The 55,179-nt window shown below is 70.8% G+C and carries 59 protein-coding genes, 1 tRNA gene and 1 riboswitch (2 of these 61 cut by a window edge); of the genes, 29 read left to right on the plus strand and 31 right to left on the minus strand.

Annotated features, from left to right (window positions below; genetic code table 11):
• A protein-coding gene (gene msrB / locus QI633_RS05880; protein ID WP_141799991.1) for a peptide-methionine (R)-S-oxide reductase MsrB crosses the window boundary here: on the plus strand, positions 1-284 show its 3' portion. 121 nt of this gene lie to the left of the window's left edge; 284 of the gene's 405 nt are visible here — the last part of the coding sequence; its start codon lies off the left edge, out of view; it ends in the stop codon at positions 282-284.
• Here the strand turns inward: msrB and QI633_RS05885 are convergent.
• Entirely contained in the window at positions 256-1,005 is a 750-nt protein-coding gene (locus QI633_RS05885; protein ID WP_282428398.1) for a TetR/AcrR family transcriptional regulator C-terminal domain-containing protein, read from the minus strand. The genes msrB and QI633_RS05885 overlap by 29 nt on opposite strands.
• 269 nt (positions 1,006-1,274) lie before the next feature.
• Here QI633_RS05885 and QI633_RS05890 point away from each other — a divergent pair, with 269 nt between their 5' ends.
• From QI633_RS05890 to QI633_RS05900, 3 genes are read left to right on the plus strand one after another with little or no spacing between them, the layout of a single operon-like run.
• Complete coding sequence (locus tag QI633_RS05890) at positions 1,275-2,741, plus strand: MFS transporter (RefSeq protein ID WP_282428399.1); 1,467 nt, start codon at positions 1,275-1,277, stop codon at positions 2,739-2,741.
• A 41-nt stretch (positions 2,742-2,782) separates the two neighbouring features.
• Complete coding sequence (gene aztD, locus QI633_RS05895) at positions 2,783-3,997, plus strand: zinc metallochaperone AztD (RefSeq protein WP_282428400.1); 1,215 nt, start codon at positions 2,783-2,785, stop codon at positions 3,995-3,997.
• Between the two features lie 17 nt (positions 3,998-4,014).
• On the plus strand, positions 4,015-5,106 hold the full coding sequence (locus QI633_RS05900) for a DNA polymerase domain-containing protein (protein WP_141799987.1): 1,092 nt from the start codon (positions 4,015-4,017) through the stop codon (positions 5,104-5,106).
• Here the strand turns inward: QI633_RS05900 and QI633_RS05905 are convergent.
• From QI633_RS05905 to pdxY, 6 genes are all read right to left on the minus strand, one after another.
• Positions 5,103-5,363: a hypothetical protein gene (locus QI633_RS05905; RefSeq protein ID WP_141799986.1), complete on the minus strand. Its 261-nt coding sequence runs from the start codon at positions 5,361-5,363 to the stop codon at positions 5,103-5,105. The genes QI633_RS05900 and QI633_RS05905 overlap by 4 nt on opposite strands.
• A 30-nt stretch (positions 5,364-5,393) precedes the next feature.
• The gene (locus tag QI633_RS05910) at positions 5,394-5,921 is read right to left on the minus strand and encodes a hypothetical protein (RefSeq protein WP_141799985.1); all 528 of its coding nucleotides are present in this window, start codon (positions 5,919-5,921) and stop codon (positions 5,394-5,396) included.
• A 42-nt stretch (positions 5,922-5,963) separates the two neighbouring features.
• Positions 5,964-7,076, minus strand: coding sequence for an ATP-dependent DNA ligase (locus QI633_RS05915; protein WP_282428401.1), 1,113 nt, complete (start codon positions 7,074-7,076; stop codon positions 5,964-5,966).
• Positions 7,077-7,118: 42 nt separating this feature from the next.
• Positions 7,119-7,523 carry an HNH endonuclease signature motif containing protein gene (locus QI633_RS05920; RefSeq protein ID WP_282428402.1) on the minus strand — a complete coding sequence of 135 codons (405 nt, stop codon included), beginning with the start codon at positions 7,521-7,523 and terminating at the stop codon, positions 7,119-7,121.
• Positions 7,524-7,556: 33 nt separating this feature from the next.
• Positions 7,557-7,633 (minus strand) — tRNA-Thr (locus QI633_RS05925).
• A 34-nt stretch (positions 7,634-7,667) separates the two neighbouring features.
• Positions 7,668-8,531, minus strand: a complete 864-nt coding sequence (gene pdxY / locus QI633_RS05930; protein ID WP_141799984.1) for a pyridoxal kinase PdxY — start codon at positions 8,529-8,531, stop codon at positions 7,668-7,670.
• 108 nt (positions 8,532-8,639) lie between these two features.
• Between pdxY and QI633_RS05935 the strand changes: the two genes are divergently transcribed.
• Both QI633_RS05935 and QI633_RS05940 read left to right on the plus strand, forming a co-directional pair.
• Complete coding sequence (locus QI633_RS05935; protein WP_282428403.1) at positions 8,640-10,295, plus strand: GMC family oxidoreductase N-terminal domain-containing protein; 1,656 nt, start codon at positions 8,640-8,642, stop codon at positions 10,293-10,295.
• Positions 10,292-11,854, plus strand: coding sequence for a succinic semialdehyde dehydrogenase (locus QI633_RS05940; RefSeq protein WP_260806130.1), 1,563 nt, complete (start codon positions 10,292-10,294; stop codon positions 11,852-11,854). Before QI633_RS05935 ends, QI633_RS05940 begins: the two co-directional genes overlap by 4 nt.
• A gap of 185 nt (positions 11,855-12,039) precedes the next feature.
• On the opposite strand, the gene QI633_RS05945 is transcribed toward QI633_RS05940, so the two are convergent.
• Positions 12,040-12,483 carry an Hsp20/alpha crystallin family protein gene (locus QI633_RS05945; RefSeq protein ID WP_141799982.1) on the minus strand — a complete coding sequence of 148 codons (444 nt, stop codon included), beginning with the start codon at positions 12,481-12,483 and terminating at the stop codon, positions 12,040-12,042.
• Between the two features lie 76 nt (positions 12,484-12,559).
• On the opposite strand from QI633_RS05945, the gene QI633_RS05950 reads away from it, so the two are divergent.
• Complete coding sequence (locus QI633_RS05950) at positions 12,560-12,847, plus strand: MerR family transcriptional regulator (RefSeq protein WP_260806129.1); 288 nt, start codon at positions 12,560-12,562, stop codon at positions 12,845-12,847.
• Here the strand turns inward: QI633_RS05950 and QI633_RS05955 are convergent.
• From QI633_RS05955 to QI633_RS06005, 11 genes are all read right to left on the minus strand, one after another.
• Complete coding sequence (locus QI633_RS05955; protein WP_282428404.1) at positions 12,835-13,620, minus strand: class III extradiol ring-cleavage dioxygenase; 786 nt, start codon at positions 13,618-13,620, stop codon at positions 12,835-12,837. The genes QI633_RS05950 and QI633_RS05955 overlap by 13 nt on opposite strands.
• 70 nt (positions 13,621-13,690) lie before the next feature.
• Positions 13,691-14,503, minus strand: coding sequence for a hypothetical protein (locus QI633_RS05960; RefSeq protein ID WP_282428405.1), 813 nt, complete (start codon positions 14,501-14,503; stop codon positions 13,691-13,693).
• A 65-nt stretch (positions 14,504-14,568) separates the two neighbouring features.
• Positions 14,569-15,267 (minus strand): uracil-DNA glycosylase, encoded by a 699-nt coding sequence (locus QI633_RS05965; protein ID WP_260806122.1) that lies wholly within the window; start codon positions 15,265-15,267, stop codon positions 14,569-14,571.
• Positions 15,268-15,592: 325 nt separating this feature from the next.
• Positions 15,593-17,032, minus strand: a complete 1,440-nt coding sequence (locus tag QI633_RS05970; protein WP_260806121.1) for an aminotransferase class V-fold PLP-dependent enzyme — start codon at positions 17,030-17,032, stop codon at positions 15,593-15,595.
• Complete coding sequence (locus tag QI633_RS05975; RefSeq protein ID WP_282428406.1) at positions 17,022-18,329, minus strand: MFS transporter; 1,308 nt, start codon at positions 18,327-18,329, stop codon at positions 17,022-17,024. The genes QI633_RS05970 and QI633_RS05975 overlap by 11 nt, the downstream gene beginning before the upstream one ends.
• A complete protein-coding gene (locus QI633_RS05980) occupies positions 18,326-19,510 on the minus strand; it encodes an alpha/beta fold hydrolase (protein WP_282428407.1) in 1,185 nt (394 codons plus the stop codon). Before QI633_RS05980 ends, QI633_RS05975 begins: the two co-directional genes overlap by 4 nt.
• Positions 19,511-19,574: 64 nt before the next feature.
• Positions 19,575-20,576: a hypothetical protein gene (locus QI633_RS05985; protein ID WP_282428408.1), complete on the minus strand. Its 1,002-nt coding sequence runs from the start codon at positions 20,574-20,576 to the stop codon at positions 19,575-19,577.
• The gene (locus QI633_RS05990) at positions 20,573-21,106 is read right to left on the minus strand and encodes a DUF4919 domain-containing protein (RefSeq protein WP_282428409.1); all 534 of its coding nucleotides are present in this window, start codon (positions 21,104-21,106) and stop codon (positions 20,573-20,575) included. Before QI633_RS05990 ends, QI633_RS05985 begins: the two co-directional genes overlap by 4 nt.
• On the minus strand, positions 21,103-22,137 hold the full coding sequence (locus QI633_RS05995) for a hypothetical protein (RefSeq protein ID WP_282428410.1): 1,035 nt from the start codon (positions 22,135-22,137) through the stop codon (positions 21,103-21,105). The genes QI633_RS05990 and QI633_RS05995 overlap by 4 nt, the downstream gene beginning before the upstream one ends.
• A gap of 7 nt (positions 22,138-22,144) precedes the next feature.
• Complete coding sequence (locus QI633_RS06000) at positions 22,145-22,447, minus strand: hypothetical protein (protein ID WP_282428411.1); 303 nt, start codon at positions 22,445-22,447, stop codon at positions 22,145-22,147.
• Between the two features lie 41 nt (positions 22,448-22,488).
• Entirely contained in the window at positions 22,489-23,958 is a 1,470-nt protein-coding gene (locus QI633_RS06005; RefSeq protein WP_282428412.1) for a trehalose-6-phosphate synthase, read from the minus strand.
• Positions 23,959-24,013: 55 nt separating this feature from the next.
• Between QI633_RS06005 and QI633_RS06010 the strand changes: the two genes are divergently transcribed.
• Positions 24,014-25,294, plus strand: a complete 1,281-nt coding sequence (locus QI633_RS06010) for a sensor histidine kinase (protein WP_282428413.1) — start codon at positions 24,014-24,016, stop codon at positions 25,292-25,294.
• A gap of 10 nt (positions 25,295-25,304) precedes the next feature.
• Positions 25,305-25,964, plus strand: coding sequence for a response regulator transcription factor (locus tag QI633_RS06015; RefSeq protein WP_141799972.1), 660 nt, complete (start codon positions 25,305-25,307; stop codon positions 25,962-25,964).
• Here the strand turns inward: QI633_RS06015 and QI633_RS06020 are convergent.
• Positions 25,949-26,959, minus strand: coding sequence for a Gfo/Idh/MocA family oxidoreductase (locus QI633_RS06020; RefSeq protein WP_282428414.1), 1,011 nt, complete (start codon positions 26,957-26,959; stop codon positions 25,949-25,951). The two genes, QI633_RS06015 and QI633_RS06020, sit on opposite strands and share 16 nt — an antisense overlap.
• Before the next feature lie 115 nt (positions 26,960-27,074).
• Between QI633_RS06020 and QI633_RS06025 the strand changes: the two genes are divergently transcribed.
• The 5 genes from QI633_RS06025 to QI633_RS06045 all read left to right on the plus strand — a co-directional run bounded on the left by QI633_RS06025 (position 27,075) and on the right by QI633_RS06045 (position 30,711).
• A complete protein-coding gene (locus tag QI633_RS06025; protein WP_141799970.1) occupies positions 27,075-27,371 on the plus strand; it encodes a DUF3263 domain-containing protein in 297 nt (98 codons plus the stop codon).
• Positions 27,372-27,402: 31 nt separating this feature from the next.
• Complete coding sequence (locus QI633_RS06030) at positions 27,403-27,942, plus strand: LytR C-terminal domain-containing protein (protein WP_141799969.1); 540 nt, start codon at positions 27,403-27,405, stop codon at positions 27,940-27,942.
• Between the two features lie 68 nt (positions 27,943-28,010).
• A complete protein-coding gene (gene otsB / locus QI633_RS06035) occupies positions 28,011-28,871 on the plus strand; it encodes a trehalose-phosphatase (protein WP_174245236.1) in 861 nt (286 codons plus the stop codon).
• A 78-nt stretch (positions 28,872-28,949) separates the two neighbouring features.
• Positions 28,950-29,095: riboswitch (SAM riboswitch) on the plus strand.
• A gap of 10 nt (positions 29,096-29,105) precedes the next feature.
• Positions 29,106-30,386: a threonine synthase gene (gene thrC / locus QI633_RS06040; RefSeq protein ID WP_141799967.1), complete on the plus strand. Its 1,281-nt coding sequence runs from the start codon at positions 29,106-29,108 to the stop codon at positions 30,384-30,386.
• Between the two features lie 46 nt (positions 30,387-30,432).
• Positions 30,433-30,711, plus strand: a complete 279-nt coding sequence (locus tag QI633_RS06045) for a MoaD/ThiS family protein (protein ID WP_141799966.1) — start codon at positions 30,433-30,435, stop codon at positions 30,709-30,711.
• Positions 30,712-30,786: 75 nt separating this feature from the next.
• On the opposite strand, the gene QI633_RS06050 is transcribed toward QI633_RS06045, so the two are convergent.
• Entirely contained in the window at positions 30,787-32,376 is a 1,590-nt protein-coding gene (locus tag QI633_RS06050; RefSeq protein WP_282428415.1) for an acyl-CoA synthetase, read from the minus strand.
• A 48-nt stretch (positions 32,377-32,424) separates the two neighbouring features.
• Between QI633_RS06050 and QI633_RS06055 the strand changes: the two genes are divergently transcribed.
• Positions 32,425-32,892: an OsmC family protein gene (locus tag QI633_RS06055; protein ID WP_282428416.1), complete on the plus strand. Its 468-nt coding sequence runs from the start codon at positions 32,425-32,427 to the stop codon at positions 32,890-32,892.
• Between the two features lie 2 nt (positions 32,893-32,894).
• Here QI633_RS06055 and QI633_RS06060 read toward each other — a convergent pair whose 3' ends face one another.
• Entirely contained in the window at positions 32,895-33,569 is a 675-nt protein-coding gene (locus QI633_RS06060) for a hypothetical protein (protein WP_282428417.1), read from the minus strand.
• Positions 33,570-33,655: 86 nt separating this feature from the next.
• Between QI633_RS06060 and QI633_RS06065 the strand changes: the two genes are divergently transcribed.
• Positions 33,656-34,498 (plus strand): SGNH/GDSL hydrolase family protein, encoded by an 843-nt coding sequence (locus tag QI633_RS06065; protein ID WP_141799962.1) that lies wholly within the window; start codon positions 33,656-33,658, stop codon positions 34,496-34,498.
• Positions 34,499-34,515: 17 nt separating this feature from the next.
• Here the strand turns inward: QI633_RS06065 and QI633_RS06070 are convergent, their stop codons facing one another.
• Entirely contained in the window at positions 34,516-35,775 is a 1,260-nt protein-coding gene (locus QI633_RS06070; RefSeq protein WP_282428418.1) for a PQQ-binding-like beta-propeller repeat protein, read from the minus strand.
• A 104-nt stretch (positions 35,776-35,879) separates the two neighbouring features.
• Here QI633_RS06070 and QI633_RS06075 point away from each other — a divergent pair, with 104 nt between their 5' ends.
• The 3 genes from QI633_RS06075 (at position 35,880) to groL (ending at position 40,091) form a co-directional block, all read left to right on the plus strand.
• Positions 35,880-37,466 carry a hypothetical protein gene (locus QI633_RS06075; RefSeq protein WP_141799960.1) on the plus strand — a complete coding sequence of 529 codons (1,587 nt, stop codon included), beginning with the start codon at positions 35,880-35,882 and terminating at the stop codon, positions 37,464-37,466.
• Between the two features lie 39 nt (positions 37,467-37,505).
• The gene (locus QI633_RS06080; protein WP_282428419.1) at positions 37,506-38,360 is read left to right on the plus strand and encodes a hypothetical protein; all 855 of its coding nucleotides are present in this window, start codon (positions 37,506-37,508) and stop codon (positions 38,358-38,360) included.
• A gap of 102 nt (positions 38,361-38,462) precedes the next feature.
• On the plus strand, positions 38,463-40,091 hold the full coding sequence (gene groL / locus QI633_RS06085; RefSeq protein WP_141799958.1) for a chaperonin GroEL: 1,629 nt from the start codon (positions 38,463-38,465) through the stop codon (positions 40,089-40,091).
• A gap of 88 nt (positions 40,092-40,179) precedes the next feature.
• On the opposite strand, the gene QI633_RS06090 is transcribed toward groL, so the two are convergent.
• Positions 40,180-40,608 carry a DUF6326 family protein gene (locus QI633_RS06090; RefSeq protein WP_141799957.1) on the minus strand — a complete coding sequence of 143 codons (429 nt, stop codon included), beginning with the start codon at positions 40,606-40,608 and terminating at the stop codon, positions 40,180-40,182.
• A gap of 163 nt (positions 40,609-40,771) precedes the next feature.
• Between QI633_RS06090 and QI633_RS06095 the strand changes: the two genes are divergently transcribed.
• The 4 genes from QI633_RS06095 (at position 40,772) to QI633_RS06110 (ending at position 44,407) form a co-directional block, all read left to right on the plus strand.
• Positions 40,772-41,911 (plus strand): sensor histidine kinase, encoded by a 1,140-nt coding sequence (locus tag QI633_RS06095; protein WP_282428420.1) that lies wholly within the window; start codon positions 40,772-40,774, stop codon positions 41,909-41,911.
• The gene (locus tag QI633_RS06100; RefSeq protein WP_141799955.1) at positions 41,908-42,564 is read left to right on the plus strand and encodes a response regulator transcription factor; all 657 of its coding nucleotides are present in this window, start codon (positions 41,908-41,910) and stop codon (positions 42,562-42,564) included. Before QI633_RS06095 ends, QI633_RS06100 begins: the two co-directional genes overlap by 4 nt.
• Before the next feature lie 338 nt (positions 42,565-42,902).
• Positions 42,903-44,072 (plus strand): protein kinase family protein, encoded by a 1,170-nt coding sequence (locus QI633_RS06105; RefSeq protein ID WP_282428421.1) that lies wholly within the window; start codon positions 42,903-42,905, stop codon positions 44,070-44,072.
• Positions 44,073-44,164: 92 nt separating this feature from the next.
• Entirely contained in the window at positions 44,165-44,407 is a 243-nt protein-coding gene (locus tag QI633_RS06110) for a hypothetical protein (protein ID WP_282428422.1), read from the plus strand.
• A 451-nt stretch (positions 44,408-44,858) separates the two neighbouring features.
• Here the strand turns inward: QI633_RS06110 and QI633_RS06115 are convergent, their stop codons facing one another.
• The 7 genes from QI633_RS06115 to QI633_RS06145 all read right to left on the minus strand — a co-directional run bounded on the left by QI633_RS06115 (position 44,859) and on the right by QI633_RS06145 (position 51,439).
• Positions 44,859-45,794 carry a nucleotide-binding protein gene (locus QI633_RS06115; protein WP_282428423.1) on the minus strand — a complete coding sequence of 312 codons (936 nt, stop codon included), beginning with the start codon at positions 45,792-45,794 and terminating at the stop codon, positions 44,859-44,861.
• Positions 45,795-46,021: 227 nt separating this feature from the next.
• The gene (locus QI633_RS06120) at positions 46,022-46,300 is read right to left on the minus strand and encodes a tyrosine-type recombinase/integrase (protein ID WP_349016730.1); all 279 of its coding nucleotides are present in this window, start codon (positions 46,298-46,300) and stop codon (positions 46,022-46,024) included.
• Between the two features lie 34 nt (positions 46,301-46,334).
• Entirely contained in the window at positions 46,335-46,769 is a 435-nt protein-coding gene (locus QI633_RS06125) for a hypothetical protein (protein WP_282428424.1), read from the minus strand.
• Between the two features lie 1,069 nt (positions 46,770-47,838).
• Complete coding sequence (locus tag QI633_RS06130; protein ID WP_282428425.1) at positions 47,839-48,300, minus strand: PIN domain-containing protein; 462 nt, start codon at positions 48,298-48,300, stop codon at positions 47,839-47,841.
• 317 nt (positions 48,301-48,617) lie between these two features.
• Entirely contained in the window at positions 48,618-49,022 is a 405-nt protein-coding gene (locus QI633_RS06135) for a hypothetical protein (protein WP_282428426.1), read from the minus strand.
• Positions 49,023-49,088: 66 nt separating this feature from the next.
• Entirely contained in the window at positions 49,089-49,721 is a 633-nt protein-coding gene (locus tag QI633_RS06140) for an HU family DNA-binding protein (protein WP_282428427.1), read from the minus strand.
• 476 nt (positions 49,722-50,197) lie between these two features.
• Positions 50,198-51,439, minus strand: a complete 1,242-nt coding sequence (locus tag QI633_RS06145; protein WP_282428428.1) for a hypothetical protein — start codon at positions 51,437-51,439, stop codon at positions 50,198-50,200.
• 233 nt (positions 51,440-51,672) lie between these two features.
• Between QI633_RS06145 and QI633_RS06150 the strand changes: the two genes are divergently transcribed.
• The 6 genes in view from QI633_RS06150 to QI633_RS06175 are tightly spaced (at most 53 nt apart) and all read left to right on the plus strand, a layout consistent with a single transcriptional unit that may run on beyond the window.
• Positions 51,673-51,870, plus strand: a complete 198-nt coding sequence (locus tag QI633_RS06150; protein WP_282428429.1) for a hypothetical protein — start codon at positions 51,673-51,675, stop codon at positions 51,868-51,870.
• 27 nt (positions 51,871-51,897) lie between these two features.
• Positions 51,898-52,224 (plus strand): cupin domain-containing protein, encoded by a 327-nt coding sequence (locus QI633_RS06155; protein WP_141799952.1) that lies wholly within the window; start codon positions 51,898-51,900, stop codon positions 52,222-52,224.
• Positions 52,225-52,233: 9 nt separating this feature from the next.
• On the plus strand, positions 52,234-52,794 hold the full coding sequence (locus QI633_RS06160) for a nucleotidyltransferase family protein (protein ID WP_174245235.1): 561 nt from the start codon (positions 52,234-52,236) through the stop codon (positions 52,792-52,794).
• A gap of 53 nt (positions 52,795-52,847) precedes the next feature.
• Positions 52,848-53,726, plus strand: coding sequence for a MoxR family ATPase (locus QI633_RS06165; protein WP_282428430.1), 879 nt, complete (start codon positions 52,848-52,850; stop codon positions 53,724-53,726).
• A complete protein-coding gene (locus tag QI633_RS06170; RefSeq protein WP_282428431.1) occupies positions 53,723-54,844 on the plus strand; it encodes a VWA domain-containing protein in 1,122 nt (373 codons plus the stop codon). Before QI633_RS06165 ends, QI633_RS06170 begins: the two co-directional genes overlap by 4 nt.
• Positions 54,837-55,179, plus strand: partial view of an XdhC/CoxI family protein gene (locus QI633_RS06175; protein ID WP_282428432.1) — the 5' portion only. The gene runs 776 nt beyond the window's last position; 343 of the gene's 1,119 nt are visible here — the first part of the coding sequence; its start codon is at positions 54,837-54,839; the stop codon falls past the right edge of the window. The genes QI633_RS06170 and QI633_RS06175 overlap by 8 nt, the downstream gene beginning before the upstream one ends.

Consider the following 55,179-nt stretch of genomic DNA (forward strand, 5'->3'; position numbering starts at 1 on the left):
AGACCACCGGCGTCTACCGCTGCAAGGCCTGCCAGGCCAAGCTGTTCGAGTCCGACACGAAGTTCCACTCCGGTTGCGGCTGGCCGAGCTTCTACCAGCCGATCAGCGACACGATCGAGTACCTCGAGGACAACACCCACGGCATGAAGCGGGTCGAGGTGCGCTGCGCCAACTGCGGCTCACACCTCGGCCACGTCTTCCCCGACGGGTACGGCACCCCCACCGGCGACCGCTACTGCATCAACTCGATCAGCCTCAGCCTGGAGCCGGCCGACCAGGGCTGACCGCCTGGCGGACCAGGCCCAGGACCAGCAGGTCCAGGCCGGCGGCGAACTGGTCGAGGTCGTCGTGCCGGCGGAACTGGTCGGCCATCGAGCGGATCCACGGGAACTCGTCGAACTCCTCGCCCTGCCAGCGCTCGACGACGCGGTCGAGCTGCTCGTCCTTCGACAGGGTCGGGTCGACCGCGTTGTCCTGCGACGACATCTCGGCGGCGACGCCGACGACGTAGCCCGTGATCGCGGTGCTGCCGTGGAACTGCTGGCGGGGGGAGAGGCCCATCGTCGCCAGGGCCCGCCCGACCAGCTCCCAGACCCGCAGCCCGTTGGGACGCTCCGCGCCGCCGAGCTGTGACTGGGCGGCGAGCCACGGGTGCTCGTCCATCTGCGCGAACAGCGCCAGCGAGATCCGCCGCACCGTCGCGGCCGCCTCGACGATCGCGGGGTCGTCGGTGGCGAGCTCGACCTCCATCGGGGGAGTGGGTACGTCGGAGGTCTCGGCCGCGGCGAGAGCGCGCCCGATCAGCGTGTCGCAGGCCAGGTCGAGCAGCTCGGCCTTGCCGGCGACGTACCAGTAGATGCTGCCGAGTCCGCCCCCGAGCTCGGCGGCCAGCCCGCGCAGGGTGAGTCCGCCGGCGCCCTCGCGGTCGAGCATCGCGATCGCGGTGTCGACGATCTGGTCGAGCGAGTGGGTCGCGCGACGGGTCGTCCTGGGGCGTCCTGGCATGCCGCCAACCCTAGTGTCGTGTCAGGCTGATTCGTCGCCACATCCGGCGGCCCTGGCACGCACCTCGCGGCGTTGCCGGCGCTGGCGAGACAACGCGGTATGGCTGCGCGCCGGCGCCTTGCGATGCACGCACCAGGACCACCGGCTGTGTCAGCGCTTCAACCTGACACGACCCTAGGGCGTCTTGACATTCTCGAACAACGTTCTATTCTCGAACAGTGTTCGACTCGAACAACGTTCGACCACTCTGACCCCGAAGGGAGGCCGTCATGACCACCGCCGCCGCGTCCTCGACGCCCACCACCGCGCGGACCGCGAAGCCCGCCACTCTCCGTGCCGCCGCGCCCGCGATCCTCGCTCTCTGCCTGACCATGCTCGTGGAGATGGTCGACAACTCCGTGCTGTCCGTCGCTCTGCCGACCATCGGGCGCGACCTCGCCGTCGGCCCCACCGGGCTGCAGTGGATCGTCGGCGCCTACTCGCTCACCTTCGGCGGCCTGCTGATGGTCGGCGGCACGCTCGGCGACAAGCTGGGCCGGCGCCGGATGCTGCTGGCCGGCATCGCCGGCTTCGGGCTGGCCTCCACCCTCGTCCTGCTCGCCACCGAGCCGTGGCAGCTGATCGCCGTCCGCGCGCTGTGCGGCGTGTTCGCCGCCCTCATCGCGCCCGGCACCATGTCGCTGGTCTTCCGGCTCTTCGACGACGAGGAGCTGCGCCGGCGCGCGATCGGGCTGATCGTCAGTGTCGCCATGGTCGGCGTCATGGTCGGCCCGGTCCTCGGCGGCATCGCCGTGACCCACCTGCCGTGGCAGGCGCTGCTCGTCGTCAACGCACCCGTCGCCGCTGTCGCCTTCTGGGGTGTCGCCCGGGGGATCCCCGTCGACGACCCGGCCGAGCGCCGTACCGGCGGCGCGGACGTGCCCGGCGCGGTGCTGTCGGTCGCGATGCTCGGCCTGGGCCTGTTCGCCTTCACCCTCGGCGTCGACGAGGGCTGGACCTCGCCCGTCACGCTCGCCACCGCGGTCGCCGCGGTGGCGGCGGGAGTCGGCTTCGTAATGCGCGAGCGCGCGGCTGCGGACCCGATGCTGGACCTGCGGCTGCTCGGGCGTCGTACCGTCCGCGGCAGCGCCATCCTGCAGACCGGCGTGATGGTCGCGATGGTCGGCGTCATGTTCGCCGCGACCCAGCTCTTCCAGTTCGCCTGGGGCTGGAGCCCGCTGCAGGCCGGGCTCGGCACGCTGCCGATGGTCGCCGGCATGTTCGTCTCCGGGCCGCTCACCGATGCGCTGGTCGCGCGCCTCGGGCACCGGGCCACCGCCCTGGTCGGCAGTACGTCGCTGCTGGTCTCCCTGGCCGTGGAGTACGTCGCCCTCGGTGCCGGGTACCCGGTCTTCGCCGCCGGCATGCTGCTGCTCGCGGTCGCCATGCGCATGGTGATGACGACCTCGGCGGTCGCCCTGATCGAGGCCCTGCCCGAGGACCACACCGGCATCGGCTCCGCCCTCAACGACACCGCCCAGGAGATCGGCAACGTCTTCGGTGTCGCCGTGGTCGGCACCGTCACCGCCGCCGTCATGGGCACCTCGCTGCCGACCGGGCGCTGGAGCGCGGCCGTGGTCGAGGAGTTCCTGCACAGCCAGCGGATCGGCTTCGCGATCCTCGCCGGCCTGGTCGCGCTCATCACGGTAGTCGGGGGCCGCACCCTCACGGGCTCCCGGTCGACCGACGAGCACTGACGGCTTGACGTCCACATAGTTTGGGCATGAGAATCATTCTCATGTTGATCCGATCCGCTGTCCCTGTCGTCCTCGGCGCCCTCGTCATCGCCGCGTGCGGCTCCGAGCAGTCCGCCCGTCCGACCTCACCCGCCCCGTCGCCTGCGTCCGCCACCGAGGTCGACGGCCCGCGGCCCCGCCTCGCGATGACCTACGACGGCGGCGTGCTCGTCCTCGACGCCGAGACCGGGAAGGTCCTCCTCGACGAGGAGCGGGAAGGCTTCCTGCGGCTCAACCCCGCGGGGGACGAGCGGCACGTGCTCGTCTCCGGCGCCGGCGGGCTCACGGCGCTCGACACGGGGGCCTGGACCGAGGAGCACGGCGACCACGGCCACTCGTGGACCGCCGAGCCCCGGCTGACGGACTTCACCATCGCGGCCGAGGAGCCGGGGCACGTCGTACCTCACCACGGACGGACCACCGTGTTCGACGACGGCACCGGGCAGATCACGGCCTTCGACCCCGCCGACCTGGCGGACGGCACCCCGGAGGTCGAGACCTTCCGGGCCGAGCAGGCGCACCACGGCGTTGCGGTCCAGGACGGCCACGGCAACCTGCTGATGACCGTCGGTGACGACGAGTCGCGCTCCGGCATCCGCCTGGTGACGGCGGCCGGCAGCGAGCTGGCGGCGTCCGACCAGTGCCCGGGCGTGCACGGCGAGGCCTTCGCCGGCGAGGTCGCCCTGTTCGGGTGCGAGGACGGGGTGCTGCTCGTCGAGGGCCGCGAGATCACCAAGATCGACGCGCCCGACGCGTACGGCCGCATCGGCAACCAGGCCGGTCACGAGAGCTCGCCGTACGTGCTGGGCGACTACAAGGTCGACCCCGACGCCGAGCTGGAGCGGCCGACCCGGGTGGCGGTCATCGACACCCGCGACGCGTCTCTCCGGCTGGTCGACCTGCCGGCCAGCTACAGCTTCCGCTCCCTGGGCCGCACCCCCGACGGCGACGCCCTCGTGCTCGGGACCGACGGTGCGCTGCACGTCATCGACGTCGACGCTGCCCGGGTGAGTGCCTCGGTCCCGGTCACCGCGGCCTGGCAGGAGCCGACGGACTGGCAGCAGCCGCGACCGCTGCTCGAGGTGGTCGGCGCCACGGCGTATGTCACCGAGCCGGCCACCAAGCAGGTCCACGTCGTCGACCTGGCCACCCGCACGGTCGTCGACACGCTCGACGTGCCGCAGGTGCCCGTCGAGCTCCGCGGGGTCGCCGGCTGAGCCCGTAGGCTCGCCGCATGGCGAAGACCGCGGCGGCGATGGTCCAGGCAGGCGACCGCGAGGTCCGGGTGTCGAGCCCGGACCGCGTGATCTACGAGGCGACCGAGCGCACGCCCGAGGTCACCAAGCTGATGGTCGCCGAGTTCTTCGTGGCCGTCGAGGACGGCCTGATGCGAGCGCTGCGCGACCGGCCGACGGCGCTCGAGCGCTGGCCGGACGGCTACCGCGAGGGCTTCCGGCTCTCGACCGGGTACGGCGACGACGGCGAGGGCTTCTACCAGAAGCGCGTCCCCAAGGGGGCTCCCGACTACCTCGAGCCGGTGCGGATCACGTTCCCGTCGGGCCGCACCGCCGAGGAGATCTGCCCGGCCGAGATCGCCGTACCCGTCTGGTGTGCCCAGATGGGCACGCTCACCTTCCACCCGTGGCCGGTACGACGGGCCGACGTCGACCACCCCGACGAGCTGCGCATCGACCTCGACCCCCAGCCCGGCACGACCTTCGGCGACGCGGTCCGGGTCGCGGGTGTCGCACGCGAGCTGCTCGCCGACCTGGGCCTCGAGGGCTACCCCAAGACCTCCGGCAACCGCGGCGTCCACGTCTACGTGCGGATCGAGCCACGCTGGGAGTTCACCGACGTGCGGCATGCCGCGATCGCGTTCGGCCGCGAGCTCGCCGAGCGCGACGGGCAGGTCACGACGGCGTGGTGGAAGGAGGAGCGGGGGGAGAGGATCTTCATCGACTTCAACCAGAACAACCGCGACCGGACCATCGCCTCGGCGTACTCGTTGCGGCCGAAGCCCGGCGCGCCCGTGTCGACCCCGATGACCTGGTCGGAGCTGGCGTCGGCGACCGATCCCGGGGCGTACAACCTGTTCACGGTGCCCGAGCGGATGGCCGACGGGGACCCGTGGGCCGGGATCGACGACACGGCGTACTCGCTCCAGCCGCTGCTCGACCTCTGGGACCAGCAGGTCGCCGACGGCGAGGGTGAGCTCAACTTCCCGCCGGACTACCCGAAGATGCCGGGCGAGCCGCCGCGGGTGCAGCCGAGCAAGAAGGTCGCCGAGCACTGGGACGAGGACGGCAACCGGATCGAGGGATCCTAGAAGCCTCGCACGACCTCCACCTCGCACAGCCGCGCGAGGTCCCCGCGCACCTGGCGGTCGAGGTGCGGGGCGTCCTCTGCGAGCATGAGGAGGGCCACCTCGCGCACGGCGCGGCCCGGGTGCGCGACACCCAGGCCGCGCACCGCCTCGACCGCGCCGTCGCACACGTCGAGCACGCGGTCACGCTCGGCCGGCACGAGGTGCGCGTCCGCGAGCGCCGCCAGGAGGCGGACGTCGAGGGTGTGCAGGGCCGACATGACCTGTCAACGACCTCCCGGGTCGGGGCGTTACGACTCCTCGTGCTCCAGCAGGTGGAGGACGGGTACGCCGAGCTTGCGCCGCGCGCGCGAGGTCCAGTCGACGTGGAAGAACTCGGAGACCAGGTGGGGGCGGGTGAGGATGATCGACTCCCGGCCGTCGACCTCCTTCACCTTGCCGATGAGGGCGTCGACCGGTGGCTCGGTGACGATCGAGACCGAGCCGATGATCGCGCCGGCGGCGACCAGGGCGTCGCGGGTGGCGGCCAGGTCGCGCTCGGCCTGCTCGCGGTACTCCCCGCGCAACCGCTCGATCTCGTCCGGCGACGGCGTGATCGGCGGGGCGATCAGGTCGGCGCCGCCGATGACGCCGAGCGAGGCCTCGACCGCGGCCGCGGCGTCCGCCATCGGCAGCAGCACGTGGTACTGGACCTCGATCGTCGGGTCGTCGTCGAGCTCCTGGTGCAGGCCGCGGACCTGGGCGGCGTCGGCGGCGGTGAGCGCCTGCTCGATGAGCAGGACGACGGCGTACGGTTCCTCGCGGGGAGCGGTGCTCATGACACCATCCTGCCGCGCTCCCGGTCGCGCGTCAGCCCCCGGTCAGCCCCCGAGGACGTCAGCGAGGTCGTAGCGCACCGGCTGTTCGAGCTGGTCGTAGCCGCACGACTCCGGGTCGCGGTCCTCGCGCCAGCGCTTGAAGTGCGCGGTGTGCCGGAAGCGCCGACCCTCCATGGCGTCGTACTTCACCTCGATCACGCGCTCGGGGCGCAGCGGTGTGAACGAGAGGTCCTTGCCCTGGCTCCACCGGCTCTGCGTGCCCGGCTGGCGGCCGGGGTTGGCCACCAGGAACTCCTGCCAGCGCCCCCACGGGTGCTCCTCGATCGGCACGACCAGTGCCTGCAGCTCGTGCCACAGCTCGGCCCGTCGCGCTGCCGTGAAGCTGGCGCTGACGCCGATGTGCTGGAGCTCGCCGCCGTCGTACAGGCCCAGCAGGAGGCTGCCGATCAGCGGGTTCTCGGGCGTGCTCGTCTTGTGCTCGCGGTAGCCGGCCAGCACCACGTCCGCCGTCCGCTCGTGCTTGATCTTGAGCATGGTCCGGGCGTTCGGGGCGTACGGCGCGCTCAACGGCTTCGCCACCACCCCGTCGAGCCCGGCCCCCTCGAACTGGTGGAACCACTCCTCGGCGACCTTCGGATCGGTGCTGGTGCGGGTGAGGTGGCAGCGGCCCTCGTCGGCGCTCAGGTGGGCCAGCGCCTGCTCCAGCGCCGCCCGCCGCTCCGCGAACGGTCGCTCCAGGAAGCTCTCGTCGCCCAGCGCGAGCAGGTCGAACGCCACGAAGTCCGCCGGCGTCTGCTCGGCCAGCAGGTTGATCCGGGACGCGGCCGGGTGGATCCGCTCCTGCAGCACCTCGAACTGGAGCCGCCCCTTGCCGTCCGCGCCCATCTGCGACACGAAGATCTCGCCGTCGAGCACGCACCGCTCCGGCAGCTCGGCCCTCATCGCCTCCACCAGCTCGGGGAAGTAGCGCGTCAGCGGCTTGGTGTTGCGGCTCGCCAGCTCCACCTCGTCGCCGTCGCGGAACACGATGCACCGGAAGCCGTCCCACTTCGGCTCGAAGCTGAGGCCTCGCTCGTCGTACTTCGCCGGGTCGGGGACGCCGGACACGGCCTTCGCGAGCATCGGCAGGACGGGCGGCATCACGGGGAGGTCCACGGTGGTGAGACTAGCCAGGGCTCCGACACTCATCGCTCGAGATCAGTGTGACTGCCCGTTGGCGTACCGCTCCCGTCGGAAGTGCCGACCCTTGCCCCGGTTGCGGCTCTTGAAGGTCGGGAGCTGAGAGTCGCAGTTGGGGCAGACCATGCGCAGGTTGTCGCGGTGGTTGTTGGTGGCGTCGCCGTCGATGTGATCGAGCACGAAGACCAGGGGCTGGTCGTTCCACTCCTCGACGATGCCGCAGATCTCGCAGCAGCCGTCCTGGGCGTCGAGGAGGTAACGCCGGATGTAGTGGCCCTTCTCGCCGGCGACCGTCGCGATCCCGGTCTGTAGCCAGGCATAGGTCTTGGCCGTGCGTTCGGCTGACCGCTGACACCGATTGCTGCAGAACACCTTCTGGCTGCGCCGGACCAGCTCGACGCCGCACCCGAGACACTTCGTCATAACCGCACGCCATGTATCGGGTCCGACGAAAAGTGGAGCCGCGTGTCGGATTCGAACCGACGGCATCCGCATTACAAGGGCGGCACTCTAGCCAACTGAGTTAACGCGGCACGGCCTGCGGGGCAGGCGCGGACGTCACTGTAGTCACCGCAGCCGTTCGACCTCAAACCGCTCGTCCGGTACGGCGATCGCCTCCTGCGCCGCGATCAGCCGCAGCTCCCGCTCACCCGACTCGAGCGTCGCCGCGAGCACGTCGTACACCGACGCGACGGTCCTGCCGAGCGCCATCGCAGCGGAGCCGGTGCTGTGCAGGTGGGCGGTGAAGAGAGCGGCGGTGATGTCGCCGGAGCCGTTCGCCTTCATGGGCAGGCGCGGCGTCTGCACGATCCAGGCGCCGTCGCCGGTGACGGCGATCATCTCGATCACGTCTTCGGGGGCACCGAGGCGCTCGACGGAGGTGATCAGCACGGTGGCGGGACCGAGGACGCGGACCTCGTCGGCCGCCGCCAGGATGTCGTCGAGCGACGACGGACCGGACAGGGCGTCGCGGCCGGTGATGAAGCCCAGCTCGAACTGGTTGGGCGTGAGGATGTCCGCGACCGGGACCACCGAGGTCCGGATGATCGGCGGGATCTCGGGGTTCACGAAGCAGCCCGACTTGGCGTTGCCCATCACCGGGTCGCAGGTGTACGTCGCCGCGGGGTTCGCCGCCTTGACCGTGCGCACGGCATCGACGATCACCTCCGCCACGGCCGGGGAGCCCTGGTAGCCGGAGAGCACGGCGTCGCACGTCGCGAGCACCCCGCGCTCCTCGATCCCCGTGATCACCTCGGCGACGTCGGAGGGCGCTAGGAGCGGGCCGCGCCAGGCGCCGTACCCGGTGTGGTTGGAGAAGTGCACCGTGAACACGGGCCACACCTCGTGCCCGAGGCGCTGCAGCGGGAAGACCGCAGCGGAGTTGCCGACATGGCCGTAGGCGACCGAGGACTGGATGGACAGGATCCGCACCCGGGCATTCTCGCAAACGAAACACTTTCGTGAAGAAACTAGAACGCGTTACAGTGAGCCGGCCGGGCCCCCGATGACCCCGGTCACACGAGCGAAGGATGGAAGCGGATGGCGAAGCGCGCGGCGTACGGCAACGAGGCTGACTACGTGGTGGTCGGATCGGGCAGCTCCGGGTCGATCGTCGCCGGGCGGCTCGCGCAGTCCGGCGTGAGCGTGATCCTGCTCGAGGCCGGCAAGTCCGACGACAAGGGCATGCACGGCTACTTCACGAAGAAGCCCGGCATGATCGGCCCGATGCACTCCGAGCCGCGGCTCGAGAGGCTCTTCGACTGGGGCTACCGCTCGGTGCCGCAGCCCGGCCTCGACGGCCGCCGGATGCCCGCCCCGCGCGGCAAGGTCGGCGGTGGGTCGAGCTCGGTCAACGGCATGGTCTACGTCCGCGGCAACCGTGCCAACTACGACTCGTGGGCGGCCGAGGGCAACGCGGGCTGGGACGCCGACAGCGTCAACGAGGCGTTCAAGCGCTACGAGGACTTCGAGGACGGCGAGAACGCCTACCGCGGCGCGGGCGGCCCGATCAAGATCACTCGCAACAAGACGCCGCAGGAGGCCAGCCTCCAGTTCATCCAGGCCACCGCCGACACCCTCGGTGTGAAGGTCCTCGACGACTACAACGCCGCCGAGCAGGAGGGCATCGCCCGGATGCAGCAGAACGCTGCCGACGGCCTGCGGTACTCCTCGACCCGCGGCTACGTCCACAACCTCGCGCCGCGCACGCTGGAGTTCCAGACCGAGGTCCACGTCGCGAAGATCGTCATCGAGAACGGCCGCGCGACCGGCGTCGAGGTCATCGACCAGGGGAAGGGCGGCGGCACCCGCCGGTTCATCAGGGCCGGCAAGGAGGTCATCGTCTCCGCCGGCTTCGCCAACAGCCCGCAGCTGCTGATGCTCTCCGGCATCGGCCACGCCGACCACCTCGCCAGCGTCGGCATCGACTGTGTCGCGGACCTCCCGGTCGGCGACAACCTGCACGACCACCTGTTCCACCCGATGTCGTTCCACGTCCCGAGCGTCGAGTACCGCGGCAACGCCTGGACCTTCTTCAAGGGCATGGCGCGCGACCTGACCCGCGGCAGCTCGTTCCTCGACAACTCGGTGTTCGAGTCCGTCGGCTTCGTCCGTACGTCGGCCGCCACCGTCGCCCCGGACCTCCAGCTGCACATGCTGCCGTGGGCCTACCCGAGCCCCAACCAGGACGAGCCGATCCGCCACATCCCCGACGGCCGCCCGTCGCTGACGGTCTTCTCGACGCTGATCTACCCGAAGAGCCGCGGCACGCTGCGCCTCGCGTCCTCCGACCCGACCGCCGCGCCGCTCATCGACTACGGCTTCTTCCAGGACGCCGCCGACGTCGAGGTGCTCGCCGAGGGCACCGAGATGATCCGCGAGATCATGGCCTCGGCCGCCTTCGGCGGCGCGGTCAAGGAGGAGATCCACCCCGGGCCCTCGATCCCCAACGGCAAGGAGCTGCGGGTCGCGCTCAAGAACCGCTCGACCTCGGTCTACCACGGCGTCGGCACCTGCCGGATGGGCGTCGACGAGCGCGCCGTCGTCGGCCCGGACCTCAAGGTCCGCGGCATCGAGGGTCTGCGGGTCGCGGACGCCTCCATCATGCCGAGCATCACCGGCGGCAACACCAACGCCCCGTGCTACATGATCGGCGAGAAGGCCGCCGAGATCATCCTGGGTGGAGCGAACTGGTGAGTACGCCGAACCGCCCCGCCTCGGTCACCGACGAGCTCCTCGAGCGGCTGGTCGCCCGGGTCCCCGGCCGCACCGGCGCGACCTGGAAGCTCACCGAGGTCTACACCGGCGAGGTGCTCGTCGAGCTCCCGCAGTCGACGCCGGAGGACATCGAGGACGCCTTCGCCAGGGCCCGCGCCGCCCAGGAGCTCTGGGCCCAGTGGCCGGTCGCCAAGCGGCTCGAGGTCTTCGACCGCGCGCACGCCCTGCTCGTCGACAATGCCCACACGACCGCCGACCTGATCCAGGTCGAGAGCGGCAAGAACCGGCGGATGGCGATCGAGGAGACCTGCGACCCGCCGATGGTGATGTCGTACTACCTCAAGCGCGCCAAGAGGCTGCTCGCGCCGAAGAAGCACGGCGGCCCGGTGCCGGTCGTGTCCGGCTCGACCGAGGTCCGTGTCCCCAAGGGCGTCGTCGGCATCATCGCGCCGTGGAACTTCCCGTTCGCCACCGGCCTCTCCGACGCGATCCCGGCGCTCATCGCCGGCAACGCGGTCGTGGTGAAGCCCGACAACAAGACGGCGCTCTCGCCGCTCTACGGCATCTCCCTGCTCGAGGAGGCGGGCCTCCCGAAGGGCCTGTTCCAGGTCGTCTGCGGTGAGGGCCCCGACGTCGGACCGACCCTGATCGACAACGCCGACTACGTCATGTTCACCGGCTCCACCGCGACCGGCAGGGTGATCGGCGAGCGCGCCGGGCGCAACCTGATCGGCTGCTGCCTCGAGCTCGGCGGCAAGAACCCGATGATCGTGCTCGACGACGTCAATGTGGAGGAGTGGGTCGAGGGCACCACCTTCGGCGTCTTCGGCAACACCGGCCAGATCTGCATGCACATCGAGCGGATCTACCTGCCCGAGAGCCGGTACGACGAGCTGAGGTCGGCGTTCGTCGAGCGCGCGGCCAACCTGCGGATCGGGGCGGCGTACGACTTCGGCCCGGAGATCGGCTCGCTGGTCAGCCCCGAGCACCGCGACCGCGTCGCCTCGCACGTCGAGGACGCGGTCGCGAAGGGCGCGACCGTGCTCACCGGCGGCCGCGCACGGCCCGACATCGGCCCGGCCTTCTTCGAGCCGACGGTGCTCGAGGGCGTCACCAAGGACATGCTCGCCGGCCACACCGAGACCTTCGGCCCGGTCGTCTCGCTGTACTCCTACCGCACCGTCGACGAGGCCATCCACCTCGCCAACGACACCGACTACGGCCTCAACGCGTCGGTGTGGAGCGGCGACCTTTCGCGCGCCGAGGCCGTGGCCGCGCGGATCGAGTCCGGCAACGTCAACATCAACGACGCGCTCGCGACGGCGTACGCCTCCAAGGGCTCGCCGTCGGGCGGCGTCAAGAAGTCCGGCGTCGGCGCCCGCCACGGCGACCAGGGCCTGCTCAAGTACACCGACGCCAAGAACGTCGCCGTGCTCAAGAAGCAGGTCATGGGTCCGCGGCCCGGCCAGGCCTACGAGGCGTACGTCAAGCAGATGCTGAGCTCGCTGAAGCTGATGAAGAAGCTCCGCGTCCGCTGACCCGGCGCGAAGTCGCTCCGGTTTTCCGCCGACCCGGCTCGAAATGGCCCGAGAATTGCGCCGACCCGGCAGAACTTCTGCCGGGTCGGCCGGATCTGTCGGCCAGTTCGTGCCGGGTCGGCGGTGCCTGAGCGACAGTTCGTGCCGGGTCGGCGGTGCCTGAGCGACAGTTCGTGCCGGGTCGGTCAGGCCTCGATCGCCTCGCGGTCGGCGGCCGGCGAGGCGGTGGAGATCTCGACCTTGCGCGGCTTCGCCTTCTCGGCGACGGGGATGGCCAGGCGGAGCACGCCGTTGTCGTACGCCGCCTCGATGCGGTCGAGGTCCAGGTTGTCGCCGAGGACCAGCTGGCGCGAGAACTGTCCGTGGGTGCGCTCGGAGGCCAGGCGCTGCCAGTCGCCGTTGCCGGCGATGCGCTCGGCCCTGATGGTCAACACGTTGCGCTCGACGTCGATGTCGATGCTCTCCCGGCTGACGCCCGGGATGTCGAACTCGAGCACGAACTGATCGCCCTGGCGCCAGGCGTCCATCGGCATCACGGCGGGCCGGTTCGTCGTACCGAGACCGGCGCCCAGGAGCTGGCCGGCGAGCCGGTCGAAGTCACGGAACGGGTCGGTGGTACGCAGCAACATGACATGTCTCCCTTCGATGTCCGGCGATCGGCCGGTGCAGTAGATCTGCATTGACTGTTATAGATAATCTGTCGTCGTGAATCAAGGAGATCGCGAACGGAACCGGGGTGTCTTCGCCATCTCGATCGCGGCCGAGATGACGTCGCTCCAGATCCAGAACCTGCGCGTCTACGAGCGGCGCGGGCTGCTCTCGCCCGACCGCAGCGACGGCGGCACCCGGCTCTACAGCCGAGCCGACATCGAGACCCTGCACCGGATCCGCGACCTTCTCTCGGAGGGTCTCAACCTGGTCGGCATCGCGCGGGTGCTCGAGCTCGAGGCCGAGGTCGCCCGGCTGCGGCGGCGGCTGGCTCAGGACACCTGAAGGCTGCGCTTGGACAGGCCCATCCAGAACCCGTCGATCACCTGGTCGCCGGGTTCGGTGGGGTCGCTCGCGGCGCCGAGCGTGACGAACAGCGGCGTGTAGTGCTCGACGGTCGGGTGCGCGTACGGCATGCCCGGCGCCTTGTCACGGTACGACGCCAGCTCGTCGACGTCCCCGCGCGCCATCGCCTCGCCGGCCCAGGCGTCGAAGTCCGAGGACCAGCCGGGGGCGGCAGCGTCGAGCTCCCACGAGGTCAGGAACGGCAGGCCGTGGGTGAGGAAGCCGGAGCCGATGATGAGGACGCCCTCGTCGCGCAGCGGCTTGAGACGGCGGCCAATCTCCATGAGGCGGCCCGGGTCGTGGGTCGGCATCGACATCTGCAGGACCGGGATGTCGGCCTGCGGGTACATGATCTTCAGAGGCACCCAGGCGCCGTGGTCGAGGCCGCGCGAGGAGTGCTGGTGGATCGGCTCGGTACGCGGCATCATCGCCGCCACCTGCCGGGCGAACGCGGTGGCGTCGGGCGTCTCGTAGGTCATCTGGTAGTACTTCGGCGCGAACCCGCCGAAGTCGTAGACCAGTGGCGCGCCGCTCGCCGTCAGTGACAGGGGAGCCGACTCCCAGTGGGCGCTGACGATCAGGATCGCCTTCGGCCGCGGGAGGTCGCCCGCCCAGGTGGCGAGCTGGCTCGACCACAGCGCGTCGTCGAGGAGCGGGGGAGCGCCGTGCCCGATGTAGAGGGCCGGCATCCGGGTGCTGGTGTCCGTCGTCATGTCCACTCCAATAGTTGAGAGTTCAACTATATTCCCCGACGTGTCGCCGGACAAGGTGGAGTGAGGTGGGTCAGTCGGCGCGCGGCACCGGGGCGAGCCCGGGCGGGTCGATCGGGGAGCCGCCCTCGAGCAGTGGGCCGGAGGTCACCACCTGCCGGTCGCCGACCGGCTCGTCCAGGAACAGCACCGTCTTCTCGGTCGCCCAGATGTCGGGCGCGGGGCAGGTCTCGCCGCGGTCGACGTCGAACCGCGTCAGGTCGGTGCCGGCCTCGATGATCACGCGGTGGGTCCGCTCGGTCACGGTGACCTCGACCTCGCACGTCCCGGAGTGGTCGACGTCGCGCCAGCTGCCCGTGACCACGACCAGACGGCCGTCCTTGCGGGTCCGGAACGAGACGACCGGTGCCTCGGCCCGGTCCACGACGGCGTACGGGTCGCTGCCGTACTGGTAGGGGTCGGTGTCGCTGTCGGCGTGGTACGAGTAGTCCGGCGTCGGGTCCGGGGTGTCGTCGTTGCCCGAGCTCAGCGCGCCGAACCCGCCGGCCGCGGCGGTCGCGGCCGCGCCGATGCCCGCGCCGGCCTTCTTCGACGCGCCCGACTTGCCCGACGAGCCGCCGGAGGAGCGACCGGAGCGCCACGAGGACCCACCCGAGGAGCTGCTCGAGGTGCTCGAGGAGGAGGTGCTGGTGTAGGTCCGGCGCCGCCGCGACCGATAGCTCCGATACGACGACCGCTCGGCCACCGGCTGCGTGACCGCCTCCCGCTCGGGGCACTCGGCGGGGCAACGGTCGCAGTCCCACGGGCAGGGGACACCCTCGGCGACGCACCGGCACGGGGCGCCGGGGTCGGAGTCCTTCGCGGGCGGGACGTACGGCTCGTACACGACTCGTCCCTCCCCGGACGAGGGCCCCGAGAAACCCTCGGCTGATGCTCGGCCTGAATGCGGGCTCAGGCCGGCAGGGTCCAGTCGACGGGCTGCCCGCCGCGCTCCACGAGCAGGGCGTTGACCCGGCTGAACGGCCGCGACCCGAAGAACCCGCGCGAGGCCGACAGCGGCGAGGGGTGCGGGGACTCGACCGACGGGATCGGGCCGAGATGGGGTCGGAGCGTCTGCGCGTCCCGGCCCCACAGGATCGCGGCGATCGGCGCGCCCGCCTCGGCCCGCCGTACGACGGCCTGGATGGCGCAGGCCGTGACGTGCTCCCAGCCCTGGCCGCGGTGCGATCCGGGCTCGCCGGGGCGCACGGTCAGGACCCGGTTGAGCAGCATGACGCCCTGGTCGGCCCACCCGGTGAGGTCGCCGTGGCCGGGGGAGACGAAGCCGACGTCGTTGGCCAGCTCCTGGTAGATGTTCGTGAGGCTGCGCGGGATCGGCCGCACGCCGCGGTCGACGGCGAAGCTGAGGCCGATCGGGTGCCCGGGGGTCGGGTACGGGTCCTGGCCCACGATGAGGACACGGACGTCGGCGAGCGGGCGCCGGAACGCGCGGAAGACGTGCTCGCCGGCCGGCAGGTACGCACGGCCCGCGGCGATCTCGGCACGCAGGAACTGCCCGAGCGCGGCGACCCGGTCCTCGACCGGCGCGAGGGCCTCGGCCCAGTCGGCGGCCATCAGGCCCTGGTCGACGAGTCCCTGGAGAGCACCCACGGCCGAACCCTAGGACACCACAGGTGTCGCGGTCCCCCCAGACCCCACCCCTCCAGAGGGCCCGGCCGTGGTTGCTGCTCCCTGACGCCGCGTCGCCAGCGGGCGCCCCTCTCCCTCCCAGGGGCGCCACTGCCGGCGTACGGCGTAGCTCCGACGCGGATCTCGAGTTCTGCTGGTCCTCCGGGGGCACTCCCGGCAATGGGGTGCCGGACCCGGTGGGGCTCCCTCCAGCGAACCTGAGGTCCGCGTCGGTAGTGAGGAATCTACGGAGTACGACGCAGGCCGGGCATCGGGAACGCGGCCGGGACGCGTTAGTCCTTTGGGACTATGTCCCGGGAGCGAACGACCCGGCGCCCGGCCGAGCCAGCCGGTCCAGGAACGCGACCAGGACCGCTTCCCGCAGGGCCGGCGGGGCGACGTCGAGCAGCGCGTTGACCGGTGCCATCCGCTCCGGCAGCCCGAGGTCGCCGTCGTCTCCGGCCAGGCCACCGGCGGCGAGCAGCAGGTCGAACTCGGCGTCGCCGAGGGTCGCGGGGTCGAGGCTGCGCAGCAGCTCGGCGACGCCCGGGTCGACCGGCACCGGGCCGGCCTCGCGCGCCGCCTCCACCGACGAGCGCAGCGCGGCCAGGAACGCCTCGGCGTCGGTGGCCGCGCTGATCGCGACGTGCAGCGAGGGCGGGCGGTCGCCGTAGGACAGCTGGGGCTGGACGAACCAGCCACGGGCCGCCATCTCGTCGCAGACGGTGAACACGTCGAGACCCGCAGCGGCCACCGCGGCGACCAGCGTCGACTCCGGCGAGGCGACCAGCGAGAGCCCGGGCAGGGCCGAGATCCCCGCAGCGATCGCGTCGGTCGCGACCAGCGCCTGCTCGGTCAGGCGCAGGTACCCGGCGTCGCCGATCGCCTGCACCGTCGCCCACGCCCCGGCGGTCGGGCCGCCCGAGCGGGTGGACTGCAGGGTCGCGTTGAGCATCGTGTAGCCGGGCCAGCCGGCATGGGCGAAGTACTGCGGGCGGCGCAGCGACGGATCGCGGTGCAGGAGCAGGGACGCACCCTTCGGTGCGTACGCGTACTTGTGCAGGTCGGTCGAGATCGAGGTGACGCCCTCGACCGCGAACGTCCACGGAGTCACGGGCCGGCCCAGCCGGGCGGCGTAGGGCAGCACCCAGCCGCCGATGCAGGCGTCGACGTGGCAGCGCACGCCCCGCGCCGCCGCTGCCGCGGCGACCGCTGGGACCGGGTCGACCACTCCGTCGGCGTACGACGGCGCACTGGCCACGACCAGCACCGTGGTGTCGTCGATGGCGGCCGCCATGGCCGCGGCATCGGCCCGGTGGTCGGGACCGACCGGCACCACGACCACCCGGACGCCGAAGTAGTGCCCGGCCTTGTGGAAGGCCGCATGCACCGTGTCCGCTACGACGATCGACGGGTCGCGCACGTCGGGCCGCGCGTCCCGCGCGCCCTGGACGGCGAGCAGGCACGACTCGGTGCCACCCGAGGTCAGCGTCCCGACCATCGTCTCCGGACCATCGACCAGTGCACGCGCGAAGGCCACCAGGTCGTTCTCCATGGCCAGCAGGCTCGGGAACGCCGTCGGGTCCAGGCCGTTGCTGCCGGCGAATGCCGCCACCGCCTCACGGGCCAGGGCGTCGACCTCGGCCAGACCGGCGTCGTAGACGTAGGCGAGGGTGCGGCCGCCGTGCACGGGCAGGTCGTCGGCCTGCAGTGCGGCCAGCCGGGCGCGAATGTCCTCAGGCGTCAACGAGATCGACCTCCCTCTCGTCGAGAGCGTAGCCACGCAGCCACCACAGGCTGGCGAGCACCAGCAGGGCCGGCAGGACCGAGAATCCGAGCGTGATCGCGGTGACGGCGGAGTCGGGCTGCACCAGGTCGCCGCTGTCGCTGGAGCGGTAGGACCCCAGGGCCAGCACGACCGCGAACAGGCCGGGACCCAGCGCCAGTCCCAGCGTCTCGCCCGCGGTCCACACGCCGGTGTAGACGCCCACCCGCGACGATCCGGTACGACGCGCGTCGACCGCCGCGGCGTCCGGCAGCATCGCCATCGGGAACACCTGCACGCCGGCGTACCCGACGCCGACCAGGCCGACCGCCGCGAACACCACGGCCGACGGTGCGTGGCCGGCGAGCACCGCAAGTGCCGCTCCGGCGGCGAGCACGAGCGAGGCGGCGACGTAGCCCCGCTTCTTGCCGACCCGGCGCCCGATCGCCGCCCACGCGGGCGTCAGCAGCAGCGCGGGACCGACGAAGCAGACGAACAGGACGGTCGAGGCGCCGTCGTGCTCGAGCACGTCGCCGGCGAGGTAGTCGACGCCGGCGAGCATGCAGCCGGTCGCCAGTGCCTGCACCACGAACGTGACGAGCAGCAGCCGGAAGTCGCGGGCCGCCGCGACGAGCCGGAGCTGGTCGCGCAGGCTGCCCGGTCCCGGCGCCACCTCGCCGATGCGGGCGTCGCGCGTGCCGCGGTAGGCGAGCAGCGCGCCGGTGACGATGATCGCGGCCATCGCGACGCCCATCACCCGGTAGCCGTCGCGGCCGCCGACCGCGTCGCGGATCGCCGGGGCGCTGGCGCCGGCGAGCAGGATCGTGAACGCCAGGATCGCCACCCGCCAGGTCATCAGCCGGGTGCGCTCGGCGTAGGAGTCGGTCATCTCGGCGGGCATCGCGACGTACGGCACCTGGAAGAAGGCGTACGCCGTCGCGCAGGCCAGGAAGGCCACCAGCACCCAGGCCGCGTCGAAGGCCCGCGAGCCGAGGTCGGGACCGGCGAAGAGGACCGCGAAGCACACGCCCAGCACCAGCCCGGCGCGCAGCAGCCACGGACGCCGCGGCCCGCGCGGGTCGACCGTGCGGTCGCTGATCCGCCCCGCTATGGGGTTGAGGACGACGTCCCACACCTTCGGCACGAGCACGATCGCGCCCGCCAGCAGGGCGGGGACGGCGAGCGTGTCGGTCAGGTAGGGCAGCAGCATCAGGCCGGGGACGGTGCCGAACGCACCCGTGGCGACCGAGCCCGCGCCGTACCCGATCCGTGGGCTCACTTGCCGAGCGCTCGCGACGCCGCGGAGGAGTGCCGCCGCTTGCGGTTGGTGCCGATGGGGGTGGCCGGCCGGTTGTCGGTGGACCACTCGGTGATCCACTCGTCCATCGCCAACCAGGTGGTGGTCCGTGCCGCGCGGCCGGTCAGCATGCCGAGGTGGCCGCCCGGCACGACCTCGAAGCGGACCTCGGGCGACTTCGCCAGCATGGGTACGACGGCCCGCACCGCCGGGACCGGAGCGATGCCGTCGGTGGCCCCACCGAAGACCAGCACCGGCACGGTGATCTCGCCGAGGTCGATGGTCCGGTCGTCGAGCTCGAAGGTGCCGCTGGCGAGCTGGTTGCCCTTCGCGAAGCGGTGGTAGAGCTGCCCGAACGTGCGGCCGGGGTAGGCGATCATGTTCGAGGTGAAGTGGTCGACCGCCTCGACCTGCGCGAGGAACTCGCGGTCGTCGACATGGGTGGCCAGGGCGATCGGCTTGGTCACCAGCTTCTGGAAGGCGGTGAGCTGGAAGGCCCACTTCACCAGCGGCTTCGGCGCCCCGCCGAGCATCTGGTAGCCCTTGGTGATCGGGCCGTTGCCGTTGAACAGGTTGAGCAGCGGCCGGAACGGCGCGAGCAGCGGCACCAGCGAGATGTCGATCGGCGAGCCGACGACGGTCAGCGACGCGACGGGCAGCTCGCCCGAGCGCTGGTCGGCGAGGGTGAGCAGCGAGAAGATGCCGCCCAGGGACCAGCCGATCACGTGCACCGGCCGGCCGCCGGCGTGCTCGGACACCGCGCGGATCGCGTTGGGCACAACCTCGTCGACCCAGTGCTCCATGCCGAGGTTGCGGTCACGGAAGGAGACCTCGCCGTACTCCACGAGATAGGTCGGCCGGCCCTCCGCCACGAAGTGCTCGACCAGCGAGCAGCCGCGGCGCAGGTCGTAGCAGCTCGACGGCGCAGCGAGCGGCGTCACCAGCAGCACGGGGTCGCCGTGCTCCTGCACGTGGCCCGACGGCCGGTAGTGGTAGACCTCCCGCAGCGTGCCGTCGTCGATCAGGGTGCGCGGCATCGGGCGCAGGTCGGCCACGCCGCCGTAGAGCAGCTTGTGGGCGACATTGCTCGCGGCAGCGACGACCTGGTCCGGGGCGGGGAGCAGGCCGGCGCCAGGGACGGAGCGCAGGGGCACCAGATCCATGTGCGAAAACTACCGCGCGGTAGGCAGTCGTGCGCCCTGGTCCGCAACGGTGGACCGACGGGGATCAGGGCAGCTGGTACGGGGCGGAGGCGGTCCCGGTCGCCACGGCCCACGACCGGACGCCGTCGACCGCGACGGTGTGCACCGTGCGCCCGTCCGGCGACCAGCGCACCGCCTGCAGCCCGGCGGCGGTGCTCAGTGACCGGGGCCCGCCGTCGGCGGGTCGCCACAGGGCCAGTCCGTCGGGGGAGCGGACCGCCATCGCGAGGGTGCTGCCGTCGGGCGACCAGGCGAGGTCGGTCGCCGACCCGGTGGTCTCGTCGACCTGCCGGTGGGTGGTCGTGTCCCAGAGGAGGACGGCGGCTCCGTCGCCCGGTGCGGCGCTCGCGGACGCGAGCTGCTGCCCATCCAGGCGCCAGGCCAGCGAGCCCTGCTGCGCGGGCTCGGTGTCGAGCACCCAGGCGCGGTGGACCGGTGCCACGTCCCACACCTCGGCCGGGGAGTCGGTCGAGGCGACCGCCAGCTGTCGGCCGTCGGGGGAGAAGGCGAGGTCGGTCGCGAGGTCGCCCTCGGGCTCGATCACCCCGGCGGCGGCGCCGTCCGACCACAGCCGCACGGTGCCGTCGCTGCCCGCGCTGGCCACCAGGCCGTCCGTGGACACGGCCAGGTCGCGTACGGCGGGGGACGCGTCGTCGGTGTCGTCCCCGGCCCGGTGCCCCTCGAGCCGCTCGACCTCGGCCCCCGTCGTGGCGTCGCGGACGACGACATCGGGGCCGTCGGCGGTCACGATCCGCGCACCGTCGGGGGTGAACGCCGCGACCTCGCCGCCGTCCAGCCGCCTCACGAGCCGGCCGGTCGTCGTGTCCCACACGCACAGCCGCTCCTCGCAGGGCGCGGCCAGGCGGGTGCCGTCGGGTGAGAGCGCGGCACCGTCCGGGTTCAGCTGCACTCCGGCGACCACGTCGACGTCCCCGGCCGGCCGGTCACCCCCGGCTGGTGCGTCGTCGGTGCCGCAGCCACCGAGCAGGACGGCGAGTGCCGCCAGGGCGGGTACGGGCGACCTCACGTGCGATCCGTCGGCGCCGGTGCGGCGGCCCCGATGTCGAACCACGCCACCGAGCCGTCGGTGCACCGGTGCCGGTCGAGCCGGCGCCCACCACGGACCACCAGGTCCACGCGCCGGGAACGGCGGCCACGCCAGCGGAGCAGGTCGTACTGGTCGCTGAGCCGAAGCGGCCGCCACGGCCGGGCGGCCGAGCCGTCGCCGGTCGCGGCGATCGAGTCCAGCGCCAGCCGGGCCAGGCCGCGCTGGCGCTCGGCTGCGGAGGTGTCGCCGAGGGCGTCGTACGCCGTCGCGAGGGCGGCGTGGGCGGCTGGGCTGAGGAAGGCGCCGGGCATGGCGGCCTCGACGGTGACCAGCACCTCGGCGTGCGCGCCGCGCGCGTGCGCCCCGGCCGTCTCGCCGGCCACGTCGAGGTCGGTCCGGAAGCCGGGCACGTGGCGGACGGCGTCACGCAGGGCCGCGAGGTCGGCGGGGGAGCGGGACTCCTGCCAGCGCAGGGCGAGGGCGTCGAGCGTGCTGACGTCGCTGCTCATCGGACCGCCTCCCGGTCGTCGTCGAGGTCGTCGCCGTCGTAGTCGCGGACGTAGTCGTCGCCCGCCTCACGGGCATCCGACTCGACCGGCTGGTCGCGGTAGCCGTCGAAGTCGTCGTCGGGGTCGACGTAGTCGTCGAAGTTCTCGTCCCAGTCCTCGACCTCGTCGGGGTCGACGCCGGGAGGCAGGTCGGGGTAGTCGTCGACGTACTTGTGCTGCGCGGCGTGGCGGACCTCGTGGGCGATCGTCGAGATGGTGGCGGGGTCGTCGACGTCGTTGATGTCGATGCGCAGCACCCGGTCGTCCTCGGACCAGCTGCCGTGGGAGTCGGTCGACGGGTTGTCGTCGGTGCCGTCGCCGTCCTCGTCCTCGAGGTCCTCGAACCGGATCTCGAAGTCCTCGATGCCGTACTGGTCGGCGAGCCGGTTGGCGATCCGCTCGAGCACCTTGCGGCGCTCCTCGTCGTCCATCGTCTCCCAGTCGCGCGAGACCTCCGGGTCGACGACGTCGGTCGGCACCTCCTGGCCCAGCGTGCTGCGCGGCCGGGCGCGCAACAGGGCCCGGTCGACGTCGTAGGCCGCCTCGAAGACGGCTGTGATCCGCTCGGCCAGCGGCTGGGCGGCGTCGTGCCGGCTGGTGCCGTACTCCTCGGCCTCCCAGCGGCTGTGGAAGGTGGGCGGCTTCTTCTGGTCCTCGAGGTAGCCGTCGCCGTCGACCGAGAACTCCGCCGCCTTCGCGTCGGTGTCGATGTCGGCCACCTCGGTCTCGATCTTCTTGACCTCGTCGGCCTGGTAGAAGATCTCGAACTCGAAGGTGCGCACGGCCTCGATGTGCTCGTCCATGCTGGTGACGAGCCCGGTCTGCCGGATGCCGGCGAACAGCCGTGACAGGCCGGTCCAGGACTCCGGGAGCGTCTTGTCCTCGAGGTCGTCCTTGGCGCGCTCGAGGATCTTGAGGTCCGAGCGCAGGTCCTTGCTGGCCTCGGTGAGCTTGGCCGATCGCCAGGCACGCAGGTCGGTGAAGGTCACCATGGCGGCCTCAACACAGCCCGAGCAGGTGGTCCAGGAACCCGCCGCACGAGCCGTCGGTGCCGTCGGCGTCACCGGTCGCGGAGCTGATCGAGACCCCGAACGCGTCCACGCCGTCCGCCCACTCGTCGACGCCGGTGTTCCAGGCGTTGCCGAGAGCGGTGGTGATGGTGGAGATGGTGGATCCGGGAAGGCCCGCCGCCAGGGTGGCGAGGGCGTCGGCGCCGTCGGCGCCACGTGCAGCATCGGCCGAGTCCTCTGCGGCCGATGCTGCTCTGGTCATGTCCGAGCGGACGAGAGCGAAGATCGACATGACGGGGTGCTGCCCCGCCGGGTGGGTCTCGAAACTGCCGCTCAGGAGCGGGTCGCCGGCCGCACGGACTTGGTGTGGCTGTGGCTCTCGTCCTCGAGCTCGGTCATGAAGCTGTCGGCCCAGGCCTTCACGTCATGCTGCGCGATCTGGCGCCGCATCGCCTTCATCCGCCGGGTCAGCTCCTTGGGATCGGCCTCGTAGGCCTCGAGGAGCGCGGCCTTCATGCCGTTCATGTCGTAGGGGTTGACCAGCCAGGCCTGGCGCAGCTCGTCGGCCGCGCCGGCGAACTCCGAGAGCACCAGCGCGCCGTCGTCGTCGATCCGGCAGGCGACGTACTCCTTGGCGACCAGGTTCATGCCGTCGCGGTACGGCGTGACGACCATGATGTCGGCGGCGCGGTAGAGGGCGGCCATCTCCTCGCGCGGGTACGACGTGTGCAGGTAGCTCACGGCCGGCCGGCCGATCCGGCCGAGGTCGCCGTTGATCCGGCCGACGAGCAGCTCGATGTCGTCGCGCAGGTTGCGGTAGTGCTCGACCCGCTCGCGCGAGGGGACGGCGACCTGGACGAACACCGCGTCGTCGACGGTGAACGAGCCGTCGCGGATCAGCTCGCCGAAGGCACGCAGCCGGGCGTGGATGCCCTTGGTGTAGTCGAGCCGGTCGATGCCGAGGAAGATCCTGCGCGGGTTGCCGAGAGCGTCGCGGATCGCCTCGGCCCGCTCGGCCACCGCCTCCGAGCGGGCCAGCTCCTCGAACCCGGCGGCGTCGATCGAGATCGGGAACGCGGCGGCGCGCACGGTGCGTCCGTCGGGCAGGTAGACGAGGTCGCGGTGCGTCTTGTGGCCGACCCGCTGGCGGACCAGGCGGATGAAGTTCTGCGCCGCGCCGGGCAGCTGGAAGCCCACCAGGTCGGCACCGAGCAGGCCCTCGAGGATCTGACGGCGCCACGGCAGCTGCTGGAACAGCTCGGCCGGCGGGAACGGGATGTGCAGGTAGAAGCCGATCCGCAGGTCCGGGCGCAGCTCGCGCAGCATCTGCGGCACCAGCTGCAGCTGGTAGTCGTGGACCCACACGGTCGCGCCGTCGTTGGCCAGCTCGGCGGTGCGCTCCGCGAAGCGCCGGTTGACCTTCACGTACGTGTCCCACCACTCGCGGTGGAACTCCGGCTTCGCCACGACGTCGTGGTAGAGCGGCCACAGGGTGCCGTTGGAGAAGCCCTCGTAGTGCTCCTCGATCTCCTCCGCCGACATCGCGAGCGGCACCAGGTCGAGGCCGTCGACCTTGAACGGCTTGAACGACTTCGTGCCGCCCGGCCAGCCGACCCAGACCCCGTCGTGAGCCCGCATCACCGGCTCGATGGCCGACACCAGGCCCCCGGGGGACCGGCGCCAGCGGGTCTTCCCGGTGCGGTCGGTGACGCGGTCGACGGGGAGGCGGTTGGCGACGATCACGAGGTCATGGCCCACGTCCACCACCCTAGTGGGGCGCAGGATGTCGGGCTGGCCCGACATCAGGTGTCGTGCTGGCAGGATTCTCCCGACGACCCGTCCCGACCACGCTGGACCCATGACCGAGACCCTGGTGCTGCCCCCGCCCGCGCAACCGCTGATGAAGCGGTGGCTGCGCGACACCGGCTACGCCTTCACGGCGCTGCCGGTAGCCCTGGTCGCCCTCGTCGTGGTGATCGCCTTCGTGTCCGCGGGGCTCGGGCTGGCCGTCGTGGTCGGTGGCGTGTTCGTCCTCGTGGTCGGGACGTACGCCGCCCGCGGGTTCGCCTTCGTGGAACGCCGCCGGCTCGCGGTGCTCGCGGGCCGGCCGGTGCCGGAGCCGACGTACCTCCGGGCGCACGGCGGCGACGGCTTCTGGCGCCGGTCGCTGACCCCGCTGCGGGACCCGCAGTCCTGGCTGGACGTGGTGTGGTCGCTGGTCGGCTGGATCACCGCGACGGTCGCCTTCTCTGTCGTGATCACCTGGTGGACCTCGGTCCTCGGCGGGCTGTCGTACTGGTTCTGGGAGCGGTACATCCCGCGTGACGACAGCGATGCGCAGAGCCTCGCCGACCTGATCGGGCTCGGCGACAGCCGCGTCGCCGACATCGGCCTGATCTCCGGGATCGGGCTCCTCGCGCTGGTGACGCTGCCGTTCGCGATGAGGTTCGCGGCCCTCGTGCACGCCAGCCTCGCATCGGTGCTGCTGACCAGCCGCGCCGAGCTGCAGGGCCGGGTGGCGCACGTCGAGGAGAGTCGCGAGTCGGCGCACCGGGCCGAGGCCGGGTCCCTGCGCAAGCTCGAGCGCGACATCCACGACGGCCCGCAGCAGCGGCTGATCCGGCTCGGCATGGACCTGGGCCGGGCCCGGGTGCAGCTGGCCGACGACCCCGCCACGGCCGCTCGCACGCTCGACGCTGCGGTGGCCCAGACCCGTGAGGCGGTCGAGGAGCTGCGGGCGCTGTCGCGGGGGATCGCCCCGCCGCTGCTGGTCGACCGCGGCCTGGCCGCCGCCGTCGCCGAGATGGCCGACGGCCAGCCGATCCCGGTGCAGGTCACGGCAGACGTCCCCCCGGAGCTGCCGCTGGCGGTCGAGACGGCCGCCTACTTCGTCGCGGCCGAGGCGCTGAGCAATGTGGTCAAGCACAGCGGCGCGGACCGTGCCGACCTCGCCCTCGCCGTCGTCGAGGGCCGGCTGGAGGTCACCGTCGACGACAACGGCTGCGGTGGGGCGGCCGACGTACCCGGTCACGGACTGGCCGGCCTCCGTGAGCGCCTGGCCGGTGTCGACGGCGCGCTGTTCGTGGCCTCGCCGGTGGGCGGCCCGACCCGGCTGCGCGCGCAGGTGCCGCTGCGGTGAGGATGGCGGCGTGAGGATCGTGGTCGCCGACGACTCCGTGCTGCTGCGCGAGGGACTCCAGCTGCTGCTCGCCGAGGCCGGGCACGAGGTCGTGGCGGCCGTCGGCGACGGACCGGCGCTGGTCGACGCGGTCCTCGAGCAGCGCCCGGACCTGGCGATAGCCGACGTCCGGATGCCGCCCAGCCACACCGACGAGGGGCTGCGGGCCGCCGTGGCCTGCCGGCGGGCCTGGCCACAGGCGCGGGTCCTCGTGCTGTCGCAGTACGTCGTCGCGTCGTACGCCGACGAGCTGCTCGCCACCGGAGAGGGCGGCGTCGGCTACCTGCTCAAGGACCGGGTCAGCGAGGTCGGGGAGTTCCTCGACGCCCTCGGTACGGTCGCCGAGGGCGGGACGGTGCTCGACCCCGTGGTCGTCAAGCACCTGATGGGCCGGCAGCGCGACCCGCTGGCCGCGCTGACCCCGCGCGAGCGGGAGGTGCTCGCACTGATGGCCGAGGGCCGCTCCAACGCCGCCGTCGCCGAGGCCCTGGTCGTCTCGTTGGCGGCGGTCGAGAAGCACACCCAACGGATCTTCGCGAAGCTCGGGCTCAGCCCCGACGACGACCAGTCCCACCGCCGGGTGCTGGCCGTGGTGCGCTTCCTGCGCGCCGACTCTCAGTCGCCGGGATAGCGGATCCCCAGGTCGGCGCGCAGCGCGTCCATCTGGCGCAGGATCGCGAGCGTCTGTGCGTGGGGGACCAGCGGGCTCTCCCGCAGCCCGGCGCGCACGCAGCGGTCGACCTCGACGATCTCGTTGCCGTAGCCGCGACCGATCACGGGCTCGTCCCCGGTGAGCACGACCTGCTGGTCGGGGTGACCGACCGGCGTGAACACAGCGGACGTGGGGTGGTGGAAGTCGCCCTGCAGCTCCACCCGGCCGAGGTCGGTGGCGATCGACGCGGCGCGCGTCGACCACGACGTCATCGACGCGTGCAGGGTGGCGACCACGCCTCCGGGATAGCGGCCGGCGATGGCGACGTCGAGGTCGACCCCGCTCCCGTCGACCGTGCCCACCCCGCGCAGCTCCTCGGCCTCGCCGAGCATCAGGTGGGCGAAGGTCAGCGGGTAGATCCCCATGTCGAGCAGTGCCCCACCGCCGAGCTCCGGGGCGAGCATCCGGTCGGTCGGTCCGGCGTCGACCCGGAATCCGAGCTCGGCCGCCAGGTGGTGCGGCGTACCGAAGCGGCCGCTCGCCAGCTCGCCCCGGAGCTGTCGGACCACCGGGTGGCACACGGTCCACATCGCCTCCATCAGGAACCGGTCGTGCCCGGTCGCCAGGCGCACCATCTCCTCGGCGTCGGAGGTGCGCAGGGTCAGTGGCTTCTCGCACAGCACGTGCCTGCCCGCCGCGAACGCGGCGCGGGCGCCGTCGAGGTGGAGCGAGTGCGGCGTCGCGACGTAGACGACCTCGACCCCGGGGTCGGCCACGAGCGCCTCGTAGCTGCCGTGGGCGCGGGTGCCGCTGTCGCCGTACTCACTCGCGAAGGCCCGCGCGGACCCCTCGCTCCGGGAGCCCACGGCCGCGAGTCGCGCGCCGGGGACCAGGGCCAGGTCGGCCGCGAAGGAGCGGGCGATCTTGCCGGTGGCGAGGATGCCCCAGCCGACGGGGTCCGAGGTGCCGCTCATGCGCCTGAGCCTAGGGTGGGTGCGTCCGGCGCGGCCGAATGACATGGTTGTGATTCGCGGGTTACAGTTACTCGCGAAGAGTTGTCGCAACCGCCCCGAGCGTCGAGGAGACCGCATGAACGCCGAGCGCAGCCCCCAGGCCGCCGACGCCGCCGCTCCCGCTGGCCTCAGCAAGCGTGACGTCGACATCCTCGCCTTCGAGCGCCAGTGGTGGAAGTACGCCGGCGCCAAGGAGAGCGCCGTGCGCGAGCAGTTCGACATGAGCGCGACCCGCTACTACCAGGTGCTCAACGCGCTGATCGACCGCCCCGAGGCCCTCGAGGCCGACCCGCTGCTCGTGCGTCGCCTGCGGCGCCTGCGCTCGCAGCGTCAGCGGCAGCGGTCCGCGCGGCGCCTGGGCTTCGAGATCTGACCCACCAGCCCAGCTACCCGGAGAGGCGGCCATGACCTTCCCCACCTGGCCCACTCGCACCCGAGACGAGCGCGGCGCCGTCCTGCCCTCGCCCGTGGTGCTGCTCAGCATCGTCGCCGTGGTCCTCGCGGCCATCGCCTTCGTCGCGACCCGCGGCGACGGCCCGGCCGAGCGCGACATCTCCGCCACCAAGGCGGCCGCCACCCCGACCGCCACCGACGAGCCCGGTGATGCCGGCACCGAGCCGACCGCGACGCCTACCGAGGACAAGCCCGCCCCGCCGCCCGTCGTACGCGGTGACCACTCGGTCGTGGTCTTCAACAACACCGCGATCCGCGGCCTGGCCGGCCGGGTCGCGGAGAAGGTGAAGGCCGCCGGCTGGAAGGTCGCGGCCGCCGACAACTGGTACGGCACCGTCCCCGCCACCAGCGTCTACTTCCCGAAGGGCAAGAAGGCGGTCGCCCAGCAGCTCGCGCTCGACCTGGGCATCGCCCGGGTGCTGCCCGCCGACACCGACAGCGACATGAGCGACACGAACCTCACGGTCATCTTGACCGGCGAGCTGGACTGATCCGATCCGGCCCCACCCGATTGAAGGTTCACCCACCCGTCATCCGCGATCGCGGGCGACGTGATGGGATGGGGTGCGTGAGGTTCACGTCGGTTCCCGGCCAGCAGCGGTACGACGCCCTGGTGCGCGTCGCGTCGCGGACCGTCGTCGGCCTGGACTTCGACGGCACCCTGTCACCGATCGTCGACGACCCCGCCCAGGCGCACATCCACCCGGACGCGCCGGCGGTGCTGACGGCGCTGGCCGAGGAGGTCGCCGCGATCGCGGTGATCACCGGGCGACCCGCGCGCCAGGCGCTCGACCTCGGGGGGCTGGAGGAGGTCGGCGACGCCCTCGAGGCGGCCGGCAAGGAGCTGTTCGTTTTCGGCCAGTACGGCAACGAGCGCTGGAGCTCGAGCCACCGCCGCATCAAGGGAGCCCGCCCCCCGCGCGGCCTGGCGACCTTCGAGCGCGACCTGCCGCGCGCGCTGCGCAGCGCCGGCGCCGCCGACGCGTTCGTCGAGGACAAGGGGCTCGCGGTCGCGGTCCACACCCGGCGCCTGCCGGACTCCGAAGAGGCCTTCGACCGGCTGCTGCCCTCGCTGCGCGAGCTCGCCGACCGGCACGGGCTGGTCCTCGAGCCCGGCAAGTCGGTGATCGAGGTGCGCTCGGCCGGCTCCCACAAGGGCATGGTCGTGCACCGCCTGGCCGCGGTGCTCGAGGCCGACGGCTTCCTGTTCGCCGGCGACGACCTCGGCGACGTCGAGGCGTTCGAGGCCGTCGAGGAGCTCGGCGACCGCGGCCTGGCCACCCTGCGGGTGTGCTCGGCGTCCGACGAGCAGAGTGCCCTGGTCGCGCTCTCCGACGTCGTCGTGCATGGTCCCGCCGGCGTGCTCGACCTGCTCCGGCAGCTCGCGACCGACGCGCGCGCGGCGCGTCGTACTTCTTGAGTCTCATATTCCGGACGTCAGTCTCGGTATCCGGGATCTCGATTGGGTGTCGGTGGTGGATCGCCCCTAGGCTGTGCGTGCTCATCCAGAGGGACTGAGGGAACGGCCCTGAGAAGTCCCGGCAACCGCCGCGAACTCCCGTCGGACACCTGCTCGCAGGGATCCGACGTCGCGGAAACGGTGCCAAATCCGACCCGCGCGAGAGTCGCCGGGACAGATGAGAAGGAGGAATCCATGAGCGCCGTTGTGACCGAGGTCGAGACGACCGAGACGAAGCCCGGCCTGCGCGAGGGCGCGTTCGGCAACGCCACCGCCCTCTCCTGTCGTGAGTGCGGCCACCGGGTCGACCTGGGCCCGTTCTACGCCTGCCCGGAGTGCTTCGGGCCGCTGGAGATCTCCTACGACTTCCCGGCGATCACCCGCGAGGAGATCGAAGCCGGCCCCCGCAACATCTGGCGCTACAAGGCGCTGCTGCCGGTCCCGAGCGACATCGAGACCAGCCCCAACACCGAGCCCGGCTTCACCCGGCTGCTCGACGCGAAGAACCTGGCCGCCGAGCTCGGCATCGACAAGCTCTGGGTCAAGGACGACTCCACCAACCCGACGAACTCCTTCAAGGACCGCGTCGTCGCCTGCGCGCTCAGCGCCGCTCGCGAGCTCGGCTCGACCGTCTTCGCCTGCCCCTCGACCGGCAACCTCGCCAACGCGGTGGCCGCTGCCGGCGCCCGTGCCGGGATCAAGACCGTCGTGTTCATCCCCAGCAACCTCGAGCAGCCCAAGCAGGTCAACTCGGCGATCTTCACCGAGAACCTGGTCGCCGTCGACGGCAACTACGACGACGTCAACAAGCTCGCCTCCGAGATCGCCGGCGAGGAGGAGGGCTGGGCGTTCGTCAACGTCAACGTGCGGCCCTACTACGCCGAGGGCTCCAAGACCCTGGGCTACGAGATCGCCGAGCAGCTCGGCTGGCGGCTTCCGGACCAGGTCGTCATCCCGGTCGCGTCCGGCTCCCAGCTGACCAAGGTCGACAAGTCCTTCCAGGAGCTGATCAAGCTCGGCCTCGTGGAGGACAAGCCCTACCGGATCTTCGGCGCCCAGGCCACCGGCTGTGGCCCGGTCGCGACCGCCTACAAGGCCGGGGTCGACGCGATCCGCCCGGTCAAGCCCGACACCATCGCGAAGAGCCTGGCCATCGGCAACCCCGCCGACGGCATCTACGTCCTCGACATCGCCCGCCGCACCGGCGGCGCCGTCGAGGAGGTCACCGATGAGGAGATCCGCGAGGGCATCGTGCTGCTCGCCCGCACCGAGGGGATCTTCACCGAGACCGCCGGCGGTACGACGACCGCGGTCACCAAGAAGCTCGTCGAGACCGGCCAGCTCGACCCCAGCCTCGAGACGGTCATCATCAACACCGGCCACGGCCTCAAGACCCTCGACGCGGTCTCCGGCCAGGTCGGCGCGGCGGCGACCATCGCCCCGAGCTACAAGGCCTTCAAGGAGACCGGTCTCTGAGACCGGCTCCGGCCCACCCCTTCACCAGCAGACCAGGAGAGCCCCCATGGCAGTCAGCGTCCGGATCCCCACCATCCTCCGCACCTACACCGGTGGTGAGTCCGAGGTCAGCGCCACCGGCGCCAAGCTCTCCGAGATCCTCGACGACCTCGACGCCAACTACGCGGGCATCAAGGGCCGGATCCTCGACGAGGACGGCAAGCTGCGCCGCTTCGTCAACGTCTACGTCAACAACGACGACGTGCGCTTCGAGCAGGAGCTCGACACCCCGACGCCCGACGGCGCCGAGGTCTCGGTGATCCCCGCGGTCGCCGGCGGCTGCTGAACGACCGCGCCCCATGCGATTTGGTCGCCGTACGGCGGAATTGCCGACCAATTCGCATGGGGTGCGGTGCGCGACTCAGCCGAGAAGCTGGGCCGCCAGGGCCGTGCTGGCCGGGTAGTCGACCTTGCTGACCGGGGTGCGCGGCACCTCGTCGATGAACAGGATCGTCTTCGGCACCTTGTAGTTGGAGATGAGCGCGCGGCAGTGGTCGCGGACGTCGTCCTCGGTCAGGGTCGAGCCCTCGCGGCGCTGCACCAGTGCGGTGACCTGCTGGCCCCAGCGCTCGTGCGGGGTGCCGACCACGACCGCGTCGAAGATGTCGTCGTGGCGCAGCAGCACCGCCTCGACCTCCTCGGGGTGGACCTTCTCACCGCCGGTGTTGATGCACACCGAGCCGCGGCCCAGGACCGTGACCGAGCCGTCCTCCTCGCGGCGCGCGAAGTCGCCCGGGATCGCCCAGCGCACGCCGTCGATCTCCTTGAACGTGGCGGCCGTCTTGACCGGGTCCTTGTAGTAGCCGAGCGGCACCGGGCCGGAGCGGCCGAGCATCCCGTCGACGCCGACCGGGCACGGCTTGAACTCGGTGTCGAAGACCTCGACCTGGTCGGTCACGGTGAACCGCGGGGCACTCTGGCCGCCGTCGGTGCCGTCGTCCATCCGGGACCCGGCGGCGCCGGACTCGGAGGAGCCGTAGGAGTCGAGGATGAACCGGCCGGGCAGCGCGCGGCGGATCTCCTCGCGCACGCCGTCGGACAGGGGAGCGGCGCCGTTGGACACCGCGGCCAGGCTGGACAGGTCCCACCGGTCGGGCTCGGCGAGGATCGCCTCGGCGACCGGGCGGCCCATCGCGTCGCCGAGGAAGGTCAGCGAGACGACCTTCGCGGTCTGGACGAGGTCGAGGATCGACGCCGCGTCGAAGTGCGGCTCGGTGTAGAGCGCCACGGTCTGGCCGGCGACGTGCGCGTTGCCGAGGATCCACTGGCTGCCGCCGTGCATCATCGGGCCGCAGGCGAGCAGCACCATCGGGCTCTCGACGGCGCTCGCCTCGGCGACGAGCTGCTCGATCGAGTCCAGCGGTGCGCCGTACCGCGCGGCGTTGAGTGCGGCGCGGATCAGGTCCTCGTTGCGCCACACGACGCCCTTGGGGTAGCCGGTCGTGCCGCCGGTGTAGAGCACGTAGTGGTCATCGGCGCTACGGCCGGTGACCTTCCGCTCGGGGGAGGACGCGGCCAGCGTGGCGTCGTACTCGTCCCCGAGGACGATCGTGTGTCGCAGCGTCGGCAGGTCGAGCTCGGCCACCGCGTCGACGTATTCCGGCGCGACGATGGTCGCGACGCAGTCGGCGTTGCCGTACAGGTAGGCCAGCTCGTCGCGGAGGTACTTGTAGTTGATGTTGATCGGCACGGCCCGGGCCTTGAGGCAGCCGTAGAGCGCGTCGACCCACTCGATCCGGTTGGTCGAGTGCACTGCGACGTGCTCGCCCGGCTGGATCCCGAGGTCCACCAGGTGGTTGGCCAGGCGCGTCGCGCGCTCGTCGATCTCCGCGAAGGTCCACACCCGGTCGCCGGTGTGCACGGCCGCCCGGTCGGGCAGCGCGTCGGCCATCGCCTCGAGCACGTCGGCGAGGTTGATCGGGCGCGCGGTGGTCTCTGTGGTGGGGGTCACAGGAGAAGAGTGCCAAACTAGAACAAGTTCTCGCTACAGAATGGTCCGGTGACCGATCACAGCTATGCGCTCGACCTGGTCTGGCAGGGCAACCGCGGCACCGGCACGTCCGGCTACCGGGACTACGACCGCGACGTCCTCCTCACCGCGGCCGGCAAGCCCGACCTGCTCGGCTCCGCCGATCCGACCTTCCGCGGTGACGCCGGCCGCTGGAACCCCGAGGAGCTCCTCCTCGCCGCGCTGGCGCAGTGCCACCTGCTGTCGTACCTCCACTCCGCGGTCAACCACGGCGTCGTCGTGGTCGCGTACGACGACAGCCCGGTCGGCACGATGGCGCAGGTGGGGCAGGGTGGACGCTTCACCTCGGTCACGCTGCGTCCCCGGGTCACCGTCGCCGACGCCTCGATGGCCGCGACCGCTCAGGAGATCCACGGCGAGGCGAGCGCGAACTGCTTCATCGCGGCGTCGGTCAACTTCCCGGTCGCGCACGAGCCGACGGTGCTCGTCGCGGACTGAGGTCAGGACCGGCGGATCGTCGGCAGGAGATCGCTCATCCGGGACCTGCTCTCGTCCGCGTCGGCCGTGGTGATCGTCAGGTTCGCGAACCGGCCGCCGGTGAGGAGCATCAGGGAGGCGCCGTACTGCACTCGGGTGCCGACGGTGATCGTGTAGTGGAGGACACGGCCCGGGCCGGCGGCCGTGTCGACGTCCTCGACGTCGTCGATGGACGAGGTGACCGCCCCGTACTGCGCGCGCATCTCGGCCTCGGACGGCAGGACGCTGCCGGTGCCGACCGTGGAGACGTTGAGGTTGCCGGCGAAGCCGACCAGGAACGCGTCGAAGTCGTCGAGCGAGCGTGCGAACTGCTCGCGGGTCATCCCCATCCGGTCCAGCAGTCCCTGGAGCTCGGAGCTGCGTGCGGTGCCCGCAAGGTCCTCGGCTGTCCACGGTGCCCAGCCCGCCGGAGCGGTGAACCGGATGCCGGCCTGCGGGGCGAGGACCACATTCGCCTTCCTCTGCTTCTCCTTCTTCGGCTTCGCCTCCGGCGACGCCGCGCCCGTCCCGCCGTGGGAGGGCCCCAGCGGGGAGGACGTCGACGGGATCAGGATCTTGTCCTCCTCGGCCACGGGCTCCCCGCCGCACCCGGCGAGCAGCACGGCACAGGCGAGGGCGAGCGACAGGCGCGAGAGCATGCGGGGATCGTAGGTGCGAGATGCCCGACACCGGGGCGAAACCGCGAAGCCACGATCCGTTCAGGCCGGTCTGGTTCAAAGCAGCCATGAGCCGTACCCGAACCACCCTCGTCGCCGCCGGCGTCGCCCTCGCCGGGATCGGCGTGACGACCGGTGGCGGGCGCGAGCTGCTTCGGCGTCAGGCCGCCGTCGCCCGCGCCCGGATCGGGAAGCCGCTCGGGGAGCAGGCGATCCCGGCGGACAAGGTCTGGAAGCGCAAGTCGTACGACGGCCCGCCGCTGCACCTGCTGGTCCTCGGCGACTCGATCGCGGCCGGCCTGGGGGCCGAGCGTGCCAAGGACACCCTCGGCGCCCGCGTCGCCCGCGGCCTGGCCGGCGAGCTGCGCCGGCCGGTCGCGCTGCGGACCGCCGCGATCGTGGGCTCGGAGAGCTCGGCGCTGGCCGGGCAGCTCGACGGGCTGCCGGCCGGCTACCACGCCGACGTCGCCGTCATCGTGATCGGCGGCAACGACGTGACCCACCGGGTGCCCGTGGCGACGTCGGCGGCCCAGCTGGAGGAGGCCGTGTCCCGGCTGCGCGAGCAGGGGACCGAGGTCGTCGTCGGCACCTGCCCGGACCTCGGTGCGCTCCGGCCGGTCCCGCAACCGCTGCGCTCGCTCGGCTCGCGGATGTCACGCCAGCTCGCCGCCGCGCAGGCCGATGTCGCCGTACGCAACGGGGCGCACGCCGTCTCGCTCGCCCACGTCGTCGGACCGTTCTTCATCACCAATCCCGACGAGATGTTCAGCCTGGACCGGTTCCACCCCAGCGCCCTGGGCTACAAGCGCACAGCCAAGGCGCTCCTGCCATCGGTGCTGCTGGCGCTGGGGCACGCGGAGCGGGTGCCGTTCGGTCACCGGGCACCGCGGTCCTCCGACGCCGCACGCTGACGGTCCCGGGGTCGGGTTCAGCCGAAGTCCGCGACGGGGACGACAAGTGCCAGCCGCCCACGGTCGAGCACGGCCACGGTCTCGTCGAGGACGACCAGCCGGAGGTGGTCGGTCGGCTCGAGGTCGACGGTCAGCGAGTGGACCTCGCCGTCCCGCACCAGGTCGATGCGCGTGAGGGTGCCGCCGATCCGGCGCCCGGCGCGCACGAGCTGTGCGTAGACGCCCGGCCCCGCGAAGGCTGCCAGGCGTCGCTCGGCGTCGGGCAGCGAGGTGACGCTCCGCTCACCGATCTGCCAGACGCCGGCGGCCTCGCCCCGGGAGACGAGGACGGTGCCCGGCTCCACGGTGTCGAAGGCGGCCTGCTCGGGTGCGCCGGCCCACCGCCAGCCCCGCGGTGGCCTCAGGGTCCCGATCTCGCCGGTGTCCGTGTCCAGGGCGAGCCAGCGCCGGTCCGGCACCTGGAGCCCGTCGATCACCGCGTCCGACTGGGCCGGACTCGGTCCCCCGCCGACCCACGGCGACGTCACGTCGACCGGCGCGGACCAGGGCGCGGCGGTGCTCTCGACCTCGTAGCCCTGCCACGGTCCGAGCTCGTAGCGGCGTGGGTCCTTCTGCAGGACGAGCGACCGGGTGAGCAGGTGATTGCCCTGGAGGGTGAACTCGGCAGCGCCCGGGACCGACCGGGCGACGACGCCTGTGCGCACCTGGACGACCTGCAGTCGGGAGACTCCGGCGTCCGCGCCGGCCACGACGACGTACGGCGACCCGTAGGACCGCACGGACGACACCAGCTCCTCGGCCTGGCTGCTGACCCCGGCCCGACCGGGCATCTCCCAGACGGTGTGCCCGTCGGTGACGTCGAGCGCGCGGCTGCCGGTGCCGTCGCGGCGGGTGAGGACCAGGACGTCACCGTCGGCCGTCACCGGGTCGAGCCCCACCGGCAGGGCGACGCGCCACCGCTCGCGACCGGAGTCGCCGTCGAGCGCGACGAGGTCCTCGCCGGTGCGGAGCACCACCCGCTCGCCCACCCGGAGGGCGTCGGAGGCGCTCCGGGTGCCTGATCGCCACCGCCACCGGCGCTCGCCGGACGCGAGATCCCAGCCGTTGACCTGGGACGGCGAGACCGTGACGACCACGGAGCCGACGGTGCCGACGTACGAACCGGCGGAGTCCGGCACCCGCCACCCGTGGTCTGTCGTGGCGACGACCGCCAGAGCGAGCAGAGCTCCCGCAACCGCGACGACGAGGCCGGCGAGCAGGAGCCGTCGCGTCGTCACGGCCAGCACGTTCCCGCAGGAGCCCGGCGAGAAACGCTTGGACGGCGCGGTTTGTCGTCGGTGGGCGTGGGGGACTGTCTGCTCGTCGATCTTGGGAGGTAAGTGTGTCGGACTACTACGTCGGTCGCCTTGACGGTTGGGTCAACGCCATCATCAGCTTGGCGATCCGGGCCGACATGGAACGCAACGGCTACCTGTCGATTCCCGTGCAGGACCCGAACTGCGACCCGAACCTGGGCCCACTCTTCGAGTTCACCCGGGTCGGCTACTTCATCACCCCTGGTGACCGGATCCGGAGCTGGCAGGACGGGGACACCGGCGACGTCAAGGTCGAGCTCTCCCCGGCTTGGGGCGCCTACGACGAGAACAACGAGGTCTTCGAGTTCAACCCGTACCAGAAGGTCTACCTGCCCTGGATCACCGCGGTCCGCAGCGTGTTCGCTCCGTGGCGGATCCTGCCCGAGCCCGATGGCTTCACGCCCCAGCTGGCCCGGCTCGACACGGCGCTCACCGAGCTGTGCCCCGGGATCTCCTCCGGGGGGACGAGTGAGGGTGGCTCGGGCAGCAACATCAAGAACTTCAAGGGCGTCGGGCCGATCCCCAACCTGATGGACGACATCGTCGGTCAGCTGGGGTCGATGCTCTCGGGCGGCTCCACCGCGGTCGACACGTTCTACGAGAACTATGTCAACGACTACGCCGGCGTGAACGCGGCGCAGTTCGAGGTCGCTGCTCACCTGAAGCTCGCGATCGCCGCGCAGAAGGAGCTGTGGACCCGGACCCGCGCCGACGTGCTGTCCATCGCCATCGCCGGGTTCGAGGCGATGGGTGGTGCCGGGCGTGAGGAGTCCGGTGGTGACAACGGAGTGGCATCCTTCGTCTTCACGGTCGTCGGCACGCTCACGGCAGCCGCATCCCTGGTCGTGACCGAAGGTGCGGCCGCGGCGGTCATCGGCCCGGTCGCCACCATCAACGGCCTGCTCGCGCAGTTCTGGCCCACGGACGACGGTGACGACAACGCGGAGCTGCCGCCGATGGGCTCGGCCGACCCGCAGGTCGTGCTCGACAACATCGTCGGCGCGCTCAACGAGCTCGACGACAAGATCTACGGTGTCGAGTCGGACAGCTACCAGGCCCTCACGTCGGTCGAGGAGGCCGTCGGCGCAGCGAGCTCGCCCTTCCGGCTCGGCCCGCCACGGATCATCCGGGAGACCGACCCGACGGGCAACAACCTGGTCCAGCGCAACCTGCTCGAGATCTACCCGCAGAAGCTGCACCGGATCGGCACCCAGAAGATGCCGGCCGTCGCGGGCCACGTGAAGACGGCGGCCAAGCACCTTGCGGTGGGAGCCGGCCCCTGGACACGCGACCACCAGGGAATGGTCCCGACCGGGCCGTGGCCGATCTACAACGCCGTCGCCGAGACGCTGGAGAACGTCCTGCTGCGGACCTCGCACGACCTCGTCGACGCGGGAGAGACCCTCGACGACATCGGCAAGCTCTTCGACCACACCGACCAGACCGTCGCCGGCCTGCTCCGCGAGCACCGTCAGGAGGTCGTCGACTCGGCTGACTGGCGCGACAAGCACCCGGTGGGTGTCGATCTTCCCGCGGCGCCCGAGCAGCAGGAATCGGCCGAGTCGCCCGACACGGGCGACACGAACCCGAGCAACGAGGGTCACCCGCACTGAGCCGGGCATCGCTGGCGCCTGCCTCCTAACGTTGGGGCCATGGCCACCGTCCTCCTCGCCACCTTCGACCTGCTGCCCGACGGCGAGCCGGGAGGTGCCGCGCTGGGCGCCGCGCTCGCCGAGCGCGGGATCGAGAGCCGCTGGGTGTGCTGGGACGACCCGGCGGTCGACTGGGCCGCGGCCGACCTGGTCGCAGTCCGCTCGACCTGGGACTACCACCGCCGGCTGCCTTCGTTCCTCGCCTGGGCGCGGGAGCTCGAGGCGGTGACGCCGCTGCTCAACGGTGCCGAGGTGTTCGCCTGGAACGCCGACAAGGCCTATCTGCTCGACCTCGCGGAGCTGGTGGCGACGGTGCCGACGATGCTCATCGACGACACTGACTGTGCCGGTGGGTTGGCGAAGGCCCTGGCCCGTTGGGGGAGCGTGGTCGTGAAGCCGCGCACCGGCGCGGGCGGCGTGGGCGTCGTGGTGGCCGAGCGCACCGACGACCCGCGGCTCGAGGGACTGGTCGCCGGGCCGTGGATCGCCCAGCCGCTCGTGGAGTCGGTGCGGACGACCGGGGAGTCGTCGGTCTACGTCTTCGACGGGCGCGCCGTGGCGCAGGTCGACAAGGTCGCGGCGACGGGGGAGGTGCGGGTCCACGAGCTGTGCGGCTCGAGCCGGCCCGTCGCCCTGGCCCCGGACCGGGCGGCGGTCGCGGAGGGCGCGGTGCGGGCGGCTGCAACGCTGCTGGGAGCCGACCTCGCCTATGCCCGGGTCGACCTGATGGTCCGGGACGGCGCCTGGGCGGTCAGTGAGCTGGAGCTGATCGAGCCGGGCCTGTACCTCGACGTCGACCCGGCCAACGCCGACCGCTTCGCGACCGTCGTCGCGGGGCGTCTCGCGCGCTCCTGACCACCCCTTCTCCTTGCACTCGCCATGGTCGAGTGCTAAACATGATGCTGGCACTCTCGCCTTGAGAGTGACAACGGACATCGCGAAGGAATCGCAGGAGTTATGTCGAAGCTGATTGCTTTCAACGAGGAGGCCCGCCGCGGTCTCGAGCGTGGCATGAACACGCTCGCGGACGCCGTCAAGGTCACCCTGGGCCCCAAGGGCCGCAACGTCGTGCTGGAGAAGAAGTGGGGCGCCCCCACGATCACCAACGACGGTGTCTCCATCGCCAAGGAGATCGAGCTCGAGGACCCCTACGAGAAGATCGGCGCCGAGCTGGTCAAGGAGGTCGCCAAGAAGACGGACGACGTCGCCGGTGACGGTACGACGACCGCGACCGTCCTCGCCCAGGCACTGGTCCGCGAGGGCCTGCGCAACGTTGCCGCCGGCGCGAACCCGATGGGTCTCAAGCGCGGCATCGAGGCCGCCGTCTCGGCCGTCTCCGAGCAGCTGCTCGGCATGGCCAAGGACGTCGAGACCCGCGAGCAGATCGCTGCCACCGCCACCATCTCCGCCGGTGGCGACGCCACCGTCGGTGACGCCATCGCTGAGGCGATGGACAAGGTCGGCAAGGAGGGCGTGATCACGGTCGAGGAGTCGAACACCTTCGGTATCGACCTCGAGCTCACCGAGGGCATGCGCTTCGACAAGGGCTACATCTCGGCGTACTTCGTCACCGACCCGGAGCGCATGGAGACCGTCCTCGAGGACGCCTACGTGCTCATCGCCAACAGCAAGATCAGCAACGTCAAGGACCTGCTGCCGCTGCTGGAGAAGGTCATGCAGTCGGGCAAGCCGCTCGTCATCCTCGCCGAGGACGTCGACGGCGAGGCGCTGTCGACCCTGGTCGTCAACAAGATCCGCGGCACCTTCAAGTCCGTCGCGGTCAAGGCCCCGGGCTTCGGCGACCGCCGCAAGGCCATGCTGCAGGACATCGCGATCCTCACCGGCGGCCAGGTCATCTCCGAGGAGGTCGGCCTCAAGCTGGAGACCGCCGGTCTCGAGCTGCTCGGCCAGGCCCGCAAGGTCGTCATCACCAAGGACGAGACCACCATCGTCGAGGGTGCCGGCGACGCGGCCCAGATCGAGGGCCGGGTCAACCAGATCCGCGCCGAGATCGAGAAGTCGGACTCCGACTACGACCGCGAGAAGCTCCAGGAGCGCCTCGCCAAGCTGGCCGGCGGCGTGGCCGTCATCAAGGTCGGCGCGGCCACCGAGGTCGAGCTCAAGGAGCGCAAGCACCGCATCGAGGACGCCGTCCGCAACGCGAAGGCGGCCGTCGAGGAGGGCATCCTCCCCGGTGGTGGCGTCGCGCTGGTGCAGGCCGGTGCCAACGCGTTCGACAAGCTCGAGCTCGAGGGTGACGAGGCCACCGGTGCCAACATCGTCAAGGTGGCGCTGTCCGCCCCGCTGAAGCAGATCGCGATCAACGCCGGCCTCGAGGGCGGCGTCGTCGCGGAGAAGGTCGCCAACCTCCCCGCCGGCCAGGGCCTCAACGCTGCCACGGGTGAGTACGTCGACCTGCTGGGCGAGGGCATCATCGACCCGGCCAAGGTCACCCGCTCGGCGCTGCAGAACGCCGCGTCGATCGCCGCGCTGTTCCTCACCACCGAGGCCGTCGTGGCCGACAAGCCGGAGAAGGCCGCCGCTGCCGGCGACCCGACCGGTGGCATGGGCGGCATGGACTTCTGAGTCCCGCCGCTCCACCGCACCACCCCCAGGGCCTCCGCTTCGGCGGGGGCCCTGGGTCTTTTTCATGCTCGGTCGAGCATCGCGTGGCTCAGTCCTGCTCGCGGGGCCAGGTCCAGGCGAGCCGTACGACGAGGGCGAGCAGCGCCAGCTCCAGCGCGACGCCGAGCCCGTAGAAGGCCAGCCAGGACTCGCCCGCCAGGTTGAACGCCGTGACGGGGACGTAGAGCGTGGCGACGACGAGGTTCGCGAGGCGGCCGGCCGGGGCGGGCAGCGTCGTCGACAGCGTGATCATGAGGATCGGGACGGCCATCATGGCGAGCGCGGTGGTCGAGAAGGCCTGTGACAGGTCGAACTCGAAGACCCGGCCGTCGAGGATGTCCTCCACGACGCCGGGTGTGAAGAAGTTGAGGATGTCCACGTAGGCGTAGAGGAACATGAGGCTCGTCCACGCGGCGGCGAGCTTGGCTCGCACGGGGATCGGCTGGTCCTGCAGTGGGGTGGGGTGACGTTCGCTCATCGGGGGCTCCGTTGTCGTGCTGTGGATCGGTCGGTCCACGATGGCTGGGTACGGCGGCGGGCGGCATCGGCCGGGAGGCCGCGGAACCCCTGGCCGAAGGCATGCTGCGCGTCTCGTACTTTCGGCGGGTATGCCGGGGCGCGCCGATCCCTAGGCTGGAGCCGTGGTCACCGTCCGGCGCTCCGTCCTCGACGAGCCGCGGCCTGCCGACGCCGCGCCCGTCGGTCGCCCCGACCGGCTGCTGGCGGGCGGGTTCGCGGTCGCCGCACTGATCGAGGGCGTCCTTCGGCCGGAGCTGGCGTGGCGACCGCTGGTGACGGTGCTCGCGCTCGCGCTGGCACCCGCCCTGCTCTGGCGGCGCAGCCACCCGCTGGTGGCCGCCGTGGCCGGGTGGGGCGTCGCCGGGCTGCTCTCGGTCCTCCAGCTGACCGCCCACAACGGGTCCCTCGGCCTCGACTCCATGCTCGCAGTCCTGGTCCTGCTCTACTCCCTGGTGCGGTGGGGCTCGGGCCGGGAGACCGCGTGGGGGACGGCGTTCGTGGCCGTCGTCGCCGCCCTGGGCATGTACGCCACGTCCGCGAACTGGTCCCAGGTCTTCGGCGGGAGCGTCCTGCTGCTGTTGTGCGTCGCCCTGGCGGCGGTGTTCCGCTACCGCGCGGACCTCCGGCACCGCCAGGAGCGCGAGATCCGCAACCACGAGAGGGTCGCACTGGCGCGCGAGCTCCACGACATCGTGGCCCACCACGTCTCGGCCATCGCGGTGCAGGCGCAGGCCGGCGGCGTGGTCGCCGGCGTCCAGCCCGAGAAGGCCGTCGAGGTCCTCGCGGCGATCGAGTCCGAGGCGTCGCGGACCCTGGCGGAGATGAGGTCCATGGTGAAGGTGCTGCGCGAGCAGGAGTCCGTCGCGTACTCGCCGCAGCGAGGCGTCGCGGACCTGCCTGCCCTGGAGCGCGCCGATGCGAAGCCGACCGTCGAGGTCTCGCTGGACGGGTCGTTGAGCCTGTTGGCGCCACCCGTGGACGCCGCGCTCTACCGGCTCGCGCAGGAGTCGCTGACCAACGCCGTACGCCATGCGCGCGGCGCCACCCGGGTCGGCATCGACGTACGCCGGGAGGGCGACACGGTGCGGCTGCGGGTCAGCGACGACGGCCGGAACGAGCCGGGGCCGGCCCCGGCGCCCGGGTACGGCCTGCAGGGCATGGCCGAACGCGCCCAGCTCCTCGGCGGCTCGCTCTCCGCGGGCCCCGGGCCGGAGGGCGGTTGGGTCGTCGAGGCCGTGCTGCCGGCGGAGGGACTGGCATGACCATCCGCGTCGTGGTGGCCGACGACCAGGACCTGGTCCGGACCGGGCTGGTGATGATCCTGGGCGCGCAACCCGGCATCGAGGTCGTGGGGGAGGCGGCGGACGGGCTCGCAGCGCTGGACGTCGCGACCCGGCTGCGTCCCGACGTACTCCTCGTCGACATCCGGATGCCCGGCCTCGACGGCGTCGAGGTGACGCGGCGCCTGGCGGGCCCGGACGTGCCGGACCCGATGGCGGTCGTGGTGATCACCACCTTCGACCTCGACGAGTACGTGCTCGGCTCCCTGCGCGCCGGCGCCCGCGGCTTCCTGCTCAAGGACGCCGGACCGGCGCTCCTGGTCCAGGCGATCCACGCCGCGGCCGAGGGCGACGCGCTGATCGCCCCCAACATCACCCGTCGCCTGCTGTCCACCTTCGCCGACCAGGCGCCGGCGACACCGGTCCAACCCATCGATCCGCTGACCGAGCGCGAGGAGGAGGTGCTCGCCCTGGTCGCGCGGGGCCGGACCAACGCCGAGATCGCCACCGAGCTCTTCGTCGGCCTGAGCACGGTCAAGACCCACGTCGCCTCGTTGATGGCCAAGCTCGGTGCCCGCAATCGCGTCGAGATCGCGATGTGGGCGTACGACACCCGACGGGTCCGCGCCGACTAGTGACGTCTGGATGCGGACCGCAGCGCGGGCCCGTGGGATCAGCAGGCGCCGTGGTCCGGGGCGAGAAGACCTTCGAGACGGAGGATCGAGCGGTCGGACGCGTCGGAATCTCCAGGGCGCGCAGTCTCAGATCCTGCCTCTCGATTGCGGATTCTGCGGGCGTTGTCTCGCACCAACGGCCGGACGGCGCTGCGGATCTTGAACGCCTGGCGCTGGATCGGCGAGGTCGATCGCGGCGGAATGACGCGGAATCCACCTTGTCTTCCCGACGATCTATCGGCCTGCGTGGTGTCGGAGCGAAGTGGAACAATGGACGCCAGTGCCGAAAGGGGGACGCGATGGCGAATCTCGTCGAATTTATGCTGACGGATGTTCGGGAGAAGTACGACGCCGTGCCCTCGTCTAGAGCATTCGACCGTCTGTACGACGACCCCGAATGGGGTCACATGTTCGCCGTTCTCCATAAGCGGCTGAACGAGCACTTCACGGCCATCAACGGCCGAGCAGCGACCACCCGGCACTACTGGGCCGACCCGAGCAGGGACATGTTGGCGCTCATGAAGGAAATCGAGACGGACTTGCACACCTTGAAACGCGCCGGCGTCGAAGTGGAGTTGGCTGAAGCCTACGAGGACTCGCTGGACCGGTGTCGGCCGTGGCTCTCCATGAGCAGCGGCAGTCCGATCCCCGAGGACTTCGAACCGATCGAGGTCATCGCTTACGAGCCGGTCTTCTCGCACGCCGCTAAGAGCGTGAAGTTGATGAAGCACCAGGAGCCCGTCGAGTTGCAGATGGTGGGCAGCGGGTCCTTCGCGCACGTGTACTCCTACGTCGACCCCGACTACGGCATCAAGTTCGCCGTGAAGCGCGCCAAGAAGGACATCGACGAGCGGGACCTACAACGCTTCAAGCAGGAGTTCGAGGTCCTCAAGAAGTTGAGCTTTCCCTACGTCGTCCAGGTCTACCGCTTCGACGAGAACCGCAACGAGTACCGCATGGAGTACTGCGACACCACTTTGCGCGACTACATCACGAGGAGGAACGCGCAGTTGGGCTTCGCCGCGCGGAAGCGCATCGCGCTCCAGTTCCTGTACGGCATCAACTACCTGCACCACGAGAAGTTGCTTCACCGCGACATCAGCCTTCAGAACATCCTGCTGAAAGTCTTTGACTCCGGCGCGGTGCTGGTCAAGTTGTCGGACTTCGGACTAGTGAAGGACCAGTCGAGCGAGTTCACCCGGACCCAGACCGAGATGAAGGGCACGGTCCGCGATCCCACGCTCAGCAGCTTCAGGGAGTACGGGGTGGTCAACGAGATCTACGCCATCGGCCACGTCCTCGCCTACATCTTCACCGGGCGAGAGTCCCTTCCTGCGGCAACCGACGAGGTTGGCCGCATCATCCGGCAGTGCGCCGCCCACGACGTCGGCCAGCGCTACCAGGCCGTCACGGAACTGATCGCCGAGGTCGAGAGGTTGGAGTCCCCTCCAGTTCAGACGACCGCGTGAAGCGCCAAGTCTCGAGGTGGGCTGGCCAGACTGGCCTCCGCAGTTCTGTCGCTGGGTCCTGCGAATGTGGGCTCATGGACATGAGCCCAAACATGGAGAAGTTCATCAACGGTCGGAAAGTCGAGATCGGAGCGCAGTGGAACCACCCGTTGTCTTGGCCGCACCTCCAGGTCGTGACCACTTGCGACAGCACGAAGCCGGAGACCTACCATGCCGAGGTCCGCATGGGCGGTCACGTTCTTATCCGCACCGACCCCACCGACGATCTCCAGAAGGCCGAGCGGGCAGCCGAGAAAGCCTTCAACGACCGATTTGCTGCGCTCTTCCTCGTTTAGGGACGTTGCCTAATGAGCCGTCGGATTACCCCCTGTCGTGCGGTTCGGCGGGTGTTATGACCAGGTCATCGGCGAGTTCGACCGGGCCCGGACCGGAGGTCACCGCCGATGAGGTCGCCCCAGTGGTCTCCCTGAGGGAGGCGATCGCCCGCCTCGCCGCCCACGGACAACGTCACCCTCTGCCACCAGCACGGGCGGCCGCGTGCCGTCGTGTGTTCCGTCTCGACTGATCGGTGCGTCCGACCCGTCCGGCAGGCGGCGAGATGACGCACGGGTCCGGCGCGGCATGGGAGTTCACACCTTCGGCGAGCCCGAGTCTCTCCTTTGGCTCGCTCGGCCGACGGCGAGCCCGCGAACAGACGGCCGACGTCAGGGATCCGTCGGCGCCAGATGAGCGGGTCGCGCCGATAGCATCGAGCAATTTTGAACCGCCAGAGACAGGCGCAAGCGACTACGCGGTTCCCGGATTCTCAAGCTCTTGCAGCCGTCGCAGCGCGTTCGCTGAGAGAACTTCTGGATGATGGTCTTGCACATACTTTAGGAAGACGTTGAGTCCTGCCTGCTGGTCGTTGCCATATTCATCCGTAGTTGGCAGGTCGAGGATTCGATCGATCTCCTCAACGGTGAGGTGGCCTGCCACCAATTGAAGCTGCATGAAAACCGTGTTGCTGTGATCCCAGCTTCGCGTGAAGTCAGCTTCTTGGATCCAGCGATCTTTCAGCTGCATCTCTGCTGACGGCGATCTGAACCGTGGTGGAAGCTTGAATCCCTTGAGCCACTTTCCCCCCTCGAAATTTCGATAGAAGGCGGTCGCCGTCCTATAGCTGCGTCGCTTCTCATGGATCACTTTCTCGGCCTCGTCAAACTCGGCTTCGGTGAGTGCGTCCCAGTCCGCTTGCGGTGCGCCCACCACATGGGTTCTGGCGCCGAGAGTGTCGAGTTGGCTCTTGAGAGAGAGGACGGCGCTATTCAGTGCTGCCGGGATCGAGCCATCTGTCCGTTTCCTGTAGGTCAGCCGCGTAAGTCCGAAGACGTCTGATGGCAACTTCACTGTGTTGCCGGTCGAGAGAAGATAGGTCCGTTCAAGTCCAAGCGCCCCAGCGAACAGGCCGAATTCTAGGATGATGTTGTCGCGCACAGATTCCTGAGCCACTCCCCGACTGATTGTGGTGTCGTCAGGAGTCGCGACCAGTACGGCGAAATCGACCTTCGCAGCGACGGCGATGAGACTCGTTAGCGCGTATCCCGAAGGCTCAAAGACGTGTTCCCAGAGGTCAACCTCGCAACCACTGACTCGCTCCAGCTGCTCTTGAAGGTTCCGTGCGATTTCAAGGCCCTCGGCCGACGAGCCGATGAACACGCGGACGGGCTTAGCTGGAGCGGTCACGGTGCCGATGATAGATGGCTGCGTCTTCCGCTAGTTCGAAGACGCTGCTGCCTGCTCGCGCTCCCGCCGGAAGACGTCGGCGCCTTCGTTCGGCTTGATCCCTTTGGGCGGTTCTTGCCGTCTGCCCTGATGCGCATTGCACCTTGCTGCGGCGCTTCAGGCGATTGGGCCTGCTGCGCGATAGGTGACACGCGACCTGGCCCAAAGTGGGCGGCGTGCCGCGGAAGCTATACGCCTGCGACGTAAGCGGTGAGGAAGTGGACGCCGTGGCGGTCGAGGTTGCCTCGTGCCCGGTCGTAGTGTTCGGTGGTGCGCGGGTCGGCGTGCCGGGCGAGGATCTGGGCGTCTCGCAGCGGAACGCCAGCGTCGAGGGCGTTGGTGATGGCGGCGTGGCGCAGCGAGTGCGGGCTGATGTGTCGCGGGATCGCTGCGGCCCGGGAGATGCGCTGGACCATCCGATACCCGTCGCGTCGATCAACCGGATTGCCGGTGAGCGGACGCAGGATGAGGGGTCCGGTGCTCCGCTCGCCTCGGCATGCCTCAAGGACTCGTAGGACCGGGAACTGTGATTGGCATGGTGGCGGGCTTGTTGCCTTTGCCGACTAGGCGCAGGACGCGGTGGCCGCGCAGCGTCTCGGCGTAGTCCTCGATCCGGACCGCCGCCTCGGATGCTCGCAGAGCGTTGATCCCAAGGAGATAAGCGAGAGCGCCGTGATGGACGGTGATCGTCTGAGCGACCTGAAGGAATCGGATGAGCTCGAGCCGGTCGAGCCCTTGGGTGCGCGATTCATCGCGATGCACCTCGGGTAGTCGGGCGTAGACCGCTGGGTCGCTGGATGTGAGTCCGTCGATGTGGGCGAAGCGGAAGTATCCGCGTACCCCATGCATCAGCGTGACCACGGATGAGGCCATCAGGCCGCTTTCGGTCAATGAGCGGATGTAGAGCTCGACGTGGGCACGCTCTACGCCGATCAAGGCGTCGATCCGGTTGGTCTCGCACCAGGCGAACCACCGGCGCAGGTGGTAGGTGTACAGGTGGTGAGTCGGTCCCGGAATAGCGGGCGAGGAACGAGACGGCGGCAAGTCGCGCGGGCGTCATGTTGGCAGGCTGGAACGGCATCAGCTCGCGAGGGGCGGCTTGGTTGGTCATGGAGTTCTCCACGGCGATGCCGGGGTGACCTGCCGTGCTCGCCGTCGACACGACGAGGTCAAGAGCCGACGCTACGCGCAGCAGTGGCACCCGACGGTGTTGGTGAGTCGGCTGTCTCCAAGCCGCGCAAGCAGCGTAAAGAGGCGCTCTGTCGGTGGTTGGGGCCACGATGTCGCTATGAGCGCAGACTGGGGAATGGTCTCGGGACTGGCATCCGAGCTGGCGACCGTAGGCATCGCGGCGTGGGCGGGTGCGTTGTTCGGCAGTCGCCAGCTGCTCGGGCAGGAACGTAGAGCCGTTCGGACTACAGCGTCCAAGGATCTGGCGGGGTCAGTTGGAGAGTTACGGCGGCTCCTTCGCAGTCATGGACTAGTACCGGTAACTCCGGCGGAGGTGGGCGAGGCGTTCTTGGCGTTCTCTACCGCCCTGCAGGAGCACGACCACCGTCTCCCAGCCGGCTGGGCTCACCTGGGCCGCAGCGTTCGCGACGCTGCTGGAACAGTGTTTGGTGGGATCGCCCAGGCCGACATCCGCCCTGACACGCTTGTAGAGCCACTCGGAAGCCCGGATTCGATGTGGCAAGACTTCGGCGCGGAGTACCTAGAGTACGTGCACCGGAGGTTGCGGCGTTGGGGCGATTCGCAGCGTCGCAGTGGCGAACGTCTGCTGACCTACGAAAGGTGGCTCGTTGCCACGGGACGGCGGGAGCCGATTGGCCAGAACGGCGGCCCATGGATGCTCGACGCGTAGCGCCCCGACGATCCCAACGACTGGGTCGTTAGACGGCTCTGCGGAAACCTTCGCCAGTTTCGAGCAGCAGCCCGTGCTCCAATGCGGCGGAAGGACGCAGGCTCTGGAGGGCGGGGTCGATTCCTCGCCTTCGGCGTGCCCTGCCTAGTTGCTTTCCAACTGTTGGAGAAGCCACGCGACACTGACAGCAGTTACGCCAGCACGCTGTGCTCTGGCGCGACAGCGTCGGTCCTCACTCACAAGCGTTGCGTTCTCAACTCTCGCGGTCGCGATGATCAACGCGTCGTTGGTTCCGCGGGCGTCAGACATTCCGTTTCTCATCTTGGTGTCGAACACGGTGGCGTCGGCTTCGGACATCAGCCGGGCTTCACCTAAACGGGAGGTTCCAAGTACGAAGCCACCCGTCGCAATCGGGTCGGCAAGGCGAAGGACTTCGAACAACTGTTCGCGACGTCGAGCGTCAGTAACAGCGGCTAACTCGTCACGCTGGATGTGAGTGGTTAGAAGCCGAAGTCGCCCAGCGCTGATCGCACCGCTCAGGGTCTGACGACGTACTCCATTGTCGGCGAAGACGTCGTAGACGTTGCTATCGAAGATGGCGAGCATGGACCGAGCCTGACACGGAAGGTCATGAGACGGGCTCGGGTCACCGTAGCGGCGGTTTGACACACTCAACTAGTCACGCTGATTCGGTTGGAGATGTTGTCTGGTGAAAGCCCCCTCCTGGGACATCGGTCTCCTAGCCATCTAGGTCTTGGCAGAGACCAGGAGTGATCAGCGACGGGGCCGTCCTTGACAATGCCGTCCCGGAGCCCGGCCGCGGCGCATGGCTGGGTGACGTCCGACGGCATCCCTCCATGCAGGAGACCCCTCCGGTAGGCACACTTCAGTGCTTCAGTTGGCGAGGGCGTGCAGTGGAAGCGCTAGAAGGTGGCTCGCGCGAAATACAAAACGATGGCTCCATAGCCGACGCAAAGGGCCACGACCTTCAGGTAGAAGAACAGGCCGGAAATGAGGGCGACGCCGGGAGTCCCTGAAACGGTGGGATCATCCTCAGCTGGATCCGCCTCCCTGTTCTCCCGTCGATAATTGACTTCCAGTGCGATGGTGCGACCGACCAACTGGGCCAGATCGAGCGCCAGTCCAAGTGCGAGCGCGGCCCCAGCAAGCTGCAGGGCGGACGAAGGCGACGTGTCGCCCTTCCCTGTATAGAACGGGCCCGCGAACAGCCACACGATGCCGAGGCCGGCCAGTGCCAAGGTGCGCGCTTGATCGCTGGCTGCCTTAGATGCCTCGAACCTCCATGTGGCCAACTCTGACAGTTTCAAAACGCTCCTTACATGAGTCAGTGGGTTGCGAGGAGTTACTACTCTGCCCGGTTCCTGCCCCCTTCCCTAGACCTTCTTCGCGGGGGCCTTCTTCGCGGGTGCCTTCTTGACCGCGGCGGGGGCCTTCTTCGCGGGTGCCTTCTTGACCGCGGCGGGGGCCTTCTTCGCGGGTGCCTTCTTGACCGCGGCGGGGGCCTTCTTCGCGGGTGCCTTCTTGACCGCGGCGGGGGCCTTCTTCGCGGGTGCCTTCTTGACCGCGGCGGGGGCCTTCTTCGCGGGTGCCTTCTTGACCGCGGCGGGGGCCTTCTTCGCGGGTGCCTTCTTGACCGCCGCGGCGGCCTTCTTTGCGGGGGCGTGTGTCGCCGCTGCGCGCCCGTAGCCTGGATCCGGCCTGGTCGGTCTCGCGGGCCTCGCCGGCTTCCTTGCACCGGCAACGACAGCCTTCAACTCAGCGCCAGCGCTGAACTTCGGCACAGACTTCTTCTTTGTCTTGACCCGCTCGCCCGTCTGGGGGTTGCGCACCCAGCGGGCGTTGCGCACAGCCTTCTCGAAGGAACCGAAACCCGTGATAGCGACCCTCTCGCCCTTGGCGACCTGGCGGGTAATGGTGTCGAGAACCGCGTCCAGTGCGTGAGCCGCCTCTCTGCGACTGCCGCCGAATCGGTCGGCCAAGGCATCAATGAGTTGCGTCTTGTTCACGGATGACCTCTATCTGTGGGCCGATGTTCACACTGCTTAGGCGAGCCGCCGCTCCAAGTTAGCCCAAGGCCCTCCAGCACATCTGTATTTCAGTGCCGGGTCCGCTGCACGATCTGGTGACGGTTCGACCTGCCCCATTGTGGGCGGATTGCCCGCAGTTGCTCCGGTCGAGGCAGCCCATACGCCAACGGTCGCAAGGTCCGTCCATCTGAGCCATCAACACCAGGCAGGTCACGTCCGATGTGCGATCCCGCCATCGACTTGCCCAGGGGGCAGGTCTGAGTAGCACTCGCCGACGACCGAGCCGTCGCGGCGGCGCAGCAGCTCGATGCGAGTCGTGCCGCGTGGAGTGACGATGCGGGCCAGTCCGTGCGGGGTGATCCAGCGGTAGGCGGCGAGGCCGAGTTGGCGCACCTGGTAGCCGCCACCTCCGTCGGGAAGGTGGCCGTGGGTCTTGATCCGATGGTGTCTTCGGGTCAGGGGAGCGGCGTTGTGGTCGCCGGTCTGACCGGGGGTCCGCCGCGGGCGGGCGGGACGTAGGGGGTGGGATGGTCCAGGTCGAACCGGCCGCCGACGCCTCCAACGTTGGGGGAGTGGGGGAAGACGTCGCCGCGCATGCGTTGGATGGCGCGTTCCCGTACGACGGTGGGGTGCTCGTAGGCATTCACGCTCGTGACGCCGGCGAGGTCCAGCACAGGCTGCAGGCAGATGTCGTTGCGGCCGAGGAGCTCGGCGAGCTGCTCGAGCAGGAACGGGCCCAGCCCTTCGACCCGGGCGACGCCGGGCAGGACGCCGGCGAGGGCCGCGGCGGAGAGGTGCACGTGGACGACCGCCTTGCGGCGTCGGGCGGGCGGTGTCGGCGGTTGGGGAGACGGTTCCGGTGACGGTTCGGGAGAGGGGGCGTGGAGGCCGTCCAGGAACCGTGCCGCGGCGTGGGGGTCGGCCAGCAAGGCCAACGCGTCGGCCCGCAGCTGAGCCCGGGTGGCGTGCGGGGCGTCCTCGGCTCGGTCCAGGTGTGCCTCGAGCGCATCGGCGAGGTCGTCGATGGCGGCATCCAGCTCGACCGCTGCGCCTGCGGGCAGCTTGGCGGCGAATCGGCGGGTGGCTGCTTCGCCGCCGCCGAGAGGGTCGATGATCTCGCCGGGACGAGGCCTGGAGAGCCAGCACCCGGTCTTCTTGGCGTCCTCGGCGACTCGGGCCTGATGGGCGGCCAGGTCGGCCTCGATCACCTTGGCCTCGGCGATCCGCAGGATCCGGCCCGGGGACTCCTGCACCGCGGCAGCGACCGCGGCATCGACCAGCCGGACAGCACCACGGTCCAGCTCCCGCGCCATCACGGCGATCTTGCGTGCCAGCCAGACCGGCATCCGCAGGTCGAGGACCAGGGCCCACAGCGACGGCAACCGGTGGCGCAGGTCGAGCGCCGCGGCCGCGAGGTTCTGCGTGCCGATCTCCCCGGCGTGGAAGGCGATAGCCAGCTCGGCGATGCTGAGCTCGGCGACCGCGGGGGTGCCGTCGCCGCCGAGCCGGACCAGCCGGTCACCACCCCACGTCACAGGTACGGCGCCCGGCCCGGTCTGCGGGTCGGTGCCGTTGCGGTCGCACCACGCAAGGACCAGCAGGAGCTGGTCGACCTCGGCCTGGCGTCGTTCGCGAACGTTGGCCTCGGCGCGCGCCAACAGCTGTGCCGCCGTCAGCTCGCCGAGGTCCCGGTTCATGCCCACAGCCGATCACGCACCCTCGACACAAAGGACGCGCTCGGATCCTCCTGTGGACTACGGCACCATCTCCTCGCCGGGGAGGCGGGCGGCGAGGCGCTGCCGGATGGTCGCGGCCGCGAGGTTCGCTCGTTCGAGCGCGATGGTGGCACTGGCCGTGGCCGGCGGCGCGTCGTTGACCCGGTCATCGCTGGTCGTTCGACACAGCGGACCGTTCGTCCCATGATGAAGACATGTTCGTGCCGAACCGGATCGGACGCGGCCTCGGGCGGCGACAGAGCCGGGAGAAGCTCGCGACGAGGAAGGTCGCCCGGGAACGGGCGCTGCAAAGGGCTGTCGAGCGCCCTGCTCGGGACCTCCACGACGAGCTGCCGGTTGTGCCGAGTCAGGGCGACCTGATCTGCTTCAACGCGGCGATCCACCCCTGCTGATCGTCAGAGCGCACGAAGGAGCCCGACATGGAGTCCACGAACCTGACCACGCTGACCGACAGCCAGCTCGCGGCCGCGCGTGCGGCGAGCAGCGGCCGCGCGGCCGTCACCGTGTACGGCGGCCGCGAGCACCGCCTGCGCCAGACCCTGATCGCCCTGCGCGCGGGTGAGCGGCTCGGCGAGCACGACGCTCCGGAGGAGGCGACGTTGCAGGTGCTGGAGGGCGAGGTCGCGCTGCACGCGGGCGGGGAGACCTGGCAGGGCGTGGCCGGCGATCACGTCGTCATCCCGCCGCAGCGCCACGACCTGGAGGCGCTCAGCGACGCGGCAGTGCTCCTGACGGTGGCCAACTAGTCTGCGTCCGTGGTCCACGGTCTCCTCCTCGCCGCCGGCGCGGGCCGCCGGATGGGCATGCCCAAGGCGCTGGTGCGCGACGCCGACGGCACTCCCTGGCTGACGCGGTCGGTGCGCGTGCTGCGCGACGGTGGTTGCGCTGAGGTCGTGGTGGTGCTGGGGGCGGGTGCCGATGAGGCCGAGCCGCTGCTCGAGGGGCTTGCCGGTGTCAGCACCATTCGTTCGGAGGACTGGTCCTCCGGCATGGGTGCCTCGCTCGCCACCGGTCTCGCGGTGCTCGCCCCCGGAGTCGCCGAGGCCGCCCTCGTCCACCTCGTCGACCTTCCCGACGTCACGGCGGAGGTCGTCGACCGCGTCCTGACGACGGTCGCCTGCGGCACCGCGGCCCTCGCCCGGGCGTCGTACGACGGCACGCCGGGGCACCCCGTCCTGATCGGACGCGACCACTGGTCCGGCGTGGTCGAGAGCGCGGCGGGCGACCGGGGCGCGCGGGCCTTCCTCGCGGCGCACGACGTCACTCTCGTCGAGTGCGGCGATCTCGCCACGGGGGCCGACGTCGATCGGCGATGAGATCGGCAACAGTTGCCAACCTCCCGCCAACGACCGCCCCCTAGCCTTGAAGCATGGACACCCGCGTCGCCGACCTCGCCCGCCGGCTGGAGGAGACGGGCTACCTGGCCGACGAGGAACTCGCGACCGTCCTCTTCCTGTCGCTGGAGATGTCGCGGCCCCTGCTCCTCGAGGGCGAGCCGGGCACCGGCAAGACGGCGCTGGCCGAGGCGATCGCGGAGAGCCTCGACCGGCCGCTGATCCGGCTGCAGTGCTACGAGGGGATCGACGCGACGCAGGCGCTCTACGACTGGGACTTCCCGCGCCAGATCCTGCACCTGCGGGCCCTCGAGGCGCTGTCGGGAAGCGCCAAGGGTGACGTCGAGGAGGCCGAGATGAGCCTGTACGACGAGCGCTTCCTCCTCGCGCGGCCGGTGCTGGCCGCGCTGCAGCAGAGCCCCGCGGTGCTGCTCATCGACGAGGTGGACCGCGCCGACGACGAGTTCGAGGCGTTCCTGCTGGAGGTCCTCTCGACCTTCCAGGTGACCATCCCCGAGCTCGGCACGGTCCAGGCGGCGACGCCGCCGACGGTCGTGCTCACCTCCAACCGCACCCGCGAGCTGCACGACGCGCTCAAGCGGCGATGCCTCTACCACTGGATCGACCACCCGGGCCTCGAGCGCGAGGTCGCGATCGTCCGCTCCCGGGCGCCCGAGGTCGGCGCGACCCTGGCCCGCCAGGTGGTGGAGGTCGTGCAGCAGCTGCGCGCCGGCACCGACCTGCTCAAGCCGCCGGGGGTCGCCGAGACCCTCGACTGGGCGCGGGCCCTGCAGCACCTCGGCACCACCGACCTCGACGTCGAGACGGCGGCGCGGACCCTCGGTGCGCTGGTGAAGTACCGCGACGACGCCGAGCGGGTGCGCGCCGCGCTCGACCGGATGCTGGCGCGATGACCATCGCGACCCTGACCCACCAGCCCGACGAGATCCTCCTGGGCTTCGCCACCGCGCTCCGGGCGGCCGGCGTACCCGTCACCCAGGACCGCACCCGCGCCTACCTCGACGCGGTCGCCCTCGTCGGCCTCGGCGACCGTACGGCGACCCGCGCGGCCGGGCGCGCGACGCTGTGCGCGACCCCGGAGGACCTCGAGCGCCACGACCGGGTGTTCGACGAGTGGTTCAACCGCGACAACACCACGCCGACGGTCCGGCCGCGGCACGCCCAGCAGCAGCCGTCCGCGGCCCTGCTGCCCGACGAGCAGTCGGCGGCGGGGAGCGGGCCGGACGAGGACGACGACCCGGTCAAGGCGGCCGCCAGCGCGATCGAGGTGCTGCGCCACCGCGACGTCGCGACCATGGACCCGGCCGACCGGGTCCGGCTCGCGAGCATGTTCAGCACGCTGCGGGTCGTGCTGCCCACCCGCCCGACCGCGCGTCGTACGCCGCACCGCCGCGGCGATGTCGACGCCTCCCGCACGCTGCGCGCCAGCCTGCGCCGGATGGGCGAGCCGGCCGAGATCCACCGCCGCCGGCGAGCGACCCGGCCGCGGCGCGTCGTCCTGCTGGTCGACGTGTCCGGCTCGATGAGCGGGTACGCCGACGCGCTGCTCCGCCTGTGCCACCGGGTCGTCACCGCCGGCCCCGGCGTCGAGGTGTTCAGCCTCGGCACCCGGCTGACCCACCTGACCCGCGCGCTGCGGCGCCGCGACCCGGACCGGGCGATCGCGGCGGCGGGCGACGTCGTACCGGACTGGTCGGGCGGCACCCGGCTCGGCGAGACGTTGAAGGCGTTCGTCGACCGCCACGGCCGGCGCGGGATGGCCCGTGGCGCGGTCGTCGTGGTCTTCAGCGACGGCTGGGAGCGCGGCGACACCGCCCTCCTCGCCGAGCAGGTCGACCGGCTGCACCGGCTGGCCCACAAGGTCGTCTGGGTCAACCCCCACCGCGGCAAGGACGGCTATGCCCCGGTGCAGCAGGGGATCGTCGCCGTCCTGCCCCATGTCGACGCGTTCCTCGCCGGCCACTCGCTGGCGACCTTCGCGGACCTGTTGGAGGAGGTACGCCGTGCGTGAGGTACTGCCCCAGCTGCTGGCCTGGTGGGAGGCCGGGGAGACGGTCGGGATGGGCACCGTGGTGGCCACCTTCCGCTCCGCCCCGCGACCGCCGGGCGCCTCGATGCTGGTCGGGCCCGACGCGTCCGCGGTCGGCTCGGTGTCGGGCGGCTGCGTCGAGGGCGCGGTCTACGACCTGGCCCAGGAGGTCGCCACCACCGGCACCCCGACCCTGCAGCGCTACGGCGTCTCCGACGACGACGCCTTCGCCGTCGGCCTGACCTGCGGCGGCATCCTCGACGTCTACGTCGAGAAGGTGAGCCGCGAGACCTTCCCCGAGCTCGCCGACATCGCGG

Source organism: Nocardioides sp. QY071 (assembly GCF_029961765.1).
In the GTDB taxonomy this organism is placed as follows: Bacteria; Actinomycetota; Actinomycetes; order Propionibacteriales; family Nocardioidaceae; genus Nocardioides.

What these genes read in the sequence shown, in the direction of transcription:
- QI633_RS05980 (WP_282428407.1), bottom strand. Translation starts at nt 19,510, where the DNA reads ATGGATCTGGTGCCCCTGCGCTCCGTCCCTGGCGCCGGCCTGCTCCCC.
- QI633_RS06010 (WP_282428413.1), top strand. Translation starts at nt 24,014, where the DNA reads ATGACCGAGACCCTGGTGCTGCCCCCGCCCGCGCAACCGCTGATGAAG.
- QI633_RS06020 (WP_282428414.1), bottom strand. Translation starts at nt 26,959, where the DNA reads ATGAGCGGCACCTCGGACCCCGTCGGCTGGGGCATCCTCGCCACCGGC.
- QI633_RS05920 (WP_282428402.1), bottom strand. Translation starts at nt 7,523, where the DNA reads ATGACGAAGTGTCTCGGGTGCGGCGTCGAGCTGGTCCGGCGCAGCCAG.
- QI633_RS06150 (WP_282428429.1), top strand. Translation starts at nt 51,673, where the DNA reads ATGTTCGTGCCGAACCGGATCGGACGCGGCCTCGGGCGGCGACAGAGC.
- QI633_RS06105 (WP_282428421.1), top strand. Translation starts at nt 42,903, where the DNA reads ATGGCGAATCTCGTCGAATTTATGCTGACGGATGTTCGGGAGAAGTAC.
- QI633_RS06100 (WP_141799955.1), top strand. Translation starts at nt 41,908, where the DNA reads ATGACCATCCGCGTCGTGGTGGCCGACGACCAGGACCTGGTCCGGACC.
- QI633_RS06045 (WP_141799966.1), top strand. Translation starts at nt 30,433, where the DNA reads ATGGCAGTCAGCGTCCGGATCCCCACCATCCTCCGCACCTACACCGGT.
- QI633_RS05890 (WP_282428399.1), top strand. Translation starts at nt 1,275, where the DNA reads ATGACCACCGCCGCCGCGTCCTCGACGCCCACCACCGCGCGGACCGCG.
- QI633_RS06155 (WP_141799952.1), top strand. Translation starts at nt 51,898, where the DNA reads ATGGAGTCCACGAACCTGACCACGCTGACCGACAGCCAGCTCGCGGCC.
- QI633_RS06170 (WP_282428431.1), top strand. Translation starts at nt 53,723, where the DNA reads ATGACCATCGCGACCCTGACCCACCAGCCCGACGAGATCCTCCTGGGC.
- QI633_RS06065 (WP_141799962.1), top strand. Translation starts at nt 33,656, where the DNA reads ATGAGCCGTACCCGAACCACCCTCGTCGCCGCCGGCGTCGCCCTCGCC.
- QI633_RS05995 (WP_282428410.1), bottom strand. Translation starts at nt 22,137, where the DNA reads ATGGTGACCTTCACCGACCTGCGTGCCTGGCGATCGGCCAAGCTCACC.
- QI633_RS06060 (WP_282428417.1), bottom strand. Translation starts at nt 33,569, where the DNA reads ATGCTCTCGCGCCTGTCGCTCGCCCTCGCCTGTGCCGTGCTGCTCGCC.
- QI633_RS05885 (WP_282428398.1), bottom strand. Translation starts at nt 1,005, where the DNA reads ATGCCAGGACGCCCCAGGACGACCCGTCGCGCGACCCACTCGCTCGAC.
- aztD (WP_282428400.1), top strand. Translation starts at nt 2,783, where the DNA reads ATGTTGATCCGATCCGCTGTCCCTGTCGTCCTCGGCGCCCTCGTCATC.
- groL (WP_141799958.1), top strand. Translation starts at nt 38,463, where the DNA reads ATGTCGAAGCTGATTGCTTTCAACGAGGAGGCCCGCCGCGGTCTCGAG.
- QI633_RS05990 (WP_282428409.1), bottom strand. Translation starts at nt 21,106, where the DNA reads ATGAGCAGCGACGTCAGCACGCTCGACGCCCTCGCCCTGCGCTGGCAG.
- QI633_RS05935 (WP_282428403.1), top strand. Translation starts at nt 8,640, where the DNA reads ATGGCGAAGCGCGCGGCGTACGGCAACGAGGCTGACTACGTGGTGGTC.
- QI633_RS06000 (WP_282428411.1), bottom strand. Translation starts at nt 22,447, where the DNA reads ATGTCGATCTTCGCTCTCGTCCGCTCGGACATGACCAGAGCAGCATCG.
- QI633_RS05945 (WP_141799982.1), bottom strand. Translation starts at nt 12,483, where the DNA reads ATGTTGCTGCGTACCACCGACCCGTTCCGTGACTTCGACCGGCTCGCC.
- QI633_RS06145 (WP_282428428.1), bottom strand. Translation starts at nt 51,439, where the DNA reads ATGAACCGGGACCTCGGCGAGCTGACGGCGGCACAGCTGTTGGCGCGC.
- thrC (WP_141799967.1), top strand. Translation starts at nt 29,106, where the DNA reads ATGAGCGCCGTTGTGACCGAGGTCGAGACGACCGAGACGAAGCCCGGC.
- QI633_RS05955 (WP_282428404.1), bottom strand. Translation starts at nt 13,620, where the DNA reads ATGACGACGGACACCAGCACCCGGATGCCGGCCCTCTACATCGGGCAC.
- QI633_RS06025 (WP_141799970.1), top strand. Translation starts at nt 27,075, where the DNA reads ATGAACGCCGAGCGCAGCCCCCAGGCCGCCGACGCCGCCGCTCCCGCT.
- QI633_RS06130 (WP_282428425.1), bottom strand. Translation starts at nt 48,300, where the DNA reads ATGCTCGCCATCTTCGATAGCAACGTCTACGACGTCTTCGCCGACAAT.
- QI633_RS06110 (WP_282428422.1), top strand. Translation starts at nt 44,165, where the DNA reads ATGGAGAAGTTCATCAACGGTCGGAAAGTCGAGATCGGAGCGCAGTGG.
- QI633_RS05900 (WP_141799987.1), top strand. Translation starts at nt 4,015, where the DNA reads ATGGCGAAGACCGCGGCGGCGATGGTCCAGGCAGGCGACCGCGAGGTC.
- QI633_RS06090 (WP_141799957.1), bottom strand. Translation starts at nt 40,608, where the DNA reads ATGAGCGAACGTCACCCCACCCCACTGCAGGACCAGCCGATCCCCGTG.
- QI633_RS06005 (WP_282428412.1), bottom strand. Translation starts at nt 23,958, where the DNA reads ATGTCGGGCCAGCCCGACATCCTGCGCCCCACTAGGGTGGTGGACGTG.
- QI633_RS06165 (WP_282428430.1), top strand. Translation starts at nt 52,848, where the DNA reads ATGGACACCCGCGTCGCCGACCTCGCCCGCCGGCTGGAGGAGACGGGC.
- QI633_RS06030 (WP_141799969.1), top strand. Translation starts at nt 27,403, where the DNA reads ATGACCTTCCCCACCTGGCCCACTCGCACCCGAGACGAGCGCGGCGCC.
- QI633_RS05910 (WP_141799985.1), bottom strand. Translation starts at nt 5,921, where the DNA reads ATGAGCACCGCTCCCCGCGAGGAACCGTACGCCGTCGTCCTGCTCATC.
- QI633_RS05905 (WP_141799986.1), bottom strand. Translation starts at nt 5,363, where the DNA reads ATGTCGGCCCTGCACACCCTCGACGTCCGCCTCCTGGCGGCGCTCGCG.
- otsB (WP_174245236.1), top strand. Translation starts at nt 28,011, where the DNA reads ATGGGGTGCGTGAGGTTCACGTCGGTTCCCGGCCAGCAGCGGTACGAC.
- QI633_RS06080 (WP_282428419.1), top strand. Translation starts at nt 37,506, where the DNA reads ATGGCCACCGTCCTCCTCGCCACCTTCGACCTGCTGCCCGACGGCGAG.